The following is a 57,671-nucleotide window of genomic DNA, read 5'->3' as shown; positions in this document are numbered from 1 at the left end:
CCGCTATTGGCGACTCGAATCCCGCGAGCACTCTGACGACGTGGCCACGACCGTGAAGACCGTGCGCGAGCTGCTGGACGACATCGTGGCCAGGCAGCTCATCAGCGACGTGCCGCTGTGCGCGCTGCTGTCGGGCGGCCTCGACTCCAGCATGATCACTTCGCTGGCGGCCAGGCTGCTGCGCGAGCAGGGTCTCGGCACCGTGCGCTCGTTCTCGGTGGACTTCGCCGGGTACACCGAGAACTTCAAGCCCGACCTCACCCGTTCCACGCCCGACACGCCGTACGTGCACGAGCTGGCCCGCTTCGCCGGGGCCGACCACAGCGACATCGTGCTCGACTCGGCCGCGCTGATGGACCGTGAGGTGCGCGCGGCCGTGCTGCGGGCGCGCGACCTGCCGATGGGCATCGGCGACATGGACACCTCGCTCTACCTGCTGTTCAAGGCGATCAGGGAGCACTCGACGGTGGCGCTGTCCGGCGAGTCGGCCGATGAGGTGTTCGGCGGCTACCGGTGGTTTCACGACCCGGAGACGGTGTCGGCCGAGATGTTCCCGTGGCTGGCCAGTCCGGCCTTGTCCGCGCACGCGGGCGCGGAGCGCCTGTTCCACGACGATCTGCAGCGGCAGCTCGACCTGTCCGGCTACCGGGAAGAGCGCTACCGCGAGGCGCTGGCCGAGGTGCCGCACCTGCCGGGCGAGAGCGGGCACGAGCGGCGCATGCGGGAGATCGGCTATCTGCATCTGACCCGGTTCGTGCAGGTCCTGCTGGACAGGAAGGACCGGATGAGCATGGCGAACGGCCTGGAGGTGCGGGTGCCGTTCTGCGACCACCGCCTGGTCGAGTACGTGTTCAACGCGCCGTGGTCGCTGAAGACCTTCGACGGGCGGGAGAAGAGCCTGCTCAGGGCGGCGTCTGCGGACCTGCTGCCGGAGAGCATCCTGCAGCGGGTCAAGAGCCCGTATCCGGCCACGCAGGATCCCGCGTACGACGAGGGGCTGCGCGAGCGGGCCCGCGAGCTGCTCGACATCGCCGACTCCCCCGCGGCGCGGCTGGTCGACTGGGACAAGGCCCGCGCGACCGTCGAGGAGCCCGCCTCGCCGGAGACGCGGGCGGCGCTGGAGCGGTTCGTCCAGCTCCACCACTGGCTGAGCCGTTACCGCGTCGACCTGGCGCTCTGACCGAGCCGCCCGGAGGGGCCGCTCAAAGGGCCGCCCAGAGTGCCGATCAGAGATGCCGCCCGGAGAGCCGGCCGGCGATCTCGCCGGCCGTCAGCACCAGCGCGAACCCCTTGCGCAGCACGGCCAGCTCAGGCTCCTGACGTGACTCGTCGTCGGTGGCGGTGACGTCGGAGCCGAAGACCACCCGGTAGCCCCGCTCGTACGCCTGCCTGGCGGTGGTGCCGCAGCAGCAGCGCCGACCGTTCCGCGTGGACGTCGAAACCCGCCCGCCCCCGCTCGTACGCCTCGCGCGCCCGCTGCGTCACCCACTCCTCGGTGTAGATCACGGCTTATACCTCGATTCGATATACCTCGTTTCGATGTGGCACGATAGCAGCGTGCTGGAGCTGGCGATACTGGGATTCCTGGCCGAAGGGCCGCTGCACGGCTACGAGCTGCGCCGCAAGGTCGCCGCACTGTCCGGCCACGCCCGCCCGGTCAGCGACGGGAGCCTCTATCCGGCGATCAACCGCCTGGTCAAGGCCGGCCTCCTCGACCGCCGCGACGAGCCGGGCGCGGCGGCGGCCCGGCGCCAGACGCTCACGCTCACCGCGGCCGGCCGCGACGAGCTGCTGCGCCGCCTGCGCGAGCCGGCCGAGCACGACATCACCGACGGCAGCCGCTTCTTCACGATCCTGGCCTTCCTGTCCCTCCTGCCCGACCCGGGCGAGCGCGCGGCCGTGCTCCGCCGCCGCCTCGCCTTCCTGGAGCAGCCGGCGAGCTTCTTCCACGACGGCGACCGCCCGCTGCGCGCCGCCGACATGAGCGATCCCTACCGGCGCGGCATGCTCGTCATCGCGCGGGCGACCAGCCGCGCCGAGCGCGCCTGGCTGCACGAGATGCTCGACGGCGACCCGGCGTGAGCGCGGACCCTCCCACCGGCCACCGCGCCACGCTCTGTTACCCTCTGTAACGTCCTGCTGTCATTGCGTCACATCGGGGGTTTGGGGTGAAGGTCGCGTGCGTCGGCGGCGGTCCCGCCGGTCTCTACTTCGCGTCGCTGCTGAAGCGCACCGATCCGGCGTGCGAGGTCACGGTCTACGAGCGCTATCCCGAGGGCTCGACGTACGGATGGGGCGTGACGTACTGGGACGAGCTGTACGCCAACCTGCGCGCCATCGACCCGGAGTCCGCGCACGCCATCCGCGACGCCTCGGTGCGCTGGAAGACCTGGGTGGCCCGCGTCGGCGACCAGCCGCCCGCCCGGATCAGCCACTGGGACGGCGGCTTCGGCATCGGCCGCAGCGTGCTGCTCGCCATCCTCGCCGACCGGGCACGCTCGCTCGGCGTGGACATCGAGTACGGCCGTGAGATCTCCGGCGAGGAGGAGCTGGCCGACTGCGACCTCATCGTGGCCTGCGACGGCGTCAACAGCGGGCTGCGCGAGCGGCACGCCGGACACTTCGGCACCGCCGTCACGGCCGGCCGCAACGCCTACCTGTGGCTGGGCACGACCAAGGCGTTCGGCCCGTTCACGTTCTCCTTCGCCGACACCCCGTACGGCTGGATCTGGTGCTACGGCTACGGATACGACCCCGGCCACAGCACCTGCGTCATCGAGTGCTCACCGGAGACGTGGGAGGGGCTGGGCCTGCACGAGGCCACCGACGCCGACGGCCTCGCCATGCTGGAGAAGCTGTTCGCCGACATCCTCGACGGCCATCCGCTGATCGGCCGCGACGACGCCGGCGAGAGCGCCCGCTGGCTGAACTTCCGCACGGTGACCAACGAGCGCTGGTACCACGGCAACGTCGTGCTGATGGGCGACGCCGCGCACACCACCCACTACTCGATCGGCGCGGGCACGGCGCTCGCGCTCGGCGACGCGGCCTACCTGGTGCACGCGCTCACCACCGAGCGGGACCTGCCGTCGGCGCTGGCGAGCTACGAGCGGGGCCGGCAGCGTACGATCCGGCGCGCCCAGAAGGCGGCGCGCTACAGCGCCCGCTGGTACGAGAACCTGCCGCGCTACGTCCACCTGCCGCCCGACCAGCTGCTCGCGCTGCTCGGGCAGCGGCACTCGCCGGTGCTGCCGCACGTGCCGCCGCGCCTGTACTACCGCTTCGACCGGGCGGTGGAGCAGGCGTCGTCGTGGTGGTCGCGGATCACCGGGCGCGGCTGAGCACGGCTTCAGGCATCGGCCGAGTGACCTTCAAGGGCGGAGGCCGCCGTTCCAGGCCTGCTCAGGCGTCGGCCGCGTGCCGTTCCAGGAACGTGTAGACGTCGGCCTCGTCCACGCCGGGGAACGATCCGGGCGGCAGCGCGGCCAGCACGTGGCTGTTGGCGCGCGCCGACGGCCAGGCGTAGCCCTCCCAGCGTTCGGCCAGCTCGGCGGGCGGGCGGCGGCAGCAGTCGCCGTTGGGGCAGTTGGAGCGGGTGCGGTTGGTCGTCTCGCGCCCGCGGAACCAGCGCGACTCCTTGTACGGCACCCCCAGCGTGATCGCGAAGTCCCGCTCGCGCGACGGGTCGACGTGGGCCACGCAGAAGTAGGTGCCGGTGGGCGAGTCGGAGTACTGGTAGTAGACGGAGAACCGGTCGGGTGAGGCGAACACCTGACGCCCCGACCACTGCAGGCACATCCGCTGGCCCTCGATGGCGCCCTGCTCGTCGGCGGGGAAGACGATGCCGTCGTTCTCGTACGCCTTGTAGATGATGCCGCCCGCGTCGTTGCGCACGAAGTGGCAGACCAGGCCGAGGTGGTGGGTGGCGAGGTTGGTGAAGCGGTGTGCGGCCATCTCGTACGAGACGGCGAAGACGTCGCGCAGGTCCTCCACCGACAGCGCGCGGTCGGCCTTGGCCTCCTGGAGGTAGAGCGCGGCGGCCTTCTCCGGCACGAGGATGGCGGCGGCGAAGTAGTTGGCCTCGGTGCGCTGGCGCAGGAAGTCGGCGAAGTCGCGGGGCTTGTCGTGGCCGAGCGCGAGGTGGCCGAGCGTCTGGAGCAGGATCGTGCGCGGGGTGTGCATGCCGAGCTGCTCGTGCTTGACGTAGATGCGGCGGTGGCGCAGGTCGGTGATGGAGCGCACCGAGCGCGGCAGGTCCTGCGCGGTATGCACGGTGTAGCCGAAGTGCGTGACCAGGCTCTGGATCATGCTCTGCGAGAGCGCGCCGGTACGGTAGCCGACCGCCTCCAGGGCCTCGGCCGCCGCCTTCTCGATCTCCGGGAAGTAGTTGCCCACCTCGCGCTGGCGGCGGCGCAGCTCGGCGTTGGCGGCCCTGGCCTCCTCCGGCGTGGCGGTGCCCCTGGCCTGGCGGGCGCGCAGCTCGCCGTACAGGCCGAGGATGTGTTCGAGCACGTCGTTGGGGACACGGGCGGAGACCTTGAGCCTGGGCAGGCCGAGACCGGCGTAGATGGGGTCGCGCTGCGCCTCCTCCAGCGCGATCTCCAGCTGGGCGCGGCGGCTGGGCGGCTGCCGGCGCAGCAGCTCTTCGATGGGTACGCCCAGGGCGTTCGCCAGTGACTTGAGCAGGGAGAGTTTCGGCTCGCGCTTGCCGTTCTCCAGCAGGGAGAGCTGGCTCGGGGCCCGGCCGACGCGCGCGCCGAGGTCGGACAGCGTGAGGCCGCGCTGTTTGCGCAGGTGGCGCAGCCGCTGTCCGAACGCGATCAGATCGAGCTCTTGCGTCAAAGACAGCGGTTCTTCGCTCAGCACGGACGCCATGCCGGAATCTTAGACAGAAATTCCGGGCATTTTCTAGAAGCAGCGCCCCACAGAGCGACGCTGGGCCGCGACCGCCCACCGCCCGCGGGATTGGTCTAGGCCAAAGGTAAAACTCGCGATTTCTTCACACTTGAATACCAGCAAGTAATGCATGAACACGAAAAATCAGCGCATCTTCTCAGCTCGATGCCCTATTTGACCATGGTTGCCAGGGCAGAGACTTCGGCGTGAGCCCCAGGGGACGACCGAAGGAGTGAACGGTGAACGATCGCCTCAAGGGAGCTGCCGAGCAGCTGCGGGACGAATGGGAGAACCACCCTCGCTGGGAGGGCGTCGAGCGCACCTACAGCGCCGAGGACGTGATCAGGTTGCGTGGGAGCGTCCAGGAGGAGCACACGCTGGCCCGGCTCGGCGCCGAGCGGCTGTGGAGCCTCCTGCAGACCGAGGACTACGTCAACAGCCTCGGCGCGCTGACCGGCAACCAGGCCGTGCAGCAGGTGCGGGCCGGCCTGAAGGCCATCTACCTGTCCGGCTGGCAGGTCGCCGCCGACGCGAACCTGAGCGGGCACACCTATCCCGACCAGAGCCTCTACCCGGCGAACTCCGTGCCGGCGGTCGTGCGCCGCATCAACAACGCGCTGCTGCGGGCCGACCAGATCACCTGGGCCGAGGGCGCGGACGACGCGCCGCACTGGCTGGCGCCCATCGTGGCCGACGCCGAGGCCGGCTTCGGCGGCGTGCTCAACGCGTTCGAGCTGATGAAGGCGATGATCGCGGCCGGCGCCGCGGGCGTGCACTGGGAGGACCAGCTCGCCTCCGAGAAGAAGTGCGGCCACCTCGGCGGCAAGGTGCTCATCCCGACCGGCCAGCACATCAAGACGCTCAACGCCGCCCGGCTCGCCGCCGACGTCGCGGGCGTGCCCACCCTGGTCATCGCGCGGACCGACGCACAGGCCGCGACCCTGCTGACCAGCGACGTAGACCCGCGCGACCAGCCGTTCGTCACCGGCGAGCGCACCGCCGAGGGCTTCTACCGGGTCAGGAACGGGCTGGAGGCGTGCGTGGCGCGCGGCCTGGCGTACGCGCCGTACGCCGACCTGCTCTGGATGGAGACCGGCACGCCCGACCTCGACGTGGCCCGCGCGTTCGCCGAGGCGATCAAGGCCGAGTACCCGGACAAGATGCTCGCCTACAACTGCTCACCGTCGTTCAACTGGAAGGCGCACCTCGACGACTCCACCATCGCCAAGTTCCAGCGCGAGCTGGGGCACATGGGATACAAGTTCCAGTTCATCACGCTGGCCGGGTTCCACTCGCTGAACTACGGCATGTTCGACCTGGCACACGCGTACGCGACCGACGGCATGAGCGCGTACGTCGAGCTGCAGGAGGCCGAGTTCGCGGCCGAGGCGCGCGGCTATACCGCCACACGGCACCAGCGCGAGGTCGGCACCGGCTACTTCGACCTGGTCAGCACCGCCGTGGCGCCCGACTCCTCGACGACGGCGCTCAAGGGCTCGACGGAAGAGGAGCAGTTCGCACACTGACCTCGATCAAGGCTCGCCGGACGCCTCCAGGGCATGGGAGTGTTCCCCGGCGAACGGGCCGCGCCGGTTTCCCCCAGCACCGGCGCGGCCCTTCAGCGTCCCGACGGTGTGGGGTCGCCCGTGGCCGGGCTCTGCGAGGGCGCCGGTGAGGGCTCTCCCGGCTCCCCTGGGCCCTCCTGCGGGATGCCGCTGATCGAGGCCGACGGGATGGGGCAGGCGCGGCGCTGCACCGGACGCCTGATCGGGCGGTTCCCCGGCCGCGTCCGATGGCCGCCGGGCCACGCGCAGGTCTCCGGCTCGTCGTCGCCGCGCCCCCGGCCGCGATCGCCGTCCCTGCCGTCCGGGCCGAAGGTGCGCGGCGGGGTACGGGGAGTCGTGAACGTGCTGCGGGACGGCGGTGCGAGTGTCCTGACCGGCTCCTTCGTCATGGTCTCCGTGACGACCACCGTGGACGTGCCCGGCGGCGGAGCCGTCGTCGCCGGGCGCACCACCGGCAGGCCACGCCAGGCCGAGGCGGTGGGCCGGATGGTCGAGTGCGCGCTGCCGGACGTCTCCACGACGGCGGGCGGGTCGGCGGGCGGCAGCGCGCCGCCCTCGCCGCCCGTCCCGTCACCGCCGCCGGCCGCGGCGATCACGGTGAGCGCCGCGATGGAGACGGTGGCCAGCGCGGCGAAGCCCGCGTGCCCGAGATGCGCGGTCTGCCGGGCCCGCCGGCCGCGCTCGGCCGCACGGGAACGGTCCACATCGGCGGTGGCCGCTTCCGGGGTACGTGCGAGCCCGGCCGTGTGGCCGGGACCGGCCGCTGCCGGGTGCGGCACCGGGGTCCAGATCCTGGCCAGCACCTCGGACACCGCCTGCCGCGGGTTCCACGAATCGCCGACGCCGCCCGCCGCGAGCAGCGCACGCAGCAGGGCGGCGGCCAGGGGCCGCTCGGCAGGGTCCTTGGCCAGGGCGGCCGCGACGGTGGGCCGGAGCGGCGCGGGCACGCCGTCCAGGCGCGGCGGCTCGAACAGGATGCGCCGGGTGAGCACGTCGTCGTCGCCGCTGCCGAAAGGGTGGTGCCCGGTGGCGGCGTAGGCCACCAGACAGCCCCAGGCGAAGACGTCGGACGCGGGCAGCGCGGGCCCGCCGGTCAGCCGCTCGGGCGCCACCCATCCCGGACTGCCCATGACCTGTCCCGCCTGAGTGTGCGCGGCGGAGACGTCCACGTCGCGGGCGATGCCGAAGTCGATGACGCGCGGCCCGTCGGGCGACAGCAGCACGTTCGCGGGTTTGAGGTCGCGGTGCACCAGCCCGGCCTCGTGCACGGCCACCAGCGCGGCGGCGGCGCCGAGCGCGACGCCGTAGGCCAGGTCGGGCGTGAGCGCGCCGCCGGCCGTGACGACCTGGGAGAGCGCGGGGCCGGGGATGTACTCGGTGACGAGGTACGGGCGGTCCCTGTCGGCGCCGTCCTCGATGACGGCGGCCGTACAGAAGGGCACCAATCTGCGGGAGTATGCGACTTCTTCCGCGAACCGGGCGCGTAACGTGGCATCGTTGAGATGCACCGGATGCGGGGTCTTGAGTGCGACCAGGCCGCCCTGCGGGTGCTCGGCGAGGTAGACGACGCCCATCCCGCCGGCGCCGAGCCGGCCGAGCAGCAGATAACGGCCGATGATGACCGGGTCCCCCACCGTAAGCGGCCGCACGCCGGGAGGCATGCCGCTCGCACCACGCGTCATCCGGACCGCCTTCCCTGATCAGTGTCCTGCCAGAGCACACTGTGGCGGCATCCGCGGATGCTTTCCGCATGCCTTACACAAGGGGTATTGAAGGTAAGGCGGTCGTACCTTCTAGGTGAGTGAATGAAGTGACATAGCGGTCCGAAGTGGCGCTATGCCCTCAGGGTGGCCACGCCCCTTCCGGCCCTGCCCTGCTCCGGCCCTGCTCCGGCCCTGCTCCGGCGCTGCCCTTCCGGCGCTGCCCTTCCGGCGCTGCCCTTCTGGCGCTGCCCTTTTCCGGCGCCGAACGCTGGTCAGGACGCGATCGCCGCGGCCTCCTCGGCCTCCACCTGGCGGTTCCAGTCGCGCTTGACCGCGCGCCACGCCTCGTCGTCCACGCCCGCCCGCCAGTAGCCGGAGATGGACAGCCGATCGAGGCCGATCCCCCGCTCCAGCCGCAGGAAGCGGCGCAGCTCCTTCACGAACCCGGCCTCGCCGTGCACGAACGCGTGCACGTCACCCTCGGGGAAGCCGAGCGCGCGCACGGCGGCGACGAGCTTCTCGCCCACCGGCCGGTCGCCCCGGTAGAGCCAGGTGATGCGGGCGTCTGCGGAGGTCTCCAGCTTCAGCTCGTCCTCAGGGGAGTCGACCTCCACGAACACGTGCGCAAGAGCGTCTTCTGGCAGCGCTTCGAGCGAGGCGGCGATGGCCGGCAGCGCGCTCTCGTCACCCACCAACAGGTGCCAATCCGCCCGGGGGTCGGGCGCGTAGCCGCCGCCGGGGCCCAGCATGATCACCTCGTCGCCGGGCGCGGCCTGCGCCGCCCAGGGGCCCGCCAGGCCCTCGTCACCGTGCACGACGAAGTCGAGCGTCAGCTCAAGGGCGTCGGGGTCCCACGCGCGCACGGTGTAGGTGCGCAGCCTGGGCCAGAGCTGCCGCGGCATCGTCTCGCGGCAGATCTTCATGCTGAACGGCCGGGGATAGTCGACCCCTTCGTACGGGAACACGAGCTTGACGTAGTGGTCCGTATACCCGTTCGTCGAGAAGCCGGAAAGCCCGTCACCACCGACGACGAGCCGCACCATGTGGCGCGAGATGCGCTCGGTGCGCTGGACGACCCCCCGATGGTGGTCAACGTGGTTCTCCGGCATGAGCAGTCCCCCTGAGCAAGTTAGGTATACCTAACCTTACACTGCCCTCATTTCTCAGCGTATGCCTTTGCCCACAAATGGGACAGGCAAAAATTCAGGCCGCCGCCGTGTCACCCGCGGCGGACCCCGCTCCTGCCACCTCCCCCAGGAAGCGCGACATGTGCCGGAACGCCTGGCGCGCCTCCGGCAGCACGTCGGCCAGGATCGGGAAGACGTGCGGCATCCGAGGCCATTCCTCGTACCGCACCGGCACGCCCGCCTCCCGCGCCCGCGCGGCCACCCTGTGCGCCTCGTCGCGCAGCACCTCCGTCGAGCCGGTCACGATCATCAGCGGCGGCAGCCCGGTGAAGTCGCCGTGCACCGGCGAGACCAGCGGGTCCCACGGGTCGAGGCCCGAGGTCCACCAGCGGGCCAGCCAGCGTACCCGCCCGGCCGGCAGCATCGGGTCCTGCCAGCGGTTCTCGCGGCGCGGGATGTCGGTGAGGTCGGCCCACGGCGACAGGCAGATCGCCGCTGCGGGCAGCGGCCGGCCCGCGTCGCGCAGCGCCAGCAGGGTCGCGAGCGTCAGGTGGCCACCGGCGGAGTCGCCCGCCAGCACGACGTCCTCGGCCGCGTACCCCTGGCGCAGCACGCAGTCGTAGGCGTCGAGCGCGTCGGCGAGCGAGTCGGCCAGCTTGTGCACGGGCCCCTGGCGGTAGTCGAGCGCGAGGACCGGACGCCTGGCCGCCGCCGACAGCCGCCAGGTGATGGACCGGTGCGTACGCGGCGAGCATGAGAAGTAGCCGCCCCCGTGGAAGTAGAGCACCGCCTTGCGCTCGTCGAGCTCCCGCCCGGCGCGCACCCATTCGCCGCCGCACGCCGAGAACGCGGCGGCCTCCACCACGACGTGCTCGGGACACGGCACCCGCACCACCCGTCCGAGCTCGCCCAGCCGCGCGGCGCCCGCCAGGGCGAGCGGATGGCGCATGAGCAGGCTGGAGACCGGTTTGACAGTGCTCCACATCAGGCCGGTGAGCGCGCGGGCCTGCCAGCTCAGGGGGTAGTTGGGAACCACGTCCGTGTCGATCCGCATTGTGTGACCCTCCAAGGATGTCCTTCCCTGGAGATCGCGTTCCTACCGGCGAGTAAGTAACTCATCTCTTACCCGGACATTTCGGCACGGTGACGACCGCTGCCGATACCCCCGGCGATCCACCCGCGGTACGGAAAAAAGGCGTTGCCAAGAGCCGCCGCATCAGCGCATAATTCCGTGCTTCCCGATCGCGGACCCATGTGCGGGCCAGGCACGGAACGTCACCGCGCCATCACTCCCCGGAGGTGCCAAACCATACCGCTCTATGCCCGGCTCGTCCGGTACGGCTTTCGCAAACACGCCACCTACCTCGGGGCCGCACTCGCCGGCGCGTTCACCAACAGCGTGTTCGGCGTCCTGCGCGCCTACGTCCTCATCGCGCTCTGGCAGGCTCGCCCTGGGCTGGCCGGCTACGACGTGACCGACGCCGTGACCTTCTGCTTCCTCACCCAGGCGTTCATCGCGCCGATGCAGCTCTTCGGCGGCGGCCTGACCATCCCCGAGCGCATCCGCAGCGGCGACATCGCGCTCGACCTGGTACGCCCGGCGTCCCTGCAGCTGTGGACGCTGTCGGAGGACATCGGCAGGGCCGCCTACCTGTTCCTCGTGCGCGGGATCCCGCCGATGCTGATCGGCGCGGTGCTGTTCGGCATCAAGGTGCCCGCCGGCGCGGGTCAGTGGGCCGCGGTGGTGGCCGGTCTCGCCATCGCCGTCGTGCTCAGCTTCGCCTGGCGCTACCTGCTCGCCCTGTCGGTCTGCTGGCTGCTCGACGACCGGGGCGTCCAGGTGCTGTCGTTGGTCCTGATGACGTTCTTCTCGGGGATGATGGTGCCGCTGCACCTCTTCCCCGGCGCTTTCGGCGACATCGTCGCCGTGCTGCCCTGGGCGGCCATGGTTCAGGTGCCCGCCGACCTCTACCTCGGCAAGGCCGACGTCGTGGAGGCGCTGGCCTTCCAGGTGTTCTGGGCGGTCGTCCTGCTCGGGCTCGGCGCGCTCGGCACCCGCGCGATCCGCCACAAGGTGGTGATCCAGGGTGGTTAGGACGTACCTGCTGCTCGTCTGGACGTGGACCCGCTCCGCCGCCGCCTACCCCGCCTCGTTCGTGATGATGACCCTCTTCGGGTTCATCACGGCGGCGATCGACGTGGGCGTCATCCTGGTGGTCTTCGCCAACACCACCAGCCTGGCCGGTTTCTCCCGCGAGGAGGTGCTGTTCCTGTACGGCGCCGCGAGCGTGTCGTTCACCGTGTGCGACACGTTCGTCAGCAACCTCGACCGGGTCAGCCAGCACATCAAGGCGGGCACGCTCGACACGATCCTCATCAGGCCGGTCAGCCCGTGGCTGCAGCTGGCCACCGACCGGTTCAACCCCACCAGGATCGGCCGCATCGTGCAGGCGGGCCTCGTGCTCGGCTACGCGATCGCCGCCCTCGGCATCGACCCGCGGCGGGCCTGGATGATCCCCGTCATGGTGATCACCGGCATCGTCATCTTCGCGGCGCTGTGGACGCTGGCCGGCGCCGCGCAGTTCCTGCTGACCGACGCGCCGGAGGTGGTCAACTCCTTCACCTACGGCAGCCAGCAGCTCAACCAGTATCCGCTCAGCATCTATGCCCGCGACCTGGTGGCGGGCGTGACGTACGTGCTGCCGCTCGCCTTCATCAACTGGCAGCCCGGCCTGTACGTCCTGGGCCGTGCCGACCCCTTCGGCACACCGGAGTTCATGCGGTTCCTGGGGCCGGCCGTCGCGCTGGTCCTCGCCCTGGTGGCCGGGTTCGCCTGGCGGCAGGGCGTACGGCACTACCGATCCACGGGGAGTTGATGATGATCGAGCTCGACAGGGCCGGGCGCTCGTTCAAGGTGCGCGGCAAAGTCGTCCATGCCGTACGAGACCTGACCTTCACCGTGCAACCTGGGGAGTTCGTCGGCTACCTCGGGCCCAACGGCGCGGGCAAGTCCACCACGATCAAGATGCTGTGCGGCATCCTCACCCCCACGACGGGCACCGTACGGGTGGCCGGGCTGGAGCCGTCGCGGCGGCGCACCACGCTGGCGCGGCGCATCGGCGTGGTGTTCGGCCAGCGCACGACGCTCTGGTGGGACCTGCCGCTGAGCGACAGCTTCGAGCTGATCCGCCACCTGTACAAGGTGGAGCGGGCCACGTTCCGGGCCCGGCTCGACGAGCTGACCGAGACGCTCGACCTGGGCTCCTTCCTGCGCACGCCGGTGCGGCAGCTCAGCCTCGGCCAGCGCATGCGCGGCGACCTGGCGGCGGCGCTGCTGCACGCGCCCGACGTGCTGGTGCTCGACGAGCCGACGATCGGGCTCGACGTGGTCAGCAAGGCCGGAATCCGTGACTTCCTGCTCCGGCTCAACGCCGAACGGGGCACGACCGTGCTGCTGACCACGCACGATCTGGGCGACATCGAGCGCTTGTGCCGGCGGGTGATGCTGATCGACCACGGGCGGCTGGCCTTCGACGGGACGCTCGACGACCTGATGGCCACCGCGCCCGGCCAGTCGTCTCTGGAGGAGGTGGTCACCCGCCTGTACACGGGGGCGAATCAGTAGTAGCCGCCCTGCCGGCTGGTCTCGTACTCCTCGTCGTACTCGTCCTGCTGCCGCGACCAGCGTGACGGCATCAGCACGGGGATGAACAGGGCCACGCCGAGCAGCGCGTACACACCGCTGGTGAGCAGCGTCCTCGCGCCTTCGCCGGCTTCGAGGACGATCTGGTTCATCGACTGGCCCGACGGGATGAAGGACAGCGCCCTGTTGACGTCGAGGGCGTACACGACGGTCCAGGCCAGCAGCACCATCGAGGGCACGAACGTCGCGAGCGGCGAGATGCGGCCGGCGGTCACGAGCCCGACGACGAGACCCACCGCGGCCATCGAGCCCAGCGAGATCCACAGGGTCTTCTCGTCGACCGTGGTCGCCGCCGCGACATCGAGCGCGTGCCGGACCGCCCATCCGCCGCCCCCGAGCACGGCCGCCGTCACGACTACACCGACGAGCAATCCAGCTAAGTGCCGCAACGTTCTCACCTCTATGTCAACGTGGTCGGCACTGACACTAGCGACAAATGCCATATACGGCCCAGGCATTGGGCAGCTTGGGTCTCCACCGGCCTCGGCCCGTGAGACCATGAGCACACCCATGCGTGCGCAACTCCCGATGAGGCTCGCGCGGACGGCCGCCTTCGCCGCCGTCTGCGTGGCGCTGGCCGCTTTCGCCCACGTGCTCGGCGGCGGTGCCGCCCCGGCTCCGTGGACGGCCGCGCTCGGCCTCGCCGGGGTGTCGGTGCTGGGGCTGGCCCTGTGCGGCAGGGAACGCTCGGCGGGCACGATCAACCTGGCGCTGGTCGGGGTGCAGATCGGGCTGCACGAGCTGTTCGCGGGCGAGGGCGCCGGCTACGTGTCGGTGCACGGCCACGCGCAGGGCGGGCTCGGGGTCAACGCGGGCATGCTGGTGACCCACCTGACGGCGACGATCATCACCGGGCTGTGGCTGGCGCGCGGCGAGGCCGCGCTCTGGTCGGTGCTGCGCCGGCTCGGCCGCCGCCTCGTGCTGCTCGTCCTGCCCGCCGTACCCGTGCGGCCCCGGTGCGCTCCACCCGTGGTGACCAGGGTGCTCCCGCTGCGGCCGGTCTTCCGGCACAGCGTGGCCAGGCGCGGTCCGCCGCTTCCCGCCTGACCTTCTGACGCCCCTGTCCAACCCCCCGATCACACGTGGAGTTCTCGCATGTCCTTCGTACGCCGTGCGGCGACCGTGCTCGCCGCCACCGCCGCGCTCACCACCGCCCTGGCCCTGCCCGCCATGGCCCACGTCTCCATCCAGCCCGGCTCGGCCGAGCAGGGCGGCTTCACCAAGGTCGCCTTCCGGGTGCCCAACGAGCGCGACAACGCCTCGACCACCAAGATCGAGGTGTCCTTCCCCACCGATCACCCGCTGGCGTTCGTCTCGGTCAAGCCGGTGCCCGGCTGGAAGGTCGAGGTCACCGAGGGCGAGCTGCCCAAGCCGGTCACGACCGAGTACGGCGAGCTGAAGGAGGCCGTCACCAAGGTCGTCTGGTCGGGCGGCAAGGTCGAGCCCGGCCAGTTCCAGGAGTTCGAGGTGTCCATGGGGCAGCTGCCCAAGGACGTCGACTCGCTGATGTTCCCGACGAAGCAGACGTACTCGAACGGCGAGGTCGTCGACTGGTCGGAGGCGCCGAAGGCGGACGGCTCGGAGCCCGAGCACCCGGCGCCGCTGCTCAAGCTGGTCCCCGCCGCCGCTGACGAGAACGGCGCGGCCACGACCGCCGCGACCGCTCCGGCGAGCTCCGCGCCGTCTGTCGCGCCGGTGGCGGCGGCCGAAACGGCGTCGGACACCACGGCGCGGCTGCTCGGCGGGGCCGGGCTGCTGGTCGGTGCCGCCGGCGTCGTGGTCGGCGTGCTCGGCCTGCGCCGCCGCCCCTCGGCCTGACCCCTTCGTCCGTGCGGCGCTCGGGTCACGCCCCGAGCGCCGCACGGGCGCCCAGGACACTCACGACGCCCTGACGCTCCCGACGTTCAGGACGTGATGTCCTTGCCTGAGAAGCGCGCCCAGGCGATCGAGCCGAACAGCAGGATGTACGCCCCGAACGCCAGCAGCCCGTCGCGCAGCGCGGCCACGTCGATCGGGCTGCGCAGCACCGCGTCGAAGTCCGTGAACCTGGTCGGCAGCAGGTACGGGGTGACCGCGTTCAGGTCGGGGATGGCCCGCAGCACCTGGGAGACGATGACCAGCACGATGGTGCCGGCGATCGCCCCGATGGACACCTCGGTGAACGTCGACAGCGCAAGCGCGATCGCGGCGAGCGCGGCCATCCCGGCGCCGACGTATCCGACGCAGACGACGATCCGCAGCAGGCCCTCGGTCATGGTGACGGTGGTGCCCGACAGCAGCGTCACCGGCCCGGCCGGGAACAGCAGCAGCCCCGTCACCAGTGCCGACAGCGCCACCACCGCGGTCACGGCGTAGGAGTAGACGACCGCGTTGAGGAACTTGACCGCGAGCAGCCGGGTGCGGCCCGCGGGGGCGGCCAGCAGGTAGCGCAGGGTGCCCGCGCCGGCCTCGCCGGCGATCGAGTCGCCCGCCACCACGCTCACCGCCACCGGCATCATCAGCAGCACCAGGAACGAGAACGACAGGAACGTCAGCATCAGGCTGTTGCCCGCGACGTCCTGGACGATGCCGTCCATGCCCTCGCCCGAGCCGCCGACCGCCCGCAGGGTGATGCCGACGATGACCGGCACGAGGGCGAGCACGCCCAGGATCACCAGGTTGCGCGGGCGGCGGAAGGTCAGCCCGAGCTCGGAGGCCAGCAGCCGCCAGAACGCCGCCACCGGCCGCCCCACCCCGGCGACGGCCCCGGCCGTCCGGCCGCCATCGGCGGTCCCGGCGGCGGAGCCGGGGGAGCGCCGGTCGAGCGTGAACGTGCCGGCCGATCCCCCGTTCTCAGCCGTCGACATCGAAGCCCTCCCCTGTCAGTCCCACGAACACGTCTTCAAGGCTCGGCCGTACCACGGCCAGCCCGCGTACGGCGACGCCCTCCCCCACCAGGGCGGCGTTAACCCGCTCCGGCGCGTGGCCGCCCAGCTCGGCGGTGACGTGCGCGTCCCCGGTCCGCACGTCGTCCATGCCCAGGCGTTCCAGCACCCGGACGGCGGCGGCCGCGTCCGGCGTCTCGACCCGGATGCGGACGGCCAGCCCGGCGCTGAGCGAGGCGATCGTGCCCTGCGCCACGAGCTTTCCCGCACGCATGATCGCCGCGTGCGTGCACATCTGCTCGACCTCGGCCAGCAGGTGGGAGGAGACGAACACCGTGGTGCCGTCGGCGGCGATCTCCTTGACCAGCGCGCGCACCTCGCGGGTGCCCTGCGGGTCGAGCCCGTTGGTGGGCTCGTCCAGGACGAGCAGCTCCCGCGGCCTGAGCAGGGCGGCGGCGATGGCCAGCCGCTGGCGCATGCCGAGCGAGTAGGTGCGGTAGCGCTTGCCCGCAGCGGCCGCCAGCCCGACCCGGTCGAGCGCGTCGGCGATCCGCCGCCGGGCGGTGGCGCGCGAAGCGGTCGGGTCGGCCGCGTCGAAGCGCATGAGGTTGTCGGCGCCCGACAGGTACGGGTAGAACGCCGGCCCTTCCACCACCGCCCCCACCTTCGGCAGCGCCTGGACGGGCGGCAGCCCGAGCACGGACTGCTCGCCCGAGGTGGGCGTCACGAGGCCGAGCAGCATGCGGATGGTGGTGGTCTTGCCCGAGCCGTTGGGCCCGAGGAAGCCGAACACCGAGCCGCGCGGCACCGTCAGGTCGAGCGCGTCGACCGCCACCTGGCCGCTCCTGAAGCGCTTGGTCAGCCCCCGCGTGACGATCGCCGCGCCCACCGTCTCCACGAGCGTGTCCGGCGCGTCCGCACGCGTCGCCGTGTCCATCGTCTCCCCCGCGTCCGTACTGAATCCTCCTCCGCCGGAGGGCGGGGCCGCCCCGGAGGGCGCCCCCGCTTCGTGCGTGACCGACGTCACTTGACGCCCGCCGCCCGGATGATCTCCTCCGGGGTGACCGCGCCGACCAGCAGCCGGCCGTCGTCGGTGAGCAGGGCGGTGACGAGCTTGGTCTTGATCAGCCTGCCTGAGCCCCACGGGCCGCTGACCGGGGTGGCGCTGTTCAAGACGCTGTCGAGCACCGCCTGCGGGTCGCCGCCGCCGTCGAACCTGCCGTGGCCGCGGTGGCCGGAGCCGTCCTCGCGCGCCTGCTCGGCCTTGGCCGACAGCTCGCCGGGGTCGAACGGCAGCACCGCCACCCGCGCCCAGCCCTCGCCGACGATCTTCGCGGTGTCCGCGACGTCCTTGGCGTGCTCGGCGTGCTCGGCGTGGGCCGCCCGGTCGAGCCCGATCTCCTTCTCCTCCACCTTGGCGCCCGCGGGCGGGGTGAAGGTGAAGTTCTCGGCGGCCGGCGGCGTGAACGTGACCTGCGTGAAGCCCACCTGGTAGGCGGGCTCGGCCGAGCCCTTGGCGTAGATCTGGACCTGGAGCGGGACGTACGTCTCGCCGTCGAGCGCGATGCGCACCTCCTGCACCAGCGAGCTCTCCGCCTTGGGCGAGAGCACGAGCTGGTACACGGGCCGCCCGGCCACCTCGGCGGTGTTGATCACCCGGACGGCGGTGTGCTCGCCCGCCTCGGCCAGCACGCGCTCGGCCACCTGCTGCGGAGTGAAGTCCGTAGGCTGTGGCACGGGCGTCTCCGGCCGCTCCGGCCCGCCCTGCTTGATGGTCAGCTTGGTGGCGGTGTTGGTGGCGCTGTCCCAGTACCACGCCTGGCCGCCGTTCAGGATCAGGTTGGTCTCGTTGAGCTGGGTCGGCATGGCCACGCGCAGCTTGTCATCGGCGCCGTACCAGACCTTCACCTCGTGCGAGCCGGACAGCAGGCTCAGCGGCGAGGAGCCGGTGGCGGCGGCCGGTAGCGCGGGCAGGCCGAGCGAGGCCGTCTGCTGCACGGTGCCGGACATCGGCGGGATGCCGCCTTCCTTGCTGGTCGCCGCCACGGCGTCGGCGAGCAGCTGCTCGGCCGAGCGCTCCGGCAGCACGGGCTCGCCGCTCACGGCGGCGATGACGGGGCCGGCGCCGATCGCGGCTCCGATCACGGCGGCCGCCGCGACCGGGACCCCCCACCTCACGAGCGTGCCTCTTCGCATCTCACTCCTTCACGGTATGTCGATGCTCAGAGCCTGCGTCAGCGATCCTGTGGCGATCCTGAGACAGTCTGAGACGGCTCTCAGTCTTCTCAGCGCAGTCTCAGCGCCGGAACGGGAGAATCAGCACATGAGAGTACTTGTCGTCGAGGACGAGCGCCGGATGGCCGCCGCACTCCAGCGGGGGCTCCAGGCCGAGGGTTTCGCCGTCGACCTCGCCCACGACGGCGAGGAGGGCCTGCACGCCGCCCGGCACGGCGACTACGACGTGGTCGTGCTCGACATCATGCTGCCCAAGCTCTCGGGCTACAACGTGTGCAAGCAGTTGCGCGCGGAGGAGAACTGGGTGCCGATCCTCATGCTGTCGGCCAAGGACGGCGAGTACGACATGGCCGACGGGCTCGACCTGGGGGCCGACGACTACCTCACCAAGCCGTTCTCGTACGTGGTGCTGGTGGCCAGGCTGCGGGCGCTAATGCGGCGGGACGCCGGGCGGCGGCCGTCGGTGCTGCTGGCCGGCGACCTGTCGCTGGATCCGGCCAGGCGCCGGGTGGAGCGGGGCGGGACCGCGATCGAGCTGACGCCCAGGGAGTTCGCGCTGCTCGAGTACCTGATGCGGCGGCGGGACGAGGTGGTGTCGAAGTCGGAGATCCTGGAACACGTGTGGGACACCTTCGACACCGATCCCAACGTGGTCGAGGTCTACGTCGGCTATCTCCGCCGCAAGATCGACGCCCCGTTCGGCAGGAACGCGCTGCAGACCGTGCGCGGCGCGGGCTACCGGCTGGCGGGCGACGGTGGCTGACTCGCCGCTGGTCTGGTGGCGGCGGCAGGGGCTGCGCTTCCGGCTCACCGTCGCGGCCGCCGCCGTGCTCGCGCTGGCGCTGGCGCTGTCGGCGTCGGTGCTGCTCAGCGTGCTCGACCGGGCGCTGATCTCCACGGTCGACGACACCACCAGGCAGCACGCGCAGGCCGTCAGGGTGGCGGCCGACGCGGGCACGCTGACCAGCCCCATCACCACTCACGACGGCACGATCGTGCAGGTCATCGACGCCGGCGGGCGGATCACGCACGTGACGTACGGCGCGGACAGGCTGGTGCCGCTGCTCGACGCGGAGGGCAGGGCCAAGGTGCTGGCCAAGGGCGAGCCCGTGCTGCTGGACGGGCGGCCGTACGCGATCCCCGGGTTCCTGCGCGTCGTCGTGCTGCGCGCCGACCGCGGGCAGACCGTGGTGGCGGCCCGGCCGGTCAACGAGATCCAGACCAGCCTGGCCACCGCCGGCAAGGTGCTCTTCGTCGGCACGCCCGCGCTGATCGTGCTGCTGGCGGTGGCGAGCTGGCTGATGATCGGCCGTACGCTGCGGCCGATCACCGCGTTGCGCAGGGGCGCCGCGGAGATCACGCACACCGCCCGCTCGCGCCGCCTGCCGGTGCCGGAGTCGCGTGACGAGGTGCACTCGCTGGCCACCACGCTCAACGACATGCTGGCCCGGCTGGAAGAGGCCGAGCAGCGCCAGCGCGCGCTGGTCGCCGACGCCGCCCACGAGCTGCGCAGCCCGCTGGCCAGCATCCGGCTGCAGCTGGAGGTGGCGCTCGGCCACCCCGACGGTCAGCACTGGCAGGAGACCGCCGAGGGCGTGCTCGAAGACACCCTGCGGCTGTCCAGGCTGGCCGAGGACCTGCTGGCGCTGGCCAGGCTGGACGAGCGCGGGGGTGTGCCGGCCCGCCGCGAGCCCGTCGATCTCGACGAGGTCGTACGGCGGGCCGTGGACCGCTATCCCGAGGTCCGGCTGACCGCCTGTGAGCCGGTGGTGGTCACGGGCGATGCGCTGGACCTGAGCCGGGTGCTGACGAACCTGCTGGACAACGCCGTACGCCACACCACCTCCACGGTCGAGGTGGCGCTGACCGGCGACGGCGTGCTGACCGTCACCGACGACGGTCCCGGCATTCCCGAGCAGGATCGCGAGCGGGTCTTCAACCGCTTCACCCGGCTCGACACCGGCCGCAGCCGCGACGAAGGCGGCGCCGGGCTGGGGCTGGCGATCGTCCGGGAGACCGTGCGCGCACACGGCGGGACCGTCCGGCTGGAGGACGCCGAACCGGGGCTGCGGGCGGTCGTCACGCTGCCGCCTGCCCGCTAGCCATACCCGTTGGTGTCCATGGAGGGGCTGGGCCCTGGTCTCGCGGGGCTCTGCGTGTTACGCACGGGTCATGCGCGTGGTACGGGACCGGCCATCGGGGCTCGATCGGAGCGCCGCCTCCATGGCGGCGCCCGCTCCCGCGCCTGCGCTCACTCCCCCTGCGACGCCGCGTGAGGCAGGCCCTGAGCCCGTGTCCGGACTCGTGCGTGGACTCGTGCCCCGGCTTGCGCAGGGACTCTCGCCTGGGCCTGTGCTCGAGGCCGTCGCCGGATCCGCGCATGCCGCCGGAGCATGCGCGCATGACGTCCTCGCGGGGATCAGCAGGGGGTTCCGGGAGTTCCGGGGTTCACCGGGGGGTGTTGTCGGTCCGCTGACGAAGCTGCGGCTGCCACGGCGCCGGCGCCTCAGGGGCAGGCGGCGTCACCGGGATGGCGTGGCTCGCCAGGCGGAAATGGATCGTTCCAGATGGGTATGTCAGGCTGCGGTTCCTTTCTCGGCGGTGGCCAGGAAGTCCTGGGCGATGAGCGGCAGGCGGCGGCGTGCGTGGACGACCGCGACGACGCGACGCACCGCGGGTTCGAGCGAGCGCACCACCAGGCCCGCGCGCGCGGCCTGCTCGGCCATGCCCCGGTACCACAGCAGCGAGGCCTGCCCGGCGCGCACGGCGTTGAGCCAGCCGTTGCGCTCATCGGTTTCGAGCACGACCTTCGGGGTGACCGAGAACTTGCCGAACATCGCGTCCAGCTCCCTGCGGCGCAGGCTCCCCCGGGCGGGCAGGGCCAGCCGCATGCCGTGCAGCCTGCCCATGGGCACCGGGTTGGGCAGTTCCAGCCCCGGCGGGGAGATCAGGACGATCTCCTGGCGTTCGAGTGGATGGGTGATGAGATCGGTGGGCACCGGCAGGTCGGTGAGACCCAGGTCGGCGCGCTGATCCCGGATGGCGCTGACGACGCCGTCGCGGCCGTCGCAGCGCACGATGTGGACGCGCACGCCCGGATGCTCGGCCGCGTAGGCGGGCAGCAGCCGCCCTGCCAGGCCGGGCTCCAGGCTGGGAGTGGCGGCGATGCGGAGTTCCGCCTCGGTGACCGTCGTCTGGTTGGCCAGGCCCTCGATCTCGTGAACGGCGTCGAGTGCCTCCCTCGCCAGCTTGACCACCCGGCGTCCCTGCGCGGTGACGACCACCCCGCGTCCGGAGCGAGCGAAAAGTGTCATGCCGAGCTCGCGCTCGAGATCGCGGATCGCGCGGGAAAGCGCAGGCTGCGCGATATAGAGCGATCTGGCCGCATCGGTCATGGTGCGGTGCTCCGCAGTCGCGACCACATAGCGGAGCTGCTGGAGATTCATGCCAAAGAAGCTAGGACAATGCCCGCCGTCGAGACCTGGATATAGCGGAGATCACCTCGACTGATTACGAACTGTAACCGAGTGCTGCTACATCCGTGACGGGTGATACGTCAGTATGCTTTTGCCCCAAATTTGGCAAGGGTCCGGCAAGCCATGTCCCAAACCATGGCAAATGCAGACATCCAGCTAAACGGGGAGACAGGTTGACAGGGAACGGGCACTATCCACCCCCGCCACAAGGGCCAGGGCAGCCTCAACGGCCACCCTCGTTGCCCTGGCCGCCGCCGGGCTACCGGGGGCCGCAGCAGCAGGGCGGCCCGTACCCACAGCCACAGCAGCCGCCACAGCCGCATCCGCAGCAGGGGCCGCCTCCGCCACCGCCGTACGGGCAGCCCCATCCACCTTATGGGCAGCCACCGCAGGGACAGCCTCCCTACGGGCGGCCGCCGCAGGGACAGCCGCCGTACGGGCCGCCGCAGGGGCAGCCGCCGTACGGGCCGCCGCAACCGCCGCACGGGCAGCAGCCGCCCCGGCCGCCGCACGGCCAAGGGTACGGGCAGCCGCCGCCTCCGCCCCCTCCTCTCCTGCCGCCGGTGCCGACGCAGCGCTGGCAGGGACCGCCCGTGAAGCGCGGGCTCGGCGTCGGGGGAACGCTGGGCCTGGTGCTCGGGTCGCTGGCGACGCTGTTCGTGCTCCTCATCGTGGGCGCGGCGCTGCTGGACGGCGCGTCGAGCAAGGACACGACGACGCCGGTCGCGATCCCCTCGTACGACCCGGATGACGACGAGCCGTCCGAGGTGCCCTCGTACGACACCTCCGACAGGCCGGACGAGGATGAGACCCGCAGCGAGAAGCCGACGCCGAGCAGGGAGCCGACGCGGCGGCCGGAGCCGGAGGTCACGCTCGACACGAGCCTGAAGACCAACACGATGTACAAGGCCGGCATGCTGCCCCGGCTGCGGTGCCCGGCGGGCAACGCCAGCATCTACAGCCACAGCCAGCTCAAGGCGCTGATCCTGAAGACCGGCCAGTGCATGAACCGGGCCTGGAAGCCGATCCTGGAGAAGCAGGGCATCAAGTTCAGCCCGCCGCGGTACGCCATCGCCTCAGGGCGCGGGCGCGGCGCGTGCGGCGACTACCCGCAGCCCGGCAGCATGGTGCCGTACTACTGCCCGCGCAACAACACGATCTACGCCTCCACCTCGGCCATGGCCAGAGGCAACGGCAACGCGCGCGGCTACGGGCAGATCCTGAGCTGGCACGGCGGCATCATCAGCATGATGGCGCACGAGTACGGCCACCACGTGCAGAACATCACCGGCCTGATGGACTCCTTCTGGCGGCAGACCCTCGCGTCGAGCAGCCAGAGCGGCAAGCTCGCACTCAGCCGAAGGTTGGAGCTCCAGGCAACCTGCTTCGGTGGCATGTGGATGCGGTCGGTGGCGGCGTCGTACCCGGTCAGCACCGCCAACCGCAACAAGCTGTTCTGGTTCTACGGCCAGGTCGGCGACTACCCCGGCTGGCCCCGCGACCACGGCAAACCCGTCAACAACCACCGGTGGTTCCGGCAGGGCTGGGAGCGGAACCAGGCATACCAGTGCAACACGTGGATGGCGCCCGCCTCGACCGTCTCCTGATGCTCCCCTGATGTTCATCTCAGGTTGGGCACATGTCTCGGTTGTCCAGATATGGGGACTAGAATCCTGGCAATCTTGTGCCCAACGGGGGGCAAACGTCAGTTTTGCCTGGTAGGCGTGATAAGGAGCCGGGTGTGAGCAATCGCGATGGGGAAGACACCGTGCCAGAAGGCAGGAAACGGCGCCCCCAGCGACGATCGCGCACGGGTGGCAGCACCGAGCCGGGGGCGGCCGGTCAGGACATTCCGGTAGCGGGGCCGTCGGCGTCCCGCTCGTCCGGCTCGGAGCCGGCCTCGTCCCGCTCGGACCGGTCCCGCGGGCAGGGGCCTGAGTCTTCCGCGTCGCGCTCTCGCACGCCGGGGTCTGAGTCTTCCGCGTCGCGCTCTCGCACGCCGGGGCCTGAGGCTCCGCGCGCCCGTTCGGACCGCTCCCGTGCGGCCGGGCCCGAGGGCGCCGCGCCCCGGCAGCCCGGCTCCGGAAAGGACTCCGCCAGGGACGGCGGCGGGCGGGCCGCCTCGGGGGCGGCCAGGCCCGGCGGCTCGTCCTCCGGCAAGTCGTCCGCCCGCTCCGGCGCCAGGAACCGCTCGGAGAGCCCGTCGCGGACGCGGCCCGGCTCGTCCTCCCGCCCCGACGGCTCGAAGAAGGCGCGTCCCGCGCGCAAGCCCGGCTCCGGCTCCGCCGCGCCGCGCTTCGCCAAGCCGCTGTCCCCGGCCGCCTTCCTCGGCTGGACCGCCCTGTCCGCCATCGTGCCCGGCGCCGCTCACCTGCGGGCCGGGCACCGCCGTACCGGACTGGTGCTGATCAGCGCGTACGCGGTGCTGCTGCTCGGTCTGCTCGCCTACGGGCTGAGTGTGGCCAGCGACCTGTCGAACGCGGCGTTCCTGGCCGACGACACCGCGATGACCACGGTGATCGTGCTCGCGGTGGTGTTCGCGCTGGCGTGGTTCGCGCTGCTGGTGACCTCGTACATCGCACTCGGCCCCAGCAGGCTGCCCCAGCAGGGCCAGGTGGTGACCGGCATCGTGGTGGGCGTGCTGTGCGTGGCGGTGATGTCGCCGTTCGCGCTGACCGCCAACTACGTGATCGCCGCCCGCGACTCGATCGGCGCGATCTTCCCCTCGCACCCCGACGACCCGCAGGCCACTGTCGCCGCCAAGGACCCCGAGAACCCGTGGGGCGACAAGGAGCGGGTGAACTTCCTGCTCATCGGCGGTGACGCGGCGGGCAACCGCACCGGCGTCCGCACCGACAGCATGAACGTGGCCAGCGTCGATCTGAAGACCGGCGCCACCGTGCTGTTCAGCCTGCCGCGCAACCTGCAGCACGTCCGCTTCCCGCCCAGCTCGCCGCTGCGCAAGCAGTTCCCGAACGGCTTCATGGCCGAGCTGCCCAACGGCGGCCTGCTCAACGAGGTCTGGCAGTGGGCCAACGACCACCCGCAGGTCATGGGCGGCCGCAACCAGGGCCCGCGCGCCCTCATGGACGCCATCGGCTACACGCTCGGCCTGAAGATCGACTACTACATGCTGATGAACATGTACGGCTTCGCCGACCTGGTGGACGCCATCGGCGGGCTGAAGATCAGGGTCGAGAAGGACATCAAGTGGGGTGGCCTGTACGGCACGGCCGGTGTCATCAAGGCGGGCTACCGGAAGCTGAACGGCGAGGAGGCCCTGTGGTACGGCCGCTCGCGCGTCGGCAGCGACGACTTCTCCCGCATGGCCCGCCAGCGCTGCGTCATCGGCGCGTTCGCCCAGCAGGCGACGCCGGCCGTGATCCTCGCCAGGTTCGAGAAGATCGCCAGGGCGGCCAAGCGGCTCGCGCAGACCAACATCCCCCGCCACCTGGTGCAGCCGCTGGTCGAGCTGGCGCTCAAGGTGAAGCAGGCCAAGATCACGAGCCTGCAGTTCGTGCCGCCGGAGTTCTACTCGGGCCGCCCCGACTGGGCCAAGATCCGCCGCGCCACCAAGAAGGCCATCGCCGACTCGGTCCGTCCGGCCCGCAGGGCGCAGACCGCGAACGTCTCCGCCTCCCCCAGCGTCACCGGCGCGAGCCCGACGCGGACGCGCGCGATGGCGCCCACGCAGACGCCGACCAAGAACGCCGCGAAGGCCCAGTCCCTCGACGAGCTCTGCGGCCTCTGATCCCCCGCCGCGCCACCGGTCACCGGGTGAAGGTGACGGGCAGCCGGCGGGGACCCGTCAGCGGGAGGAAGCTGCGGGAGCCGCCGTTGGGAGAGGCCGGCGGGTGAAGTGATGGGAAGCCGGCGAAGGCCCGTCAGCGGGAGAAAGTGACGGGCAGCGCGCGGGGGCCGCGTACGGTGATGCTGCCGCGCCAGCGGAGCGCCTCCGGCGGGACGGCGAGCGCGAGCCCCGGCAGGCCGGCGACCTCGGTCAGCGCGGCGCGGGCGACGAGCCTGGCCAGCGGCGCTCCCAGGCAGTGGTGCGGGCCGTGGCCGAAGCTCAGGTGGGCGTTGTCCTCACGGGTCAGCACCGGCACGTCGGGCGCGTCGAAGCGGCCGGGGTCGCGGTTGGCGGCGGCGAGGGCGACCAGGATGGGCTGACCGGCCTCCAGGCGCATTCCGCCGAGTTCCACGGGCTCCCGCGCGAACCGCCAGGTGGCCAGCTCGACGGGGCCGTCATAGCGCAGCAGCTCCTCCACGGCCTGCTCCACCAGCTCGGGGCGGGCGCGCAGCTCGGCCATCCGGTCGGGGTGGCGCAGCAGCGTGTACGTGCCGAGCGCGATGAGCCCGACGGTGGTCTCGTATCCGGCGACGAGCAGCAGGAAGAGCATCGACAGCAGCTCGTCGCCGGTCATCCCGTCGCCGTCCCGCGCGGCTTCGGTGACGGCGCTGATCACGTCGTCACCGGGCTCGCGCTGCTTGGCGGCCACCAGCTCGCGTGCGTACGCGGCCAGCTTTCGCATCGCGGCCGGCCTGGCGTCCCGCTCCCCCGGCTCCGACGAGACCACGGCCGCCGTCCACCGCCGGAAGTCCGTACGGTCTTGCGCGGGCACGCCCAGCACGTCGCAGATGACGCCGGCCTGGAGCGGCGAGGCGAAGTCCGCCACCAGGTCGTCTCCGGGCTTCAGCGCGGCGGCGAGGTCGCGGGCGCGGGCCTCGATCCCGTCGCGCATGCCGGCCAGCCGGCGCGCGGTGAAGTAGCGGGAGACCAGGCGGCGCAGCCGGGTGTGCTCGGGCGGGTCGGTGGTCAGCAGGTGGGTGCCCAGTCCGGATCGGTCCTCAAGCGGGCGGCCGCGCCCCGCCTCCTGCCAGTCGGGTGGCGCGAGGCGGGGGTCCTTGCTCAGCCGGGGGTCGGCCAGCGCGGCGCGGGCGTCGTCGTAGCGGGTGACGAGCCGGCCGTACAGGCCGCTGCGCAGGCGTACGAGCCGGGGCGCGCCCTCCTCGCGCAGCCGCGCGTAGAGCGGGTACGGGTCGGGCAGCGACTCCCACAGCATCGCCTCACCGACCGGCGCACTCGCCGGCATCGAGCTTTCCGAAGACGAGCTCCCCGAAGGCGGGCTCGTGGACGGCGACGGGTGCTCGGACGGCGAACCCTCCGAAGACGGGCTCGCGGACGGCGACGGGCGCTCGGACGGTGGTGTGTGCGCGGTCATGCGGCTCCCCGGACGTCGGCTACGGTCCCATCCTGCCCCCATGGGCCCGCAGCGCCGGGAGAGCTCACGTGCCGAGCCGGTCCAGGATCCACTCCGCGAGCGTCGCGGTCACCTGGCCGTGCTCGCTGTTGTGCGCGTCGCATGGGAAGTCGTCGAGCTCGCTCTGCTCGGGCGACAGCGCCGTGATGTCGGTGTACAGGTCCACCGGCCGGCCCACGGGGTCGAACCGCAGGGCGACGGGACTCACCGACGGGACGAGGCACGCCGAGCGGAACCGCGCGTCGATGGTGGCGCCGGCCAGGCCGTCGAGTGCGTCCCAGGCGAAGACCTGCTCGTCGGGCGGCACGTTCCTGCCGGTCCCGTCGGCGGCGCCGTTGGCATCGAGTGGCACGTTCCGCCGGTGCCGGTGGCCACGCCGATCTTGCGCGGCCGGTTCGGGAACCAGCCGGAGCGCCGCAGGCCGCGCAGGAACTCATCCGCCTGCTGCTGGCAAAATCAGAGACCGTTTCATATTTTCCTATACGGTCTCCGGCGATTGTCAGGCGGTGACGGAGTTACGGCGCGGCAGCAGCACGAGCGCCCCGAGATAGAGCACGGCGGCGACGATGAGCAGGCCCTTGTAGCCGACGACGAGCGCGACGTATTCGAGGCAGCCGCCGACCATCGCGCCGAGGAGGTTCGCGCCGAACGACGTGGTGGCGTCGGCGGTGTCGGCGAAGCGCTTGGCGAAGATCACGTTCGCGGCGAAGATCGGCAGGAACGCCACCGTGACCGCCGCCACGGCGCGCAGCGGCACCGGCAGCGCGAGCAGCCACTCGTTGGGCACCAGCCAGGCGAGCAGCAGGCCGGCGAAGAGCACGGCGTACATGACGGGCAGCGGCGGGGTGCGGAAGCGGCGGGTCACCTCGACCGCGCAGAGCACCGCCACGAGCACACCGGCGAAGACGATCGCGTTGACCACCCAGGTGGTGCCGAACAGCAGCGCGAACCCGGTCACGCTCTTGGTCTCCAGCAGCATGAAGCCGACGCCGAGCAGGAACAGGTCGGCGTACGGGCGCATCCGCCGGTACGGCCCGGCCACGGCGCGCACCGCCAGCAGGCTCACCACGAGGATCAGGCCGAGCGTGATGACGTAGATCGGCGGGATCGTGGCGTCCTTGAGGTAGAGGAAGGGCCGGTCGTCTCCGGCGGGTTCGGGCGTGCCGGGTGCGGCCCCCGGCCACTCGGTGGCGCAGCGCTGGTCGGCGGCCGTCAGCCCGGCGGTGATCACGGCCTGCTGCCCCGCGGTGCTGACGACGTCGACGCACGGCGCGTGGCCGAAGGCGCGCTGCATGGTGGCGGCCAGGCGGTCGACGAGCCAGCTCTCGCGGTAGTAGTTGTACATCGAGAACGTGCCGCCGGGCTTGAGGTGGGCGCGGGCGGCCCGCATGGCCTCCTCGGTGAACAGGTAGCTCTCCAGGCGCAGCGAGCTCGCGCCGGAGACGAGGGTGAGCGAGTCGGGCAGCGCGAAGAGGATCAGGTCGTAGGTGTCGCCGCTGCGCTCAAGGAACGCGCGGCCGTCGGTGATGTGGGTGGTGACCCGCGGGTCGTCGTAGGGGCGGTCGGGGTGGGTGGAGCCGCCCAGCTCGCGCAGCTTGGGGTCGATCTCGACGGCGTCGACGCGGGTGGCGCCCTTCGACAGCGCGATCGCCACGTCGGTGCCGCTGCCCGCGCCGACGATGAGCACGTCCTTGGGCTGCTTGGTGGTGCGCTCGTACGGCAGGCCGTACTGCGCCTCCCACTGCAGGCGGACCTCCGCGGGCACGGCCTGCTGGTGCGGGATGCCGTTGACCGCGATGTCGGTGACGGGGACGCCGGCCAGCACGAGCGGCTTGGTGGTGACCTTGTAGTACGGCGACCAGAGGGCCCCGGCGGTGACCGTCTCGGCCAGCAGCAGCCCGATGACGGCAACGGCTGGCACGACGACGAGGCCCGCGTACAGCGCGGGCGGGCGGGGCACGAGCAGCACGGCGTAGCAGCCGGCCGCGATCAGCCCCCAGAAGACGGGCGGCGCGCTGAGGAACGACAGCAGCGTGAACGCCGCGATGCCGGTGAGGCTGCCGATGAGGTCGTAGCGGTACGCCTCAAGGCGCGGCAGCTCGGGAAAGCACCGGCCGACCAGCTCGGCGGGGCCCATGAGCACGATAGCGGCGGCGCAGAAGACGACCGGCAGGATCGCCCAGGCGGGCGGGCCGCTGGTGGACAGGCTCGTCCAGTACAGGACGCCCTCGGTGTCGCGGTCGACGGTGACGGGGAACGCCAGCACGACGATGACCAGCAGGGCGAGCACGACCGGCGAGTAGTAGGGCTGCCGGTTCGACCGTCCGACGCGCAGGAAGCCGAGCCCGATGCCGAGGAAAGAGCCGAGCAGTACGAAATTGGTGAAATAGCTCAGATGGACGATGTTGGAGCCGGTCCACCGGATCAGCGCGAGTTCCAGGAAGAGCATGAAGGCGCTGGCGAGGACGAGCCTCGGCCGGACCGCCAGCCAGTGGGTTTTCTCACCGTCGTCGACGGGCTTTTGCGCCTGCAGCGTCATAAGCCCTCACCGTAGTGAACGTGCTGGGAACACGGAAGCCTGACGCCGCCGGGGCGAGATGACGCTATTTGCACTCTTTGAGAGGTTCGCGCAGCTCAAAAGCCGCAGAATGGCCGGGGCGTTCAGCGGCGGAGCGGGAATGCGGGGAGCTTCGTTTCATACCGCCCGAACGCCCCTGGAGCGGGTTTCACGGTGCGGGCATGCGGAACCGGGCACGCGACCCGGCCCCGCGCTCACGCCCGGCGCCTATGGGGGCCCCGCGTGCTCACGCCTGCTCGCGGTTGAACACGCGGGTGCCGATCGCGAGGCTGAACACCGCGAAGACGACGGTGACCGCCGCGCCGATCGCCACCGTGCCGGTCAGGTAGTGGCCGTGGAACAGGTCGCGCAGCGCCTCCAGGACGTACCTGAACGGGCTGATGTGCGACAGCGCGTCCAGCCAGCCGGGCGCCATCGACATGGGCAGGAACGAGCCGGACAGCAGGATCAGCGGCACCACCGCCGTGGTCATCACCGGCGGGAACAGGTGGTCGTCGATGGTCAGCGCGATCGCGTACGACAGCGCCGCGAGGCTCGCGCCCAGCACCACGATCAGCACGAACCCGCCCGCGATCCCGGCGAGCGGCGCCCGCAGTCCGAACGCGTAGGCCACGGCGAGCAGCAGCACGGTCTGGATGACCAGCGTGACCACGTTGTTGAGCACCCGTCCGAGCAGCAGCGCGAGCCGGCTCGCCGGGGTGACCCGCAGCCGCTCCAGCACGCCCGAGCGCTTGTCGAAGACGATGCCGAACCCGGCCATGCCCGCGCTCATCAGCCCGAGCTGGATGATCAGGCCGGGCACCAGCGTCTCCCACGTACCGATGGTGACGAAGATCGGGCCGAACAGCACGAGAAACAGCAGCGGCTGGATCGCCCCGACCACGATGCCGACGCGCTGCCCCAGCGTGACGCCGAGGCCGTGCCGGAAGAGCAACCAGGTGTCGCGCAGCATCGTCACACCCCCTGCCCGCTCATCGCGCTCTCCTCGCGCAGCGACCTGCCGGTGATGTCGAGGAAGACGTCGTCCAGCGTGCGCCCGCCGCGCTTCAGCTCGGCGGGGGTGCCCTCGGCGACGATGCGGCCACCGTCCATGATCATGATGCGGTCGCAGAGCGCGTCGGCCTCGTCGAGGTAGTGGGTGGTCAGGAACACGGTCATGCCGCGCTCGTCGCGCAGGGAGCGGATGTGCTGCCACAGGCCGGCGCGGCTCTGCGGGTCGAGCCCGGTGGTGGGCTCGTCGAGAAAGAGCAGCACGGGCTCGTGCAACAGCGCGAACGCGATGTCGAAGCGGCGGCGCTGCCCGCCGGAAAGCGTCACGGCCGCGCGGTCGGCGAGGCCGGTCAGGTCGAGCCGCGCCAGCACGTCCGTGATGCGGCCGGCGACCTCGGCGCGGCCGAGCCCGTAGAGCATGCCCTGAAGCTCCAGCTCGCCCCTCAGAGGGCTGACGGGCGGCAGGCCGCTGCCTTGAGCGACGTAGCCGATGCGGCGGCGCACCTGGGCGGGCTCGCGTACCAGGTCGTGCCCGGCCACGGTCGCGGTGCCGCCGGTGGGGCGCAGCAGCGTGGTCAGCATGCGCATGGTCGTGGTCTTGCCCGCGCCGTTGGGGCCGAGGAAGCCGACGATCTCCCCCGGCTCCACCGTCATGTCGACGCCGGCGACGGCCTGCACGCCGCCTTTGAAGGTCTTGCTCAGACCCGATGTTTCAATGCTCATTTCATCGCCTCCAAAATTTAAGCAATCACAATTTTGGTGCGACTGCAAACTTGGTACGATGGCAGGCATGACCGAGGGACTGCGGGAGCGGAAGAAGCGCGCGACGAGGCAGCGCATCTCCGACGTCGCGACGGGGCTCTTCATGGCGCGGGGGTTCGACAACGTGACGGTGGCCGAGGTGGCGCGGGCCGCCGACGTCTCGGTCAACACGGTCTTCAACTACTTCGGCACGAAGGAGGACCTGTTCGCCGACCGGCAGGACGAGGTGGTGGAGCAGGCGCCGAGGGTGCTGCGGGAGCGGCGGCCGGGCGAGAGCATCGTGCGCGCGTTCCGGCGCGACTACCTCGAGGCGATCGAGACCCGCCACTGGCGCTACGGGCTCAACGAGGGCAGCCACGTCTTCTCGAAGATCGTCAATGACAGCCCGGCGCTGACGGCCCGCATGCGCGAGATCGCGGTCGCGCAGGAGGAGACGCTGGCGCGGGCGCTGGCCGAGGAGCTCGACGCGCACCCTGACGACCTGACGCCGCGCCTCGTGGCGGCGCACCTGCTCGGCACCACGCGCATACTGAGCGAGCGCGCGATGACCATGATGGTCGCGGGCGAGGTGTGGGAGCGCATCGCTCCCATGCTGCGCGAGCAGGCCGAACGCGCCTTCGACCTGCTGGAGTCCGGGCTGGGGGCGCTCGGCCGCGAGCCCGGCGGCGGCGAGCCCAGCGGCGGCGAGCCCGGCGGTGGGGAGCGCGGCGGCGGCGGGCCCGGCGGCGGGGAGTCTGGCGCGCAGGAGCCGCCCGCCTAGCGGACGGCCCAAGAGGGCGGCGTGACGCGAAAAGGCGAAGAGCCCGGCTCAGGCGGGAGCCGTCCCGCGTGAGCCGGGCTCAGACGTCCGGCGCGATCAGTACGTGTTGATGCTCGCGATGACGCTCATCGTGATGATGAAGGCGACGAAGAGAGCGGCGAGGATGAGGAAGACCGTGCCGATGATGCCGCAGATGCGGCCGGCCTGGATCTGGCTGCGGTTCTCGTAGTAGTAACCGCTGGCGTCGATCTCCTTGAGTGCCTTGTTGCCCATCACCCACGCGAACGGGCCGATGAAGCTGCACACCACGATGCTGAGAATGCCCAGCACGAGGATCGTGGTGCCGTTGGGATGGCTCTGCGGAGGCGGTCCGTAGTAGCCAGGGCCGTAGTCGGGATAGGACATGCGTTTGTGGTCCCCTCACGTGGTCAAGGTCAGGTGGGTTTATACCACAGTCACCCTCTTGATCATGTTTGCGCCATCATGGTGAGGCACATGTCCACCCCTGAGGAGCCTGCCCCCGTGCGTGAACGCATGCGCGCCCTTCTCGCGCACCCGTACTTCCAGCGTTTCATCATCGGCGTCATCCTGATCAACGCGGCCACTCTCGGCCTGGAGACCTTCCCCGCCGTCGTCGAGCGCTACGGGACCCTGCTGACCGTGGTCGACCACATGGCGCTCTACATCTTCGCCGCCGAGCTGCTGGGCAAGCTGTACGTCGAGCGCACCGCCTTCGCGCGCGATCCCTGGAACATCTTCGACACGATCATCGTCGGCATCGCCTTCGCCAGCACCAACGGCGGCCTGTCGGTGCTGCGCTCGCTGCGCATCCTGCGGGTGCTGCGGCTGCTGTCCGTCGTGCCCAGCCTGCGCCGCGTCGTCTCGGCGCTGCTGCGGGCGATGCCGGGGATGAGCTCGATCGTGGTGCTGCTCTCGCTCGTGCTGTACGTGGCCGCCGTGATGGCCACCAAACTGTACGGTGCGACCGCGCCCGACCGTTTCGGCACCCTGCCGACCTCGCTGTTCACGCTCTACCAGACGATGACGGGCGACGACTGGGGCAACATCGCCCGCGAGGTGATGGCCACGCACCCTTCGGCGTGGATCTTCTTCGCCTCGTTCATCCTGGTCTGCACGTTCGTGGTGCTGAACCTGTTCCTCGCCGTCGTGGTGAGCGCCATGGACGAGGAGAACGCCGAGGAGCGGGTGGCGCAGAAGCAGGACGCCGCCTCGCAGACCGAGCGGATCCTCGCGGAGCTGGCCGAGCTGCGCAAGGAGGTCGCCGAGCTGCGGGCGCTCCAGACCGCCGTGCCGGTGGCGGCCGCCGCCGGCACGGCGCAGAACGGGTCGTCCAAGGCGCGGCGCAACGGCCACAACGGCAACGGCTCGCGCGCCAAGAAGAGCCGCAGGTGAGCCCCGTACGGTGAGTCAGACCCCGGCGGGGCGGTGCCGGTAGGCGACCAGCCACAGCGCCGGGATCAGCAGCAGCGCCACCACCAGCCATCCCGGCAGCAGCGCCGACACCCCCGCCACGACCAGCGAGGCGAGCACGGAGGGCACCGCCCAGCCCCAGATCCACCGCCGCTCGGCGCGCATGGCCAGCCCCACCGCCGTGGAGGCGGCGAAGTAGACCGCGAGGCCACCGCCCAGCACCCAGCCGACGCCGCCGTGCAGGTGCTCGGCGGGCGCGGCGGCCACCGCGCCGAGCCCGGCCGCGGTCGCGGTGATGCCCGCCGTCATGACGAAGTGCGCGGGCAGCGCCACGTACGGCTTCAGCCCGCTCTCGGTGGCGCCGGGGACGGCGCTGAGGCCGTACTGGAGGGTGAGCCACCACAGGGAGCAGATCAGCCCGAACCCGGCCAGCGCCGCGAGGCCGAGCTCAGGACCCCAGGTGTGCCCCGACGAGGCCAGCACGACCTGCATGACGGCCTCGCCGAGCACGATGATCACGAAAAGCCCGAGCCGCTCCCCCAGGTGGGCGAGCTCCAGCACGGCGGGCGCGACCCGCGGCACCGGGCGCGGGCGCACCTCGGCCGTGCCGCCGCGGCGGGCGGCGGTCGCGGCCCGGCGCAGCATGCGCGCCTCCGCCCTGTCGGCCCGCTCGCGCACTTCGGCCAGCAGCCGGTCGGGGCGGCGGCCGCTCAGGATGGAGAAGGCGAGGTCGAGGAGGACGCCGAGGCCCCACAGCACGTACCGCCAGGTGCCCTCGGCCCAGAAGGAGACGATCCACGGCGTGAGCCCCGCGCCGAGCTGCGCGGCCGGCCAGGCCGTCAGGACGGTGCCGGCGCGCTGCAGGCTGCGCGAGGCGCTGATCCTGGCGATGATGTACGCCCCGATGAACCACACGTCGTGCGTGCCGCCGGTGGGCATCTCGTGGGCCACGTCCGGCGCGGCGGCGGCCATCACCGCGATGCCGGCCATGCCGACCAGCATGTTGCGCACGCCGGCGCTCTCACCGCGGACGTTGGAGTAGAGGGTCAGCGACGTCCACGCGTTCCACACCGCGTAGTAGAGCAGCACGAAGAGCGCCACGTCCGGCCAGGTGGGATGGGCCAGGCGATGGGCGAGCTGCACCACCGCCACGACGACGACCAGATCGAAGAACAGCTCCAGCCAGCTCGCGTGACGCTCTCCCGCTTGGCTCATGGCTAACGAGAATAGAACTCCACCACGAGCTGCTCGTCGACGGGGACGGCGATCTGCTCGCGCTCCGGCCGGTGGGTGAGCGTGAAGCGCAGCTCGGGCAGATCGACCGACAGGTACGGCGCGGTGCGCTCGTCGGCGTGCACGCCTTCGGCGGCCGCCACGAAGGGCTGCATCCTGCGGGAGCGCTCGCGTACGGAGACGGTCTGGCCGGGCTTGACCAGGTAGCTGGGGATGTCCACCTTGCGGCCGTCCACGGCGATGTGGCCGTGGCTGATGTACTGCCGGGCCGCGTAGATCGACGGGGCCAGCCCGGCGCGCAGCACGAGCGAGGCCAGGCGGCTCTCCAGCAGCGTGACCAGCTCGGCGCCCGAGGCGCCCGGCTTGCGGACGGCGAGGTCCCAGTAGCGGCGGAGCTGGCGTTCCGAGACGTCGTAGTACCAGCGCAGCTTCTGCTTCTCCATCAGCCGCAGCCCGTAGTCGCCGGTGTTGCGGCGGTTGGTCTTGCGGCCGTGCTCGCCCGGCGGGTAGGGGCGCTGCTCGAAGTAGCGGACGGCTTTCCTGGTCAGCGGGACGCCCGCGCGACGTGACAGTCGCACCTTCGGGCCGGTGTAGCGCACGTTCACCTCGTGTGGTTAGGTAGTCCTTACTTAGGTAAGGCTAACCTATATGAGTTGCTGCCCTCAAGGAGGCGTCCATGCTCCCGATCCCCGAGCGGGTCCGCACCCTCGCCGCCACCGCGAACGTCGCCAAGCTGACCGTGGACGGCGCCCCCTCGCCCGCGCGGGGCGCGGTGGACGAGCGCGGGCGCCCGGTGCTGCTCGTGCTGCCCGGTGAGACCCTGCACCGGGTGCGGTCGGACGCCGTGGTCGCGGTGAACCTGACCTCGATGCGGCGGCTCGGCTCGGCGACCCATCCGCGCGGGTCGATCGAGGTGCAGGGCTGGGCGGAGCCGGTGCCGCAGGAGCAGGCCCGCGCGGCCGCGGTGACCGTCGCGGCGCGCTGCCCGGATGAGAATCTCTTCGACGCGCTCGAACGCTTCGGCGCGCCCGGCGCGCCGCGCCTGTTCCGGCTGGACATCGGCCAGGTCGTGTACCTGACCGGGCAGGAGTCGGGGATGCTCGACGCCGACGAGTACCTGGGCGCCGCGCCCGACCCGCTCGCCGGCGTCGCCGAGCGCGTGCTCGCCCACGTCAACGCCGCGCACCGGGCCCAGCTCGCCGCCGGGGTGGCCAGGCGGCTCGGCGAGCCCGCCGACGAGGTGTGGCTGTGGGAGCTGGACCGCTACGGCGCGACCGTACGGGTGGGCGAGACGCTCGTCCGCTTCCCCTGGCCGCGGCCCGCGCGCTCCACGCTGTGCCTGGAGACGGCGCTGCGCGGCCTGCTGTGCACCTGCTGATCTCCCTGACGCCCTCTGACGCCTTCGCGTGGCGGAGAACTGCGAGCGCCTGCGCTGACGTCCCGGCTCAGGCCCGCCCCGACGACTCCCTTCCGGCGTGCCGGCGGTCACGCACGACCGCTGGTTCGCCGACGTCGTACGGGAGAGCGCCCAGCCTCGCTGGGACCTGTGATCAGCCCGCGGCGGAGGTGGCGCGGTCGCGGCGCAGGGAGGCGAGGGTCATCGTCTCGTCGATGGCCTCGGGCGAGAGCACGTGGTCGAGCACCATCACCGCGCACCCGCTGATGCCGGCACCGGCGCCGAGCCTGCTGGGCTCGATGCGCAGGCGGCGGGTGGCCAGGGCGGTGGAGCGGCGGTAGACGACCTCGCGGATGCTCGACACCAGAGGCCCGAACGCCTCCGCGACGTCGCCGCCGAGCACCACGACCGACGGGTTGAGTATGTTGACCGCGCCCGCGAGCACCTCGCCGATGCGGCGGCCCGCCTCGCGCACGGTGGCCATGGTCTCGGCGTCGCCGGCCCGTACGAGCGCCGTCACGTCGGCGATCGTCTTGACGTCCTTGCCCATGGCGCGCAGGTCGCGCAGCAGGGCGGTGCCACTGGCGACGGAGTCGACGCAGTCGTAGTTGCCGCAGCGGCACAGCACGCCGCCGCCGTCGATGACCGGGATGTGGCCGATCTCGCCGGCCGCGCCGAGCGCGCCGCGCAGGATGCCGCCTCCGGCGATCACGCCCGCGCCGATCCGGGTGGAGATCTTGACGAACATCAGATCGTCGAGGTCGGGGTAGACGCCGCGGTGCTCGCCGATGGCCAGCACGTTCACGTCGTTGTCCACGAGCACGGGAACGGGGAAGCGCTCGCGGATGATCGGCGGGATGACCACGCCGGTCCACGACGCCATGACGCGGGCGCTCTCGGTGCGGCCCTGCGCGAACTCGACGGTGGCGGGCACGCCCATGCCGACGCCGCGGATCATCGAATGCGGCCGGTCACCGAGCAGCTCTTCCCAGGTGTCCATGAGCAGCGGCAGCACGATGTCGGGCCCCTGCTCGACGTCCATGGCGAACTCGCGGCCGACCAGCTCGCGGGCTGCCAGGTCGCACACGGCGACGCGGGTGCGGCTGGCGCCGAGCGCCGCCACCAGCACGACGCCGCCCTCGGCGTTGAACTCCAGCCGGACCGGCGGGCGCCCACCGGTGGACGGGCCGTCCGTCCGCTCGACGACGAGGCCGCGTTCCAGCAGCTCGGCGACGCGCAGCTGCACCGCGGGCCGCGACAGGCCGGTCACCCGGCCGAGGTCGGCCCGGGTCACGGCCTCTCCACTGCGGATGAGGCGGAGCACCTCGCCGCTCGTGGCGAGGCCGGAGGCGGTACGTCGAGGCATCGCTTAAGTGAACCACATGGGGTTCTGTCATGAAAAGTCGAGACTTTTTTATCTCAAATACCAAAACTCCGCTTGTGTACGACCAGAACTCTCGTTAGTGTCCGTTCTGTCCTTGCTTGGTACATCGTTCGGAGCCCCTACCGTGTCCCCGTCCGTCCCCCCGTCCTAGACGCACCCACCCCTGCGGACCCCGCCGTCGCCTACACCGCCGACCTCGTCGTGTTCGGCGGTACCGGCGACCTGTCCATGCGCAAACTGATCCCCGCGCTGTATCACAGCGACCGCGACGGCCGGCTGGCCCCGGACACCCGGATCATCGCCATGTCCAGGGGCGGGCTGACCGACGCCGACTTCCGCGGCAAGGTGGACGCCGAGGTACGCGGCCAGGTGCCGGCGGACGACCCGGACGGCTGGCAGCGCTTCCTCGGCCGCCTGCACCACGTGTCGGTGGACGTGGGAGGCCAGAACCGTTCCGGCTGGAGCGCGCTGAGCCGCCTGCTCGCCGGGTACGAGCAGCGCGACCGCGTCTTCTACCTGGCCAGCCCGCCCGCGACGTTCGGCCCGTTCTGCCGCGAGGTGCACCGGGCGGGCCTGGTGACGCCGCGCTCGCGGGTGGTGCTGGAGAAGCCGCTCGGCCACGACCTGGCCAGCGCCCAGCGCATCAACGACGAGGTCGGCGAGATCTTCGACGAGCGCCAGATCTTCCGCATCGACCACTACCTGGGCAAGGAGACGGTGCAGAACCTGCTGGTCCTGCGCTTCGCCAACGCCTTCCTCGAGCCGATCTGGAACTCCCTGTGGATCGACCACGTCCAGATCACCGCCGCCGAGACCGTCGGCACGCCGGGCCGGCGCGGCTACTACGACCAGGCGGGCGCGCTGCGCGACATGGTGCAGAACCACCTGCTGCAGCTCCTCACGCTGACCGCGATGGAGCCGCCGGCCCGCAACGACCGCGAGGCCATCCGCGACGAGAAGGTCAAGGTGCTGCAGGCGCTGCGGCCCATCACGGGCGGCGAAGTGGAACGCTTCACCGTGCGCGGCCAGTACACCGGCGCCGGTGACATGCCCGGCTATCTGGACGAGCCCGCCTCGACGCCGCCGACCGAGGCCTCGCGCCGGGTGGAGACGTTCGCCGCGATCCGGGCCGAGATCAAGAACTGGCGCTGGGCCGGGGTGCCGTTCTACCTGCGCACCGGCAAGCGCATGCCGTACCGGCGCTCGGAGATCGTGGTGCAGTTCAAGGACGTGCCGCACTCCATCTTCCCCGGCGGCTCGCCCAACCGGCTGGTGCTGCGGCTGCAGCCGGAGGAGGGCATCGAGCTGCACATCATGGCCAAGGAGCCGGGCGCGGGCGAGGTCACGCTCAAGCCGGTGCCGCTGTCGCTGAGCTTCGGCAAGACGTTCACGACGCGGGTGCCCGAGGCGTACGAGCGGCTGCTGACCGACGTGCTCGCCGGAAACCCCACCCTGTTCATGCGGCGCGACGAGGTCGAGGCGGCCTGGCGCTGGATCGATCCGATCCTGGAGGCGTGGAAGGCCGACCCCGTGCTGCCCGAGCCCTACCCCGCAGGAACCACTGGCCCCGCCGGAGCCCACGAGCTGCTCGGCCGCAGCGGTCGCGCCTGGCACGAGGAGGAACTGTGAACCCCGTCATTCAGGAGATCACCGATCGCATCACCGAGCGGAGCGCCGCCAGCCGGGCCGCGTACCTGGAGCGGATCCGCCGCGACGGGGAGGCCGCGCGGGCGAAGGGCCCGGCGCGCGCCCACCTCGGCTGCGCGAACCTCGCCCACGGCTTCGCCGGCGCCCCCGCCGAGGACAAGCCGGCGCTGCGCGGCACCGCCAAGCCCGGCGTGGCCATCGTGACCAGCTACAACGACATGCTGTCCGCGCACCAGCCGTACGAGACGTACCCGCCGGAGCTGAAGCGGGCCGTGCGCAAGGCGGGCGGCGTGGCGCAGGTCGCCGGCGGCGTGCCCGCCATGTGCGACGGCATCACGCAGGGCCGCGCGGGCATGGAGCTGTCGCTCTACAGCCGTGACGTGATCGCCTTGTCGACCGCGATCGCGCTGTCGCACGACATGTTCGACGCCGCGCTGCTGCTGGGCGTGTGCGACAAGATCGTGCCTGGGCTGTTCATCGGCGCGCTGCACTTCGGGCACCTGCCCGCGATCTTCGTGCCGGCCGGGCCGATGACCTCGGGCCTGCCCAACAAGGTCAAGGCGCGCACCCGCCAGCTCTTCGCCGAGGGCAAGGTCGGCAGGGACGAGCTGCTCGACGCCGAGGCGAAGTCGTACCACTCCCCCGGCACCTGCACCTTCTACGGCACCGCGAACTCCAACCAGGCGCTGATGGAGGTCATGGGCCTGCACCTGCCGGGTTCGACGTTCGTCAACCCGCACACCGAGCTGCGGCACGCGCTCACCGAGGCGGCCGGGCGGCGCGCGGTGGAGATCACCGCGCACGGCCCGGCGTACACGCCGATCGGCGAGCTGGTGACGGAGAAGACGATCGTGAACGCCTGCGTGGCGCTGCTCGCCACCGGCGGCTCGACCAACCACACGCTGCACCTGGTGGCCATGGCCGCCGCCGCGGGCATCGTGCTGACCTGGGACGACATGGCCTGCCTGTCGCGGGTCGTGCCGTCGCTGACCAAGGTCTACCCCAACGGCCAGGCGGACGTGAACCACTTCCGCGAGGCCGGCGGCATGCAGGTGCTCATCGGCGACCTGCTGGACGCGGGGCTGCTGCACGGCGACGTGATGACCGTGGCCGGCCCCGGCCTGGACCGCTACCGGGAGGCGCCGGAGCTGGTGGACGGCGAGCTGGTGTGGGCGCCGGTCACCGGCGGCAGCAAGGACCTCGACGTGCTGCGCCCGGTCTCCGACCCGTTCGCGCCCGACGGCGGCATCCACATGGTGGAGGGCAACCTGGGCCGCGCGGTCAGCAAGGTGTCGGCGGTCAAGCCCGAGCACCTGGTGATCGAGGCGCCGGCCAAGGTGTTCGACGACCAGCTCGAGCTGCTGAAGGCGTTCGAGGCGGGCGAGCTGGACGGCCAGGACTTCGTGGCGGTCATCCGCTACCAGGGCCCCAGCGCGAACGGCATGCCGGAGCTGCACAAGCTCACCCCGCCGCTGGCCGTGCTGCTCGACAGGGGGCAGCGGGTGGCGATCGTCACCGACGGCCGCATGTCGGGCGCGTCCGGCAAGGTGCCGGCCGCCATCCACCTGTCGCCCGAGGCCGCCGACGGCGGGCCGATCGCGCTGGTACGCGACGGCGACGTGATCAGGCTGGACTCCGCGCAGGGCACGCTGGAGCTGCTGGTGCCGGCCGAGGAGCTGGCCAGGCGCACGCCCGAGGGCCTGCCGCTGAGCGACGCCCAGTGGGTCGGCACCGGCCGCGAGCTGTTCGCCGCGTTCCGCCGCATGGCCGGCCACGCCGAGCAGGGCGCGGGCATCTTCGGCGTGAGCGGCGCCGAGTCGCCCGACCACGGCCCCGGCCTCGGCTTCCCCGCCCAGGCCGGCTCCTCGCACCTGGAGACGGGCGCGCCGGTCGGCGCGCGGCCCGCCGGACTGGTCCGGTGAACGTTCGCCCTCCCGTACGACGCGGTGCTCACGACCCCCTCTGGGCGGTCGTGAGCCGCCGTGGCATCCTTCGGTGGAGCAATCGGCTGCGCGATCTTGACGCCGCCCCAGAACGCCGGAGGTATGCGTGAGTGCCTTTGACCTTCCGTGGCTCGTCGCCGACATCGGAGGGACCAACGCCAGGTTCGGCCTGGTCACCTCGCTCGGAGCGCGCCCTTCGCACGTGGCGGTGCTGCCCGGCCGCGACTACCCGACGCTGCCCGACGCCATGGCCGCCTACCTCGCCGAGCACGCGGGCGGTGTCAGGCCGGGCGCGGCCTGCCTGGCGCTGGCGGGGCCGATCGAGGGCGACCGCTACCGGCTGACGAACTCCTCGTGGGCGGGCAGCGTCCACGAGCTCGACGTGCCGTACGTACGGCTGCTCAACGACTTCGAGGCGCTGGCCGTGTCGCTGCCCCACCTGGAGGGCGACGAGCTCGTCTCGCTGGGCGGCCCGCCGCCCGGCGACGAGGGCGTCAAGGCGGTGCTCGGCCCCGGCACGGGGCTCGGCGTGGGCGGCCTGGTGCCGTCCGGGCAGGGCTGGGTGCCGGTGCCCGGCGAGGGCGGGCACGTCACGGTGCCGGTCGTGGAGCCGCGCGAGTTCGAGGTGGTCCGCGCGCTGCGCTCGCAGGGCGTGGAGCACGTGGTGGCCGAGCACCTGCTGTCCGGGCCCGGCCTGGTGCGGCTGCACCGGGCGCTCGCCCTGGTGAACGGCGTCACCGCGCCGGAGCTGACCGCCGCCGACATCGTGGCCAGGGTGGACGACTCGCTGTGCGCCGAGACCGTCGAGATGTTCTGCGCGCTGCTCGGCGGCTTCGCCGGCAACGTGGCGCTGACGCTCGGCGCGCGGGGCGGGGTCTATCTCGCCGGCGGCGTGCTGCCCCGTATCGTGGAGCGCGTGCGCGGCAGCGCCTTCCGCACGCGGTTCGAGTCCAACCCCGACATGGCCGCCTACCTGTCAGGGATCGGGACGTCGCTCATCGTGGCGGCCCAGCCGGGCATGACCGGCGCGGCCGCCTGGCTGAGCCATCGGGCCCGCAGGGAGCTGGTGGGCTGACCACCGCCCCCGGATGAGACGGCCTCTTCCATGAGTGCCGATGAGGAGAGAGAAAACCGCATGAGCTTGCTCGATCTCGCCCCCGTGATCCCCGTCGTGGTGATCGAGGACGCGTCCACCGCCGTCCCGCTCGCGCGGGCGCTGGTCGCCGGGGGGCTGCCGGTCATCGAGGTGACCCTGCGCACGCCCGCCGCGCGCGAGGCCATCGCCGCGATCGCCGCCGAGGTGCCGGAGGCCACGGTGGGCGCGGGCACGGTCAGGACGGCCGAGGACGTCATCGCGTCGGTCGCGGCCGGCGCGAAGTTCCTGGTCTCGCCCGGCACCACGCCGTCGCTGGTGGAGGCACTGGACTCGAGCGGGGTGCCGTACCTGCCGGGCGCGGCCACCGTCTCGGAGGTGATGGCGCTGGCCGAGCGCGGCATCAAGGAGATGAAGTTCTTCCCCGCCGAGGCGGCGGGCGGCGTGCCGTACCTGAAGGCGATCGGCGGCCCGGTGCCGGACGTGCGCTTCTGCCCCACCGGCGGCATCCGCCTGGCCACCGCCCCCGACTATCTGGCGCTGCCCAATGTCGGCTGCGTCGGCGGCACCTGGCTCACCCCTGCCGACGCGCTGGCGGCCGGCGACTGGGCCCGCGTGGAGAAGCTGGCCGCGGAGGCCGCCGCGCTCCGCTGACCCCGATAATGGCGGGGTGGCATGGGAGACAGCCGCGCTGAAGGCGGGCACGGCGGTCGGCGAGCGGGCCGTACGCGCCTGGCTGGCCGCCAGGTCGTCGGCCGAGAGCGGCCGGCTGCCGCTCGTCGAGCTGATGCGCGCCCGCTTCCCCGACCAGCTCGTCCGCCGCAAGGCGCAGCGGCAGATCGAGGACATCGCCGACGCCGTGACCGCGCGGATCACCAAGCTGTGCGGTCACGAGTACCCCGGGCTCGGCGACGACGACCGGCTCGTCGTGCTCGCCGAGGTCACCGACGCGCTGGGGCGGGCCGACCTGTCCGACCGCGCCATCTTCGCCGCCGACGCCGACCCCGTACGGCTGGCGCGCGAGCTGCGCAGGGCCCTGCCCGCCTCCAAGGACCTGAGCGAGCCGCAGGCGCGGCTGTACGAGGTCGTGCTCGACGAGTGCTGCGACTGCCTGGTCCGGGTGGTGCGGCACCTGCCCGAGTTCCAGCCGCGCGCCGCCGCCGAGACGCTGTCGCGGCTCACCGGCCTGGGCGAGCAGCTCGCCGCGATGCTCGAACGGTTACCCGCGCGCACCCTGTTCGCTCCCGAAGGGTCCGACCTCGACGCCGAATTCCGCCGCCGCTACCTGGAGCACATCTCCCGCACGCTGGACAACCTGGAGCTGCTGGGCGTCCGGGTCGAGCGGTTCCGTCCGCGGATGTCGTTGAGCGTGGCCTACATCAGCCTGTCGGTGACGGCCTCGCGCGCCGCGAGCGGCCTGCACGCCGCCTGGCATGACGTACCCGACGAGCTCGCCGCGATGCGCGTGGAGAGCGCGCTCGGCCAGGGCCGCCGCATCCTGCTGCGGGGCGAGGCCGGCGGCGGCAAGAGCACGCTGCTGCGCCGGCTCGCGGTCACCGCCGCCAAGGGCGGCTTCGAAGGCGAGCTGGCCGGCTGGAACGGCTGCGTGCCGTTCCTGGTGAAGCTGCGCAGCTACGCCGACCGCGAGCTGCCGAGACCGGAACAGTTCCTCGACCTGACCGCGGGGCCGCTGGCCGGGCTGATGCCGGCGGGCTGGGTGCACCGGCAGCTCGCATCCGGCCGGGCGCTGCTGCTGATCGACGGCGTCGACGAGCTCACCGGCGGCCAGCGCAGGGCCATCAAGCCGTGGCTGAGCGGGCTGCTCGCCGAGTTCCCCTCGATCCGCGTGCTCGTCACCAGCCGCCCCTCTGCCGCGTCGGCGGCGTGGCTGGAGGAGGACGGCTTCGCGCCCGCGTTCCTCGAACGCATGACGCCCGCCGACACGCGGGCGCTCATCGAACACTGGCACGAGGCCATCAGAAGCAGCGCCGACCTGCCCTGCCCGCCCGAGCAACTGCCCGTGGTGCGCGAGCGGCTGCTGTCCCACCTGGAGAGCGCCCCGCACCTGCGCGCCCTGGCCGCCACCCCGCTGCTCGCCTCCATGCTCTGCGCGCTCAACCTCGACCGCACCTCCCAGCTCCCGCCCGACCGCATGGGCCTGTACGCGGCGGCGCTGGAGATGCTGCTCGAACGCAGGGACGCCGAGCGGGTCATCCCCAGCTACGGCGAGCTGCACCTGAACCGGGCGCAGAAGCTCCAGGTGCTGCAGGAGCTGGCCTGGCAGCTGTCCGTCACCAACCGGGTCGAGCTGTCCAAGCAGGCGGCGCGGGGGTACGTCGACCGGGTGGTCGCCACGATGCCCCGCGTGCGTGCCGACGGCGGGCAGGTGCTCGACTACCTGCTCGCCCGGAGCGGCGTCATCCGCGAACCTGTGGAAGGGCGGATCGACTTCGTGCACCGGACCGTGCAGGAGTACCTGACGGCGCGGGCCGCCGCCGAGGTCGGTGATGTGGAGCCGCTGGTCTCCAACGCCCATCGTGATCAGTGGCGTGAGGTCGTGGTGATGGCCGCCGGCCACGCGAACGGCCCCCTGCGCGAGGCCCTGCTGGAGGGGCTGCTGCACCGCATCGCCACCGAACCCCGCCGCGCCCGCCGCCTCAAGATCGTCGTCTGCGCCTGCCTGGAAACCTTGCCCTCGGTCCCGGAGCGCCTCCGCGAGGCCGTGGACAAATGCCTGGACGACCTCATCCCGCCGAGGGACATCAGTGCGGCCCGCTCTTTGTCCCTGGCCGGCCAGGTGGTTGTGGACCGCCTCCCGAAGGACCTGAGCGGCCTCTCTCCCGCCGTCGCCCGCGCCTGCACCGCAACCGCGCAAATGATCAATGGACCCGCCGCACTGGACCTGCTGGCCGGGTATGCCCGTGATGAGCGGGTCCAGGAGGAGCTGGTGGACGGCTGGCGATACTTCGAACCGCATGCCTACGCCCGGCGGGTGATCTCCGCTGTGAAGAGCCCGCGCCGGCTCCTCGTGACCACGGCTGGGCAGATGGAAGCCGTGCGCGGGCTGCCACCGCAGGAGTACATCCACATCGTCATGCCGGCGGTGCGAGATCTGGAGCCGCTGCTCGCCCACCGCACGACGCTGACCCGGCTCAACGTGAACAGCGTCATCGACGCGGCGGGGGTCTCCGTCCTGCGCCGGCTCAGTGCGCTGACGGACCTTTCCGTGGGCAGCGCGGAGTGCCTGGAATTTCTGGCGGACCTGCCGCGCCTCTCCTCGCTCAGTCTGGGTCATGTGCCGTCCGGCTCCGGCGTCGCTCTCCTCAACCACCTCATCGGGCTCGAACACCTGGAAATAGCAGACGCCTCTTCCCTGACCACGTGGGAGTGCCTGCCCCCGCTGGACCGGATGCGGTCGCTGGCGATCTACGGCACGCCGCTCATGGCCTCGGTCCGCGATCTCGTCGAGCGCGCCCCCGCCCTAGAGTTCCTGGCGATAGGGCGCCAGGATCGCCTCACCGGTCTTGACGCGCTCGGCCACACCGGCGTCACCCAGCTCGCCTTCTTCCGCGTCCCCTGTCTGAATGACCTCTCGCCCCTCGCTGCCTGCCGGACGCTGCGCGACCTCCAGCTCGTGGAAACGCCGGTGGGAGACCTCTCGCCCCTGGCAGAGCTGCCCGAGCTGCGGGCGCTGTCGCTAGCGGCGTGCCCTCCTGGCCTCGACCTCGCCCCGCTGGCGGGAAACACCCGGCTGAAGGTGTACCTGCTCGGAGGCCAGAAGGCGAAGAACGGAGAGCTCCTCGGGAAGCGGCTGCGGCGTCTCTGATCAGCTCCAGATCGAGACGCGCACGGCAGGGCGGAGGTCACCGTGTCCGCGTACAGAGAGATCATCCCTCTTCACTGAGCGTGGTATCACCGGGCGGCGGCCGGGTAGGTGAGCGGTTGTAACAGCAAGCCCAACCGCAGCCCCGGGAAGCCCCTTCTGCTCCTCGGAGAGCGAAAGGGACATCGATGCCGACGGAAACGATCAGCCAAGCGCACACGGTGCCGGACGAGCGCCCCGCGTCCCAGCCGGGCAGCCTGGAGCGGGGCATCGACATCCTGCTCGCGCTCAGCGCCGCCTCAGGGCCCGTCACGCTGTCGCAGTTGTGCCGCAGCACGGGCCTGCCCAAGTCGACCGCCCACCGCATACTCGGCGTGCTGTGCTCGCGCGCGCTCGCCAGGCGGGTGGGCAGCGCGTACCTGCCGGGCGAGCTGCTGGAGTCGATGGCCGGGGTGACCTGCCCGCGCATCCCCGGCACTCGCAGGCTCGTGCTGCCCTACCTGCTCCACCTGTACGAGGCCACCAGGCAGACGGTGAACCTGGCCGTGCCCGCCGGTCTCGAGGTGCGCTACGTCGAGCGCATCTACGGCCACGACCGGGTCCGCTCGCGCTCCGACGGCGACGACCGTGCGCCGCTGCACTGCACGGCGGCCGGCAAGGCGCTGCTCGCCTTCGACCCGAAGCTGCGCGACGGGCTGCCGGCGCGCAGCCCGTTCGAGCGGATGACGCGCCGCACGATCACCGGCCTGGCGGCGCTCGAACGTGAGCTTGCCCAGGTGCGCAGGTATGGCGTCGCGTACGCGCGGGAGGAGTACACCGAGGGCGTGTCCTGCGTGGCGGCTCCGGTGTTCGGCCCGGGCGGGCGGGTCTGCATGGCGGTGGCGGTGGCGGCGCCTGCCCACCTGCCGCTGGCGCGGCTGGACATCTCCGTACGCGGGGCCGCCCAGGCACTCTCCGGGGCCCTGCTCAGCAGGTGATCGTTCCGGTGGCCGGAACACCGACCGATCTTGAAGCCGGAAGTGTTCCATTGACCGAGACCCCGCATTGCGGCGGCGTCGCAGGGACGATCACATCGATCCATGACCTACCCACCCGTTCTCCGCAAGGCCACGCGTGCCTAGGGGGCTGCCCAGGACCACCCTGCTGGAGAGCCTGCGCCTGACCGCCCTGCTCCTCCCGCCGGGCATGCCGCACGTCACGCACGGCCGCGACCTGCTGCGCTCGCGCGCGCTGCTGGCCGACCTCGAAGCCCGCTACGGCGGCCGTCCCGTGCTCGTCCGCAAGCCGCGCCGGGCAGCCCTGCTCGTGCTGTCCAAGCGCGACGCCCTGCGCGTCCTGGACGGGGACGACGACGCCTTCGCGCCCGCGCTCGACGAGCGTCCCTTCGGCCTGCCCACCGACGTGCTGCGGCCGCGCTTCACCGAGATCGCCCAGGAGGAGGCCGGCGAGCTGGCCAGCGGCGTGGTCGACCACTCGCGGCTGAACGCCTGCTGGCAGCGCGTGGCCAGGCGCTGCGTCTACGGCGACGGGGCCGCCCGCGACGAGGAGCTCACCCGCCTGCTCGAAGGCATCACGCGGGCCGGCCGGTGGCGGGCGGGCCGCCGCCAGGAGATCCTGTCAGGACGTTACGACGCCCGCATCATCGACCACCTGCGCAGGGCCGAGCCCGGCAGCCTGGCCGGACTGATCGCCGAGACGCCCGAGCCCGAGGCGCGCGGTCTCATGCAGGCGGCGTACTGGCTCATGGGGTTCGGCTGCGCCGCCGCCGGGCTGACGCAGACGCTGGCGCTGCTCGCCGCGCACCCCGGCCACCGCAAGACCGCCCGCAACGACCCCGACCACCTGCGCGCCTGCCTGCGCGAGGGCCTGCGCCTGTGGCCGTCGGTGCCGGCGCTGTCGCGGGTCACCACCACCGACACCGAGTGGTACGGCTCCACCGTGCCCGCGGGCACCCCCGTCCTCGTGCCGGTCGCGGCGCACCAGCGCAGCCCGCGCCTGCCGTACGCCGACACCTTCGCCCCCGAGATCTGGCTCGACGGCACCGCCGCCACCGAGTGGTGGGCGCGGCCCGGCTGCGACGGCGTGCACCTGACGCTCGCCGTCGGCACCGCCTTCCTCGGCGCCATCCTGCGCACCGCACGCCCCAAGCCCGTCGGCAGGCTGCTCTCGCCCCACCGGCCGCTGCCGCACGCCATCGATCTCGCCCGCCTGCGCGTCTCCATGCGGCCCCTGCGCCGCGACCCCGCCCGAGGCTGCTGAACGGCCTACCCGTTGGGGCCATGCACGGCCTAGTGGCCAACGGACATCGCCTGTCTCCGTTAGAGTCTGGGGTACAAACGGGATGCCGGGCGCGGGGACAGTTCGGGTTGTCACACGATACGAACCGGCGGGAGGAACGGTTCGGGTTGCGACGGGATGACGACGGCGAGAGGACGGCGACGTTGGGGCGCTCCGCAGGCACTCCTCTTGAGCCGGAAGACCCGCCGGCGATCGGCCCCTACGAGCTGATCCGCCGTCTCGGCTCCGGTGGCATGGGCGTGGTCTACCTCGCCAAGGCCCCCGACGGCTCCAAGGTCGCGGTCAAGGCGATCAGGCGCGACTTCACCGCCGACCCGGTCTACCGGGCGCGGTTCCACGAAGAGGTGTCCAACGCGCGCAAGGTCGCCTCGTTCTGCACCGCGCGCGTGCTCGACCACGGCGAGGACCGCGGGCGGCTCTACCTCGTCACCGAGTACATCGACGGCATCTCGCTCGAAGACCACCTCATCGAGCACGGCGCGCTGTCGCCGTCCGTGCTGCACGCCGCCGCCGTCGGCGTGGCCGCCGCGCTCACCGCCATCCACGCCGCCGGGCTCGTCCACCGCGACCTCAAGCCCGCCAACGTGATGCTGACGCTGGCCGGGCCGCGCGTGATCGACTTCGGGCTGGCCCGATCCACCCACGTCCACTCCCGCCACACCAACGCCGGCATGGTCATGGGCACGCCCGGGTGGATCGCTCCCGAGCAGGTCTTCGAGGGCCAGACCAGCCCGGCCGGCGACGTGTTCGCGTGGGGGTCGCTCATCGCGTACGCGGGGCTCGGCGGGCATCCGTTCGGCGAGGGCGACGCGTACGTGATGGCGGCCAGGGCCCGGCAGGCGCCGCCCGACCTGCGGGGGCTGCCCGAGCCGCTGGACCGGCTCGTCGCGGCGGCCATCCACCCCGACCCCGCGCGCCGGCCCGCCGCCCGGCAGCTGCTGCTCGAACTGGTGGGCGCGGCCGACGAGCCCGCCGCGCAGCTCGCCGCCACCAAGCATCTGACCAACGCGTGGAACCCGTCGGAGTTCGGGCCGCTCATGCCGCCCCCGCCCGACGTCGCCCACGCCGGGGCCCACCCCGCTGCCCACCTTCCGCCGCAGCCGCCGCCGGCCGAGCGCACCGGCCCGACGCCCGGCACCTCCCGGGCACCGCAGCCGCCTGGCGATCGCGGCCCCGTTCCCGGTCCGGCACCGCACCCCGGCGCGGCCCCTCACGTCGCACCGCAGGGCGCCCCAGGCCCCTCCCATGGCCCACAGCCCGGCCCGGCCCACGCACCTGCGCCCCAGCCCGGCCCCGGCACGCCCCAGCCCGGCCTTGGCACGCCCCAGCCGGGCCCTCAGGGAGGCCCTGGCGGGCCGCAGGGCGGCCCGAACGCGCCGCAGGGCGGCCCCGCCGCACCCCAAGGTGGGACAGGTGCGCCCCAGGCCGGCCCCGGCGGGCCCCAACCGGGCCCTGGAGCACCCCAAGGCGGCCCGGCCACGCCCCCACCCGGACCGAACACGCCTCAAGGCGCCCCGGGAGCACCCCAGCCTGCCCCGGTAGCACCTCAAGGTGGCCCCGCCACGCCCCCACCCGGACCGAACACGCCTCAAGGCGGCCTCGGAGCACCTCAGGGTGGGCCGGGCTCGCCGCAAGGCGGACCTGGCGCCCAGCAGGGTGGGCCTGGCGCGCCTCAGGGTGGCCAGGCCGGGCCGCAGGGCGGGCCGCAGGCCGGGCCGGGGGCTCCGCAGCCCGGCCCGAACGTGCCGCAGGCCGCGTCGGCGCACGCGCCGCAGCAGGTCGTACCGGGAGGCGCCCCGCAAGGTGGCGCTCCGCAAGGTGCACCGCAAGGAGGCGCCCCGCAAGGCGCACCGCAAGGGGGTGCGCCGCAGCCGCCGCCCGCCGAACGCACCGGACCACGGCCCGGTGGGGCGCACCCACAGCCGCCGTCACCGGCCGAGCGCACGGGACCGCGCCCCGGTTCGTCGCACCAACCGCCACCCGCCGAGCGGACCGGACCCCGGCCGGGCTCGTCACGCCCGCCCCGGCAGCCGCCGCCCGCCGAACGCACCGGGCCGCGGCCGGGTGGCGCACACCCGCAGCCGCCATCGCCAGCCGAGCGCACGGGACCGCTGCCGAGGGTGTCGCACCCGCCGCAGCAGCCGCCGCTGGAGTGGACCGGGCCGATGCCGCAGGTGCCCGTGCCGCCACGCCAGGGCAGGCCCATGCCCCAGCGGCCGGGCCGGGGGCCGCGCCAGCTCTACGGCAACCCCAAGCGCGGCGTGGCCACCGGCTGCCTGGCCGCGGTGGCGATCGTCGCCGTGCTGATGGTGGTGGTGATATCCGGGCTGTCCTGGTTCTTCCGCTCGCCCGCCGTCGGCGAGGACGGGCCGGTGCAGGACGGCAAGCTCCGCTTCGCGGTGACCGGCGTGAACTGCGCCGACACGGGGAAGGCGGCGGCCAAGCGTACGTGCGAGGTCGGCATCCAGGTCAGGAACGTCGGCCAGGAGGCCCGCGTGCTCTACCCCGGTCAGCAGAAGCTGATCGACGAGGACAAGGCCCTGCACGGCGGCACCAAGCTGCTCGACGAGGACGGCAAGGAGATCACCCCGGTCCGTATCGAGGCGGGCCGGACGTTCAAAGGGGCGCTGGTGTTCGAGCTGCCGAACGACCTCGACCCGCTGGGCCTGGAGGTCCACGACTCCGGCCTGAGCCGAGGCGCCCGCCTCAACCTCGACTGATCCGAGGGGGTTGCAGCCCCAGCCCGAGCCAGGCACCCGCCGCCGCACGGGCGAGCGAGCACTGACCCCGGCAAGGCGCACCCCGCTGCCCACAGCGGGACAGCACCCCGCCGAACCCCCGCTGCCAAGGCAGCCCGCCGGGTGCGGACCACCGCAGCAGTTGGGGGTGGAACCGGACCCAACGAGACGCGCACATCCGCCGCACTCAGCACAACGGCGAGGCGACCGACCGGAGCCGGAACGCCGCGACCCCCACGCTCAAGGTGGGCGCCCGACGAGACGGGCGGATCCGCCGCACCCACCGCACCGGCGAGACGCGTGGACCCGGCACACCCGGCACGCTGGAGGCGGTGACCCATCCGCGGTGTGCGACCGGCACCTGCCGCGCCCGGTCGGTCTCCGGCTCGGCCGGCATCAGCCGCGCCGCCACCAGCAGATCCAGCTCGCCACGGCCGCGGCGGCGTGGCAAGTCGGCCGCCATCCTCAGCGACGGCAGCCGGGAGGCGGAGCCCTCGACCGCCGGATACGGAGGCCCGCCTTCCCCGCGGCAGGCGCCTGAGCCGAACCGGCGGTTGGGAGGTCAGGCGGCGGTGGAAGGGACGCTCGGGCGGTCGAGAGGGCGATCAGGCGACCCGGGAGGGGCGGGAAGGCGGGAGGGGCGGTCAGGCCGGTCGGAGGGGCGGTCAGATGGCCTGGAGGGGCGATCTGACCGCCGGGAAGGACGCTCAGACCACCGGGAAGAGCGGTCAAACAACCGGGAAGAGCGGTCAGACCGCCGGGAAGGGCAAGGGTCAGAAGCCTTGGGAGGGGGAGGCGATGCCTTCCAAGGGTTCGCCGGCGATGAGGTGGCGGACGTTGGCCGTGACCCGGTCGGCCAGGCCGCGCCAGTAGGCCGGGCGCGGGTTGGCGCTGTGCGGGGTGATGAGCACGTTCTCCAGGGTCCACAGCGGGTGGCCGTCGGGCAGCGGCTCGGGGTCGGTGACGTCGAGCGCCGCCCCGCCGATGGCGCCCGAGCGCAGCGCCTCCACCAGCTCGTCGGTGACGACGAGGCTGCCTCTGGCGACGTTCACCAGCCAGGCGTCCTCGCGCATGAGCCCGAACTCGTGCGTGCCGAACATCCCCCTGGTCTCGGGAGTGGCGGGCGCGGCGACGACGACGTAATCGGCCTCGGGCAGCGCCTCGCGGAAGCGGGCGCGCGGCAGGATGGTGTCGGCGCCCGGCACCTCGCCGCGGTCGCTGACCGCCACGACGCGGCAGCCGAACGGCTCCAGCAGCCGGGTCAGCGACCTGCCGATGCCGCCCGCGCCGACGATGGCGACCGTCGATCCGGCCAGCACGCGGGAGTCGTTGCGGCCCCAGGTGGTGGCTCTGGCGTGGCGGTGCAGGGAGCGGGCGGCGGCCAGCATGAGGGCGAGCGCGTGCTCGGCGACGGCCGGGCCGTAGGCGCCGGTGGCGGCGGTGAAGACGGGGTGGTCGGCGAGGATGCCGGCGTCGGCCCACCGTTCGATGCCGGCGTGCGGGAGCTGCACCCAGCGGATGCCCTCGTGCAGCATGCCGCGCAGCTCCTCCGGGTCGTCGTTGCCGTAGTAGACGATCGCCTCGGCCTGCTCCAGCGGGACGACCCGCCCGCCGGCGCGGCTGACGGCGTCGATGAGCACGGGAACGGGTTCGGGGCCGACGTGGACGGCGACGGTCATCGGGGCTGCCTCCCGGTGGTACGCGTGGATCGGGCACGAGCTTATCCGGCCCGCAAAGGCCGCCGTCTGCCGAGGTCTCCGCCAGACGGGCACACTCCGCCCGCGACGGCCAGGACAGCGCCCTCCTCGGCTTCTGGCGCGTGCACAGGGGCCGGGCTTCGCTCGGCGGTCAAGCTGACGGCGCGTCACCCGTTCCGGCGTTCGGCATTTCCGAAATATCGGTTTACGCACGCCGTACCGGCAGATCATCCCGATTTATCGGGACTCAAGTCGTAAAGTGGGGCGCTTGACCATAAGCCACCCATGAGCAACGCTGTAGCGACAACCGTTGCCGGGGGCATCGCGTGAGGCGTCCATTCATCATCTTCCTGGCCGCCAACGCCTTATCCGTCACCGGCAACATGCTCTCCCTGCTCGCCGTCCCCTGGTTCGTGCTGGAGACGACCGACAGCGCGGTGCTGACGGGGCTGGCCTCGTTCGCCACCACCTTCCCCATCGTGATCTCCGCCGCGTTCGGCGGCACGCTGGTGGACCGGCTCGGGTACCGCGCGACGAGCGTGCTGTCCGACCTGGCGAGCGGGGTGGTGGCGCTGGCCGTGCCGCTGCTGTTCGTGACCTCAGAGCTCGGCTATCCGCTGCTCCTGCTGCTGCTCTTCCTGCGCTGGCTGGTGACCACGCCCGGCGAGACCGCGCGCAAGGCCATGCTGCCCGACCTGTCGGTGGCGGCGGACGTGCGCATCGAGCGGGCGGCGGCGGCTTACGACGGGGTCTACCGGGCGGCCGCGATGGTGGGCGCGCCGCTGGCGGGGGTGCTGATCCTGTGGTTCGGCCCGCACCTGCTGCTGTTCGTGGACGGGGTGTCGTTCCTGCTGTCGGCGCTGCTGATCGGGTCGGGGGTGCCGCGCGTGTGGCGGGGCGAGCGGCACTCGACCGGCTACCTCGGCGACCTGCGGGCCGGGCTGGCGTTCCTGTGGCGGGACCGGCTGCAGCTCAGCGCCACCGTCATGGTCGTGGTGGTCAACCTGCTGGACACGGGCGTCACGCAGGTGCTGCTCGCGCTCTACTCGCGCCAGGTGGTGGGCGACCCGCGCGCCTTCGGCCTGCTCACGGGCGTGCTGGGGGCGGGCGCGGTGGCCGGGACCATCGTGTACGGCGCCACCGGCGAGCGCCTGCCGATGCGGCTGACGTACGGGCTGGCCTTCCTGCTCGCCGGGGTGCCGCGCGTGCTGGTGCTGGCCCTGGGCGCGCCGTTCCCGGTGGCGCTGGCGGTGACGGCGGTGTCGGGGTTCGCGGCGGGCGCGATCAACCCGATCCTGGGCATCCTGCAGTACGACAGGATCCCCGCCCCGCTGCGGGCCCGGGTGATCGGCACGATGACGGCGGCCATGTACGCGGGCATGCCCATCGGCGGCCTGCTCGCGGGCTCGCTCAGCTCCCTGACCGGCCTGGACGTGACGCTGCTGATGTTCACCTGCGTGTACGTGCTGATCTCGGTGCCGCCGTTCGTCTTCCGCACCTGGCGGGAGCTGGACCGCTCCCGCCCGTTCAGAGGCTGAGGGTCAGGCGCGGGCGAGCAGCAGCTCCTCGCTGATCGGGGACTCGTGGGTGCCGGGCACGGTGCAGGCGTGCGCACCGGCGATCGCGCCGAGGCGTACGCACTCCTCCAAGGGCCTGCCGCGCAGGGTGCCGTACAGGAAGCCGGAGACGAACGCGTCGCCCGCGCCGTTGGTGTCGGCCACCGGACCGGGCAGCGGCGCGGCCGGGAAGGCGCGCACGGCGGAGCCGCGGGTGAGCACCAGGCAGCCGAGTGCGCCGCGCGTGCAGACGACGGTGCGGGCCCGGCCGCGCTCGACGATGGCGCGCATGGTGGCGGCCGGGTCGGTCAGCGCGGCGGCGGACAGGAACACCAGGTCGGAGCGGTAGGCGAAGTCCTCGTGGTAGTCGTTGACGCCGTCCCAGTCGTGCAGGTCGGTGGAGACGGGCACGCCGTCGAGGTCGTCGAAGACGTCGCGGCAGGCGTCGATGATCGACACGTGGGCATGCCTGACCGGCAGGCCGGCGTACAGCTCGCGCGGCAGGCGCTCGCCGGGCGTGGTCCTGGCGTCGTGCAGGGAGGTGCGGCGGCCGTCGGGGCCGACGAGCAGGACGCTGCGGCGGGTGCCCGCGGCGGCGCGGCCGAAGCGGCAGTCGAGGCCGCGCAGCGCGTCGCGGATGAGCGCGCCCTGCGGGTCGTCGCCGATGAGGTCGGCGAAGGCGACGCTGAGCCCGAGCGCGTGGCAGCCGAGCGCGACGCCGGAGCCGGTGTTGCCGATGCGGTCGGCGACGGGCGGCACGTGGCAGGTGTCGCGGTACGGCAGCGGCAGCTCGGGGACGTAGACGGTGGTGTCGACGCCGGAGCCGCCGAGCACCAGCAGGTCGTGGCCGCTCACCGGTTGACCAGCGGGCCCGAGCCGGTGGAGCCGCGCACGACGAGCTCCGGCTGGAAGATCAGCTCGATGTGTTTGGCGGGCGCGCCGTTGACCTCTTCGAGCAGCGTCTGCACGGCGGCCGAGGCCATCGCGCCGATCGGCTTGCGCACGGTGGTCAGCGGCGGATCGGTGAACGCGATGAGCGGCGAGTCGTCGAACCCGACCACCGACACCTCGCCCGGCACCGACAGCCCTTTCTCCCTGCACGCCCTGATCGCGCCGAGCGCCATGAGGTCGCTCGCGCACACGATGCCGGTGCAGCCCCTGCTGAGCAGCTGCGCGGCGGCGGCCTGGCCGCCCTCGACGGAGAACAGCGAGTGGGAGATCAGCTCATCGACGTCGGTCGCGCCGAGCAGCTGCGCCATGGCCTGCCGGTAGCCCTCGATCTTCCTGATGACGGGGACGAACCTGCGCGGCCCGAGCGCGAGGCCGATGCGCTCGTGGCCGAGGTCGACGAGGTGCTGCACGGCGAGCCTGGCGGCCATGCGGTCGTCGGGCGAGATGAAGGGCGCGTCGATGTGCTCGTTGTAGCCGTCGACCAGCACGATCGGCAGCCCGCGGTCGGTCAGCCGGGTGTAGCGGTCCATGCGGGCGGTGGTGTCGGCGTGGAGCCCGGAGACGAACACGATGCCGCTCACGCCGCGATCGACGAGCAGCTCGGTGAACTCGTCCTCGGGCGCGCCGCCGGGGAGCTGGGTGCACAGCACGGGCGTGTAGCCGTGCTGGGTCAACGCCTTCTCGATGGCCTGGGCGAACGCGGGGAAGATCGGGTTGTCCAGCTCGGGCGTCACCAGGCCGACCAGGCCGTTGCTGCGCTGCCGCAGGCGGGGCGGGCGCTCGTACCCCATGAGGTCGAGCGCGGCCATGACGGCCTGCCGGGTCGCCGCAGAGACGCCCGGCTTGCCGTTGAGCACTCTGCTGACGGTGGCCTCGCTCACCCCTGCCTGGGCGGCGATGTCGGCGAGGCGAGCGTGACCGTTCATGGCAGACACTTTACTTTCCACCAGGCCGCCGAATCGGCTGCTCCAGGGACGTCGGAGGCGATGAGCAGCGCGCCGTCCACGCCGAAGTCGACGGGCTCGCCCGTGAGGTTGACGGCGCAGACGAACGAGCCCCGGGAGAACATCAGCGTGCCCTCCGGAGAGTCGTGCCAGACCAGGTCGCCGTCGAGGTCGCGGCGCAGCCGCAGCGCCGTGCGGTACAGCTCCAGCGTGGAGCCCGGCACGCCCTCCTGGGCCTGCACGCTCAGCTCGGCCCACTCCCGGGGGATGGGCAGCCACGGGTCGCGCCAGCCGCCGTCGCGCGTCCACGGCAGCGGCACGCGGCAGCCGTCGCGGCCGCTGTCGGGGTCGCGCAGCCGCTGCGGGTCCTGGCACAGCTCGGCCGGCAGGTCGAGCACCTCGGGCAGGCCCAGCTCCTCGCCGTTGTAGAGGTAGGCGGAGCCGGGCAGCGCGAGCGTGAGCAGCGCGGCGGCGCGTGCCCTGGCCAGGCTGCCGTAGCGGGTGACGTGCCGCTTGACGTCGTGGTTGGACAGCACCCAGGTCGTGGGCGCGCCGACCGACCCGGCCGTGGCCAGCGAGTCGTCGATCACCTCGCGCAGCGCGGCGGCGTCCCAGGGGGCGAACAGGTAGTGGAAGTTGAACGCCTGGTGCAGCTCGTCGGGGCGGACGTACATGGCCAGCCGCTCGGGCGTGGGCGCCCACGCCTCGGCCACGCCGATGCGCTCGCCCGGGTAGGAGTCGAGCACCCGGCGCCAGGAGCGGTGGATCTCGTGCACCTCGTCGTTGTCGAAGAACGGCACCGGCTCCCTGCCGACCATCGTGGCCTGGTCGCCGCGCCCGATGTCGGGCAGGCCGCGCGGCTTGACCATGCCGTGCGCCACGTCCACCCGGAAGCCGTCCACGCCCAGGTCGAGCCAGAAGCGCAGGATCGACTCGAACTCGCCGCGCACCTCCTCGCTGTCCCAGTTGAGGTCGGGCTGCTCGGGGGCGAACAGGTGGAGGTACCACTGCCCGTCCTCGACCTGGCTCCAGGCGGAGCCGCCGAAGATGGACTCCCAGTCGTTCGGCCGGTCGCGGAAGATGTAGCGGTCGCGCCGCTCGCCGCGCAGCGCCTGCTGGAACCAGGGGTGCCGGTCGGAGGTGTGGTTGGGGACGATGTCGACGATGACGCGCAGCCCGTGGCCGTGCGCCTCGTCGATGAGCGCCTTGGCGTCGGCGAGCGTACCGAAGAGCGGGTCGACGTCGCGGTAGTCGGCCACGTCGTAGCCGAAGTCGGCCATCGGGGAGGGGTAGAAGGGCGTGAGCCAGATGGCGTCGACCCCGAGGCCGGCGAGATAGGGCAGGCGATCGCGGATGCCGATCAGGTCGCCCACGCCGTCGCCGTTGCCGTCGGCGAAGCTGCGCACGTAGACCTGATAAATCGCCGCATTTCGCCACCAGTCGGTCATCGGTCTCCCCCGAGGTCTCCCCAGCACGCCTCGACTATGAAATCCCTTTCCGCAAGTTTGCGCAACTGCTTCCACGCCCATCAGATTCGGAAATCTAGGCGTTCGGGCCCCCAAAACTCCCGTCCGAAACCCCGACCGAATGAGATTCTTTATGTCAAGGGTGGACATC

General features: G+C 72.2%; 47 protein-coding genes and 2 pseudogenes (1 of these 49 cut by a window edge). 25 read left to right on the top strand and 24 right to left on the bottom strand.

Annotated elements, in window-relative coordinates:
• Positions 1-1,180, top strand: the 3' portion of a protein-coding gene (gene asnB / locus ACFMQL_RS29735) for an asparagine synthase (glutamine-hydrolyzing) (protein ID WP_378788072.1). It extends 659 nt beyond the left edge of the window; the window shows 1,180 of its 1,839 coding nt (coding positions 660-1,839); the start codon falls outside the window, past its left edge; the stop codon is at positions 1,178-1,180.
• 46 nt (positions 1,181-1,226) lie between these two features.
• Here the strand turns inward: asnB and ACFMQL_RS29730 are convergent.
• Positions 1,227-1,400: pseudogene (locus tag ACFMQL_RS29730) on the bottom strand (hypothetical protein); the annotation flags it as partial.
• Positions 1,401-1,539: 139 nt separating this feature from the next.
• On the opposite strand from ACFMQL_RS29730, the gene ACFMQL_RS29725 reads away from it, so the two are divergent.
• Positions 1,540-2,082, top strand: coding sequence for a PadR family transcriptional regulator (locus tag ACFMQL_RS29725; RefSeq protein ID WP_378788070.1), 543 nt, complete (start codon positions 1,540-1,542; stop codon positions 2,080-2,082).
• Positions 2,083-2,168: 86 nt separating this feature from the next.
• Positions 2,169-3,341: an FAD-dependent monooxygenase gene (locus tag ACFMQL_RS29720; protein ID WP_364053801.1), complete on the top strand. Its 1,173-nt coding sequence runs from the start codon at positions 2,169-2,171 to the stop codon at positions 3,339-3,341.
• A 61-nt stretch (positions 3,342-3,402) separates the two neighbouring features.
• Here the strand turns inward: ACFMQL_RS29720 and ACFMQL_RS29715 are convergent, their stop codons facing one another.
• Positions 3,403-4,875, bottom strand: coding sequence for a helix-turn-helix domain-containing protein (locus tag ACFMQL_RS29715; protein ID WP_378788067.1), 1,473 nt, complete (start codon positions 4,873-4,875; stop codon positions 3,403-3,405).
• 260 nt (positions 4,876-5,135) lie between these two features.
• On the opposite strand from ACFMQL_RS29715, the gene aceA reads away from it, so the two are divergent.
• Entirely contained in the window at positions 5,136-6,422 is a 1,287-nt protein-coding gene (aceA, locus tag ACFMQL_RS29710; RefSeq protein WP_364053804.1) for an isocitrate lyase, read from the top strand.
• A 92-nt stretch (positions 6,423-6,514) separates the two neighbouring features.
• Here the strand turns inward: aceA and ACFMQL_RS29705 are convergent, their stop codons facing one another.
• The 3 genes from ACFMQL_RS29705 to ACFMQL_RS29695 form a co-directional block, all read right to left on the bottom strand.
• Positions 6,515-8,143 (bottom strand): protein kinase, encoded by a 1,629-nt coding sequence (locus ACFMQL_RS29705; protein ID WP_378788065.1) that lies wholly within the window; start codon positions 8,141-8,143, stop codon positions 6,515-6,517.
• Positions 8,144-8,436: 293 nt separating this feature from the next.
• A complete protein-coding gene (locus ACFMQL_RS29700; RefSeq protein WP_364053810.1) occupies positions 8,437-9,273 on the bottom strand; it encodes a siderophore-interacting protein in 837 nt (278 codons plus the stop codon).
• 94 nt (positions 9,274-9,367) lie between these two features.
• Entirely contained in the window at positions 9,368-10,345 is a 978-nt protein-coding gene (locus tag ACFMQL_RS29695) for an alpha/beta hydrolase (protein ID WP_378788063.1), read from the bottom strand.
• A gap of 345 nt (positions 10,346-10,690) precedes the next feature.
• Between ACFMQL_RS29695 and ACFMQL_RS29690 the strand changes: the two genes are divergently transcribed.
• The 3 genes and pseudogenes from ACFMQL_RS29690 to ACFMQL_RS29680 form a co-directional block, all read left to right on the top strand.
• Entirely contained in the window at positions 10,691-11,386 is a 696-nt protein-coding gene (locus ACFMQL_RS29690) for an ABC-2 family transporter protein (RefSeq protein ID WP_364053816.1), read from the top strand.
• On the top strand, positions 11,379-12,167 hold the full coding sequence (locus ACFMQL_RS29685; RefSeq protein WP_364053819.1) for an ABC-2 family transporter protein: 789 nt from the start codon (positions 11,379-11,381) through the stop codon (positions 12,165-12,167). Before ACFMQL_RS29690 ends, ACFMQL_RS29685 begins: the two co-directional genes overlap by 8 nt.
• Positions 12,168-12,169: 2 nt before the next feature.
• A pseudogene (locus ACFMQL_RS29680) lies at positions 12,170-12,859 on the top strand (ATP-binding cassette domain-containing protein); the annotation flags it as partial.
• 50 nt (positions 12,860-12,909) lie between these two features.
• Here ACFMQL_RS29680 and ACFMQL_RS29675 read toward each other — a convergent pair.
• Complete coding sequence (locus ACFMQL_RS29675) at positions 12,910-13,392, bottom strand: hypothetical protein (RefSeq protein ID WP_378788061.1); 483 nt, start codon at positions 13,390-13,392, stop codon at positions 12,910-12,912.
• A gap of 112 nt (positions 13,393-13,504) precedes the next feature.
• Here ACFMQL_RS29675 and ACFMQL_RS29670 point away from each other — a divergent pair, with 112 nt between their 5' ends.
• Both ACFMQL_RS29670 and ACFMQL_RS29665 read left to right on the top strand, forming a co-directional pair.
• Positions 13,505-14,041 carry an MFS transporter gene (locus ACFMQL_RS29670; RefSeq protein WP_364053825.1) on the top strand — a complete coding sequence of 179 codons (537 nt, stop codon included), beginning with the start codon at positions 13,505-13,507 and terminating at the stop codon, positions 14,039-14,041.
• Positions 14,042-14,089: 48 nt separating this feature from the next.
• Entirely contained in the window at positions 14,090-14,812 is a 723-nt protein-coding gene (locus tag ACFMQL_RS29665) for a YcnI family protein (RefSeq protein ID WP_364053828.1), read from the top strand.
• Positions 14,813-14,898: 86 nt separating this feature from the next.
• On the opposite strand, the gene ACFMQL_RS29660 is transcribed toward ACFMQL_RS29665, so the two are convergent.
• The 3 genes from ACFMQL_RS29660 to ACFMQL_RS29650 all read right to left on the bottom strand — a co-directional run bounded on the left by ACFMQL_RS29660 (position 14,899) and on the right by ACFMQL_RS29650 (position 18,036).
• A complete protein-coding gene (locus ACFMQL_RS29660; protein WP_378788058.1) occupies positions 14,899-15,840 on the bottom strand; it encodes an ABC transporter permease in 942 nt (313 codons plus the stop codon).
• Positions 15,827-16,795, bottom strand: coding sequence for an ABC transporter ATP-binding protein (locus ACFMQL_RS29655; protein ID WP_364053834.1), 969 nt, complete (start codon positions 16,793-16,795; stop codon positions 15,827-15,829). Before ACFMQL_RS29655 ends, ACFMQL_RS29660 begins: the two co-directional genes overlap by 14 nt.
• An 86-nt stretch (positions 16,796-16,881) precedes the next feature.
• The gene (locus ACFMQL_RS29650; protein WP_364053837.1) at positions 16,882-18,036 is read right to left on the bottom strand and encodes a DUF2092 domain-containing protein; all 1,155 of its coding nucleotides are present in this window, start codon (positions 18,034-18,036) and stop codon (positions 16,882-16,884) included.
• A 145-nt stretch (positions 18,037-18,181) separates the two neighbouring features.
• Here ACFMQL_RS29650 and ACFMQL_RS29645 point away from each other — a divergent pair, with 145 nt between their 5' ends.
• Both ACFMQL_RS29645 and ACFMQL_RS29640 read left to right on the top strand, forming a co-directional pair.
• A complete protein-coding gene (locus tag ACFMQL_RS29645) occupies positions 18,182-18,856 on the top strand; it encodes a response regulator transcription factor (RefSeq protein WP_364053840.1) in 675 nt (224 codons plus the stop codon).
• Positions 18,849-20,195: an ATP-binding protein gene (locus ACFMQL_RS29640; RefSeq protein WP_364053843.1), complete on the top strand. Its 1,347-nt coding sequence runs from the start codon at positions 18,849-18,851 to the stop codon at positions 20,193-20,195. Before ACFMQL_RS29645 ends, ACFMQL_RS29640 begins: the two co-directional genes overlap by 8 nt.
• 474 nt (positions 20,196-20,669) lie before the next feature.
• On the opposite strand, the gene ACFMQL_RS29635 is transcribed toward ACFMQL_RS29640, so the two are convergent.
• A complete protein-coding gene (locus tag ACFMQL_RS29635) occupies positions 20,670-21,539 on the bottom strand; it encodes a LysR family transcriptional regulator (RefSeq protein WP_364053846.1) in 870 nt (289 codons plus the stop codon).
• A 623-nt stretch (positions 21,540-22,162) separates the two neighbouring features.
• Here ACFMQL_RS29635 and ACFMQL_RS29630 point away from each other — a divergent pair.
• On the top strand, positions 22,163-23,176 hold the full coding sequence (locus tag ACFMQL_RS29630; RefSeq protein WP_378788054.1) for a neutral zinc metallopeptidase: 1,014 nt from the start codon (positions 22,163-22,165) through the stop codon (positions 23,174-23,176).
• 134 nt (positions 23,177-23,310) lie between these two features.
• Complete coding sequence (locus tag ACFMQL_RS29625; RefSeq protein ID WP_378788052.1) at positions 23,311-25,320, top strand: LCP family protein; 2,010 nt, start codon at positions 23,311-23,313, stop codon at positions 25,318-25,320.
• Between the two features lie 133 nt (positions 25,321-25,453).
• On the opposite strand, the gene ACFMQL_RS29620 is transcribed toward ACFMQL_RS29625, so the two are convergent.
• The 5 genes from ACFMQL_RS29620 to ACFMQL_RS29600 form a co-directional block, all read right to left on the bottom strand.
• Positions 25,454-26,662 carry a cytochrome P450 gene (locus ACFMQL_RS29620; RefSeq protein WP_378788050.1) on the bottom strand — a complete coding sequence of 403 codons (1,209 nt, stop codon included), beginning with the start codon at positions 26,660-26,662 and terminating at the stop codon, positions 25,454-25,456.
• A gap of 193 nt (positions 26,663-26,855) precedes the next feature.
• Positions 26,856-27,182: a hypothetical protein gene (locus ACFMQL_RS29615; RefSeq protein WP_364053858.1), complete on the bottom strand. Its 327-nt coding sequence runs from the start codon at positions 27,180-27,182 to the stop codon at positions 26,856-26,858.
• A gap of 147 nt (positions 27,183-27,329) precedes the next feature.
• Complete coding sequence (locus ACFMQL_RS29610) at positions 27,330-29,369, bottom strand: spermidine synthase (protein WP_378788048.1); 2,040 nt, start codon at positions 29,367-29,369, stop codon at positions 27,330-27,332.
• 265 nt (positions 29,370-29,634) lie between these two features.
• Complete coding sequence (locus ACFMQL_RS29605; protein ID WP_364053864.1) at positions 29,635-30,360, bottom strand: ABC transporter permease; 726 nt, start codon at positions 30,358-30,360, stop codon at positions 29,635-29,637.
• A 2-nt stretch (positions 30,361-30,362) separates the two neighbouring features.
• On the bottom strand, positions 30,363-31,121 hold the full coding sequence (locus ACFMQL_RS29600) for an ABC transporter ATP-binding protein (protein WP_378788046.1): 759 nt from the start codon (positions 31,119-31,121) through the stop codon (positions 30,363-30,365).
• A 67-nt stretch (positions 31,122-31,188) separates the two neighbouring features.
• Between ACFMQL_RS29600 and ACFMQL_RS29595 the strand changes: the two genes are divergently transcribed.
• A complete protein-coding gene (locus ACFMQL_RS29595) occupies positions 31,189-31,920 on the top strand; it encodes a TetR/AcrR family transcriptional regulator (RefSeq protein WP_364053867.1) in 732 nt (243 codons plus the stop codon).
• 96 nt (positions 31,921-32,016) lie between these two features.
• Here the strand turns inward: ACFMQL_RS29595 and ACFMQL_RS29590 are convergent, their stop codons facing one another.
• Positions 32,017-32,325 (bottom strand): DUF4190 domain-containing protein, encoded by a 309-nt coding sequence (locus ACFMQL_RS29590; protein WP_364053870.1) that lies wholly within the window; start codon positions 32,323-32,325, stop codon positions 32,017-32,019.
• Between the two features lie 117 nt (positions 32,326-32,442).
• On the opposite strand from ACFMQL_RS29590, the gene ACFMQL_RS29585 reads away from it, so the two are divergent.
• Positions 32,443-33,333: an ion transporter gene (locus ACFMQL_RS29585; RefSeq protein WP_378788044.1), complete on the top strand. Its 891-nt coding sequence runs from the start codon at positions 32,443-32,445 to the stop codon at positions 33,331-33,333.
• 15 nt (positions 33,334-33,348) lie between these two features.
• Here ACFMQL_RS29585 and ACFMQL_RS29580 read toward each other — a convergent pair whose 3' ends face one another.
• Together ACFMQL_RS29580 and rpsD are read right to left on the bottom strand one after the other, a co-directional pair.
• Positions 33,349-34,566, bottom strand: a complete 1,218-nt coding sequence (locus tag ACFMQL_RS29580) for a low temperature requirement protein A (RefSeq protein ID WP_364053876.1) — start codon at positions 34,564-34,566, stop codon at positions 33,349-33,351.
• 2 nt (positions 34,567-34,568) lie between these two features.
• The gene (gene rpsD / locus ACFMQL_RS29575) at positions 34,569-35,183 is read right to left on the bottom strand and encodes a 30S ribosomal protein S4 (RefSeq protein WP_364057464.1); all 615 of its coding nucleotides are present in this window, start codon (positions 35,181-35,183) and stop codon (positions 34,569-34,571) included.
• 77 nt (positions 35,184-35,260) lie between these two features.
• On the opposite strand from rpsD, the gene ACFMQL_RS29570 reads away from it, so the two are divergent.
• Positions 35,261-35,962, top strand: coding sequence for a DUF2470 domain-containing protein (locus tag ACFMQL_RS29570; RefSeq protein ID WP_378788042.1), 702 nt, complete (start codon positions 35,261-35,263; stop codon positions 35,960-35,962).
• A 172-nt stretch (positions 35,963-36,134) separates the two neighbouring features.
• Here ACFMQL_RS29570 and ACFMQL_RS29565 read toward each other — a convergent pair whose 3' ends face one another.
• Positions 36,135-37,346 carry an ROK family transcriptional regulator gene (locus ACFMQL_RS29565; protein ID WP_364053882.1) on the bottom strand — a complete coding sequence of 404 codons (1,212 nt, stop codon included), beginning with the start codon at positions 37,344-37,346 and terminating at the stop codon, positions 36,135-36,137.
• Positions 37,347-37,565: 219 nt separating this feature from the next.
• Between ACFMQL_RS29565 and zwf the strand changes: the two genes are divergently transcribed.
• The 8 genes from zwf (at position 37,566) to ACFMQL_RS29525 (ending at position 50,888) form a co-directional block, all read left to right on the top strand.
• A complete protein-coding gene (gene zwf, locus ACFMQL_RS29560) occupies positions 37,566-38,993 on the top strand; it encodes a glucose-6-phosphate dehydrogenase (RefSeq protein ID WP_378788040.1) in 1,428 nt (475 codons plus the stop codon).
• Positions 38,990-40,933: a phosphogluconate dehydratase gene (gene edd, locus ACFMQL_RS29555; RefSeq protein WP_378788038.1), complete on the top strand. Its 1,944-nt coding sequence runs from the start codon at positions 38,990-38,992 to the stop codon at positions 40,931-40,933. The genes zwf and edd overlap by 4 nt, the downstream gene beginning before the upstream one ends.
• Before the next feature lie 127 nt (positions 40,934-41,060).
• Complete coding sequence (gene glk / locus ACFMQL_RS29550; RefSeq protein WP_364053888.1) at positions 41,061-42,029, top strand: glucokinase; 969 nt, start codon at positions 41,061-41,063, stop codon at positions 42,027-42,029.
• Positions 42,030-42,089: 60 nt separating this feature from the next.
• A complete protein-coding gene (gene eda / locus ACFMQL_RS29545; protein ID WP_364053891.1) occupies positions 42,090-42,701 on the top strand; it encodes a bifunctional 4-hydroxy-2-oxoglutarate aldolase/2-dehydro-3-deoxy-phosphogluconate aldolase in 612 nt (203 codons plus the stop codon).
• A gap of 16 nt (positions 42,702-42,717) precedes the next feature.
• Positions 42,718-45,873 (top strand): NACHT domain-containing protein, encoded by a 3,156-nt coding sequence (locus ACFMQL_RS29540; protein ID WP_364053894.1) that lies wholly within the window; start codon positions 42,718-42,720, stop codon positions 45,871-45,873.
• 185 nt (positions 45,874-46,058) lie between these two features.
• A complete protein-coding gene (locus tag ACFMQL_RS29535; RefSeq protein ID WP_364053897.1) occupies positions 46,059-46,847 on the top strand; it encodes an IclR family transcriptional regulator in 789 nt (262 codons plus the stop codon).
• Between the two features lie 136 nt (positions 46,848-46,983).
• Positions 46,984-48,129 (top strand): cytochrome P450, encoded by a 1,146-nt coding sequence (locus tag ACFMQL_RS29530; protein ID WP_364053899.1) that lies wholly within the window; start codon positions 46,984-46,986, stop codon positions 48,127-48,129.
• 182 nt (positions 48,130-48,311) lie between these two features.
• Positions 48,312-50,888: a protein kinase gene (locus tag ACFMQL_RS29525; RefSeq protein ID WP_378788036.1), complete on the top strand. Its 2,577-nt coding sequence runs from the start codon at positions 48,312-48,314 to the stop codon at positions 50,886-50,888.
• A gap of 205 nt (positions 50,889-51,093) precedes the next feature.
• On the opposite strand, the gene ACFMQL_RS29520 is transcribed toward ACFMQL_RS29525, so the two are convergent.
• The gene (locus ACFMQL_RS29520) at positions 51,094-51,369 is read right to left on the bottom strand and encodes a hypothetical protein (protein WP_378788034.1); all 276 of its coding nucleotides are present in this window, start codon (positions 51,367-51,369) and stop codon (positions 51,094-51,096) included.
• 310 nt (positions 51,370-51,679) lie between these two features.
• Positions 51,680-52,585, bottom strand: a complete 906-nt coding sequence (locus ACFMQL_RS29515; protein ID WP_364053904.1) for a D-isomer specific 2-hydroxyacid dehydrogenase family protein — start codon at positions 52,583-52,585, stop codon at positions 51,680-51,682.
• Between the two features lie 344 nt (positions 52,586-52,929).
• On the opposite strand from ACFMQL_RS29515, the gene ACFMQL_RS29510 reads away from it, so the two are divergent.
• Positions 52,930-54,141, top strand: a complete 1,212-nt coding sequence (locus tag ACFMQL_RS29510) for an MFS transporter (protein ID WP_364053907.1) — start codon at positions 52,930-52,932, stop codon at positions 54,139-54,141.
• A gap of 3 nt (positions 54,142-54,144) precedes the next feature.
• Here the strand turns inward: ACFMQL_RS29510 and ACFMQL_RS29505 are convergent, their stop codons facing one another.
• The 3 genes from ACFMQL_RS29505 to ACFMQL_RS29495 are packed head-to-tail and all read right to left on the bottom strand — an operon-like array spanning position 54,145 to position 57,502.
• On the bottom strand, positions 54,145-55,014 hold the full coding sequence (locus ACFMQL_RS29505) for an adenosine kinase (RefSeq protein ID WP_364053910.1): 870 nt from the start codon (positions 55,012-55,014) through the stop codon (positions 54,145-54,147).
• Complete coding sequence (locus ACFMQL_RS29500; RefSeq protein WP_364053913.1) at positions 55,011-56,036, bottom strand: LacI family DNA-binding transcriptional regulator; 1,026 nt, start codon at positions 56,034-56,036, stop codon at positions 55,011-55,013. Before ACFMQL_RS29500 ends, ACFMQL_RS29505 begins: the two co-directional genes overlap by 4 nt.
• Positions 56,033-57,502, bottom strand: coding sequence for a glycoside hydrolase family 13 protein (locus tag ACFMQL_RS29495; RefSeq protein ID WP_364053916.1), 1,470 nt, complete (start codon positions 57,500-57,502; stop codon positions 56,033-56,035). Before ACFMQL_RS29495 ends, ACFMQL_RS29500 begins: the two co-directional genes overlap by 4 nt.
• Between the last annotated feature and the right edge of the window lie 169 nt (positions 57,503-57,671).

The sequence above is a fragment of the Nonomuraea fastidiosa genome (genome assembly GCF_042751225.1).
GTDB lineage: Bacteria > Actinomycetota > Actinomycetes > Streptosporangiales > Streptosporangiaceae > Nonomuraea > Nonomuraea fastidiosa.
The sequence above is the reverse complement of the archived record's forward strand: the minus strand, read 5'-3'. Positions and strand labels throughout refer to the sequence as shown.

Excerpts from the sequence above, each read along its gene's own strand:
- ACFMQL_RS29655 (WP_364053834.1), bottom strand. The coding sequence starts at position 16,795 with ATGGACACGGCGACGCGTGCGGACGCGCCGGACACGCTCGTGGAGACG.
- ACFMQL_RS29670 (WP_364053825.1), top strand. The coding sequence starts at position 13,505 with ATGCGTGCGCAACTCCCGATGAGGCTCGCGCGGACGGCCGCCTTCGCC.
- ACFMQL_RS29715 (WP_378788067.1), bottom strand. The coding sequence starts at position 4,875 with ATGGCGTCCGTGCTGAGCGAAGAACCGCTGTCTTTGACGCAAGAGCTC.
- ACFMQL_RS29515 (WP_364053904.1), bottom strand. The coding sequence starts at position 52,585 with ATGACCGTCGCCGTCCACGTCGGCCCCGAACCCGTTCCCGTGCTCATC.
- ACFMQL_RS29645 (WP_364053840.1), top strand. The coding sequence starts at position 18,182 with ATGAGAGTACTTGTCGTCGAGGACGAGCGCCGGATGGCCGCCGCACTC.
- ACFMQL_RS29695 (WP_378788063.1), bottom strand. The coding sequence starts at position 10,345 with ATGCGGATCGACACGGACGTGGTTCCCAACTACCCCCTGAGCTGGCAG.
- ACFMQL_RS29565 (WP_364053882.1), bottom strand. The coding sequence starts at position 37,346 with ATGCCTCGACGTACCGCCTCCGGCCTCGCCACGAGCGGCGAGGTGCTC.
- ACFMQL_RS29570 (WP_378788042.1), top strand. The coding sequence starts at position 35,261 with ATGCTCCCGATCCCCGAGCGGGTCCGCACCCTCGCCGCCACCGCGAAC.
- ACFMQL_RS29520 (WP_378788034.1), bottom strand. The coding sequence starts at position 51,369 with ATGGCGGCCGACTTGCCACGCCGCCGCGGCCGTGGCGAGCTGGATCTG.
- ACFMQL_RS29605 (WP_364053864.1), bottom strand. The coding sequence starts at position 30,360 with ATGCTGCGCGACACCTGGTTGCTCTTCCGGCACGGCCTCGGCGTCACG.
- ACFMQL_RS29660 (WP_378788058.1), bottom strand. The coding sequence starts at position 15,840 with ATGTCGACGGCTGAGAACGGGGGATCGGCCGGCACGTTCACGCTCGAC.
- ACFMQL_RS29495 (WP_364053916.1), bottom strand. The coding sequence starts at position 57,502 with ATGACCGACTGGTGGCGAAATGCGGCGATTTATCAGGTCTACGTGCGC.
- ACFMQL_RS29590 (WP_364053870.1), bottom strand. The coding sequence starts at position 32,325 with ATGTCCTATCCCGACTACGGCCCTGGCTACTACGGACCGCCTCCGCAG.
- ACFMQL_RS29600 (WP_378788046.1), bottom strand. The coding sequence starts at position 31,121 with ATGAGCATTGAAACATCGGGTCTGAGCAAGACCTTCAAAGGCGGCGTG.
- ACFMQL_RS29665 (WP_364053828.1), top strand. The coding sequence starts at position 14,090 with ATGTCCTTCGTACGCCGTGCGGCGACCGTGCTCGCCGCCACCGCCGCG.
- ACFMQL_RS29705 (WP_378788065.1), bottom strand. The coding sequence starts at position 8,143 with ATGACGCGTGGTGCGAGCGGCATGCCTCCCGGCGTGCGGCCGCTTACG.
- eda (WP_364053891.1), top strand. The coding sequence starts at position 42,090 with ATGAGCTTGCTCGATCTCGCCCCCGTGATCCCCGTCGTGGTGATCGAG.
- ACFMQL_RS29700 (WP_364053810.1), bottom strand. The coding sequence starts at position 9,273 with ATGCCGGAGAACCACGTTGACCACCATCGGGGGGTCGTCCAGCGCACC.
- ACFMQL_RS29500 (WP_364053913.1), bottom strand. The coding sequence starts at position 56,036 with ATGAACGGTCACGCTCGCCTCGCCGACATCGCCGCCCAGGCAGGGGTG.
- ACFMQL_RS29595 (WP_364053867.1), top strand. The coding sequence starts at position 31,189 with ATGACCGAGGGACTGCGGGAGCGGAAGAAGCGCGCGACGAGGCAGCGC.
- ACFMQL_RS29610 (WP_378788048.1), bottom strand. The coding sequence starts at position 29,369 with ATGACGCTGCAGGCGCAAAAGCCCGTCGACGACGGTGAGAAAACCCAC.
- ACFMQL_RS29725 (WP_378788070.1), top strand. The coding sequence starts at position 1,540 with ATGTGGCACGATAGCAGCGTGCTGGAGCTGGCGATACTGGGATTCCTG.
- ACFMQL_RS29635 (WP_364053846.1), bottom strand. The coding sequence starts at position 21,539 with ATGAATCTCCAGCAGCTCCGCTATGTGGTCGCGACTGCGGAGCACCGC.
- ACFMQL_RS29535 (WP_364053897.1), top strand. The coding sequence starts at position 46,059 with ATGCCGACGGAAACGATCAGCCAAGCGCACACGGTGCCGGACGAGCGC.
- ACFMQL_RS29620 (WP_378788050.1), bottom strand. The coding sequence starts at position 26,662 with ATGCCGGCGAGTGCGCCGGTCGGTGAGGCGATGCTGTGGGAGTCGCTG.
- ACFMQL_RS29580 (WP_364053876.1), bottom strand. The coding sequence starts at position 34,566 with ATGAGCCAAGCGGGAGAGCGTCACGCGAGCTGGCTGGAGCTGTTCTTC.